This window comes from Streptomyces sp. NPDC001157 (assembly GCF_053598255.1).
Map to the genome: position 1 here is coordinate 60,869 of NZ_JBSFJW010000034.1, position 41,339 is coordinate 102,207.

Genomic DNA, 41,339 nt, shown 5'->3' on the forward strand with positions numbered 1-41,339 from the left:
GGTCGTCACGGCGGAAGCCGCCACGGTCGTTGTCCCGACGCTCGAACCCACGGTCGCGGTCGCGGTTGAACCCGCCGCGGTCGCCCCGGTCGTTGTCCCGGCGCTCGAAGGAACGGCCACCACGGTCGTCCCGACGGTCGTCACGGCGGAACCCACCGCGGTCGTTGTCCCGACGCTCACGACGCTCGTACGAGGACGGCGCCTGCGCACGGTCCACGTCCTGCGCGGCGGGCTGCTCGGGCACCGACACCTCGGCCGCCTCGACGGCAGCCTCGGCCACCGCCGCCTGCGCCTCGGCCACCGCGGCCTCCGGGTCCTCGCCGCGCTCGCGGGCGACCCGGGCGACCAGGCGGTCGGCCTCCTCGCGCAGCTCGCTCGCGCGGCGCTGCGCCCGCTCCAGCTGCTTGGTGAGGTGCGCGACCTCACGCTCGGCCTGCTGCGCCGCGTTGCCCGCGGACTCGGCCTGGACCTCGGTCATCGAACGGGCGCCGGTGATCTCGGCGACCTCGGGCTCGAAGGCCGTACCGGAGTTGATGAGGTGACGCCCGGCGTCGACGCCCGCGTCCTCCATCAGCCGGAAGATCTGGCGGCGCTGGTGCGGCAGCGACAGCGAGACGACCGTGCCGGTGCGGCCCGCACGAGCGGTACGGCCGGCACGGTGCAGGTAGTCCTTGTGGTCACCGGCGGGGTCGACGTTCAGGACGAGGTCGATGCCGTCGACGTGGATACCGCGGGCCGCGACGTCCGTCGCCACCAGGCAGTTGACGTAGCCGTCCTTGAAGTCGGCCAGCGTCCGCGTCCGCGCGCCCTGCGTCATACCGCCGTGCAGCGCGTCGGCCTTCACGCCCGCCTCGCGCAGCTGCTCGGCGACACGGTCGGCACCGAGCTGCGTACGGACGAAGATGATGGTGCGGCCCTTGCGGGAGGCGATCGCGGCCGTGACCGGCGCCTTGTCCTTGGGCTTCACGATCAGGATGTGGTGCGACATGGTCGTCACCGCGCCCTGGGCGGCGTCCACCTCGTGCGTGGCCGGGTTGGTGAGATACCGGTCGACGAGGGTCTTGATCTCGTTCTCCATGGTCGCGGAGAAGAGCATCCGCTGACCGCCGGCCGGGACCTGGTCGAGCAGTTCGGTGACCTCGGGCAGGAAGCCCAGGTCGGACATCTGGTCGGCCTCGTCGAGGACGGTGATCTTCACGTCCTCCAGGGAGCAGGCACCACGGTTGATGATGTCGCGGAGACGGCCGGGGGTGGCGACGAGGATGTCGACGCCGCGCTCCAGGGCGTAGATCTGGTTGCCCATCGACGTACCGCCGCAGACGACCTTCATCTTCAGGCCGAGGACGTCGCCGTAGGGCTGGAGGGCGTCCGCCACCTGCATGGCGAGCTCGCGGGTCGGAGTGAGGATGACGGCGCGGGGCTTGTGCTTCTCGGTGCGGCCGCCGGCCAGCGTGGCCAGGGTCGGCAGACCGAAGGAGAGGGTCTTGCCGGAGCCGGTGCGGCCACGGCCGAGGATGTCCTTGCCGGCCAGGGCGTCCGGGATGGTCGCGGCCTGGATCGGGAAGGGGGTGGTCACGCCGTTCTGGGCGAGCTTGCGCACCACGCCCTCGGGGAGACCGAGGTCCGCGAAGGTGACCTCGGGAGCGTCCTCGGTGCCCTCGTTCTCGGGCACGACGACGTGATCAGTACTGGAAATGGACATGCGTAAGCGAAACCTTCCGGAGTCTCGTCGGCACGCGCCCGTCAACTCCGTGATTTCGCAATACGACCGCCTCTATGCGGTCAGCCACGGCAAGGGAGAGAACGCGCCACGCGGCGCTCTCTGCAATGGCGCCGGGCAATGGGATCAAACGATCTACCACCATACGCACCCTGCACACCCCGTGGCAAACCGATCCCCCGAGACGCTCGTCACGTCCCTTACGCGGGTGACCCCGCCGTCGGCGCCGGTTCCCGCTCCGCGAGCTGCGGCGCCGGCTCCTCGTGCGCCGACGACGACGGCTCGGCGACCGTCGGCTCCGGCGAGGCGGAGGGCGGCTGCTCGCTGGGCGTCGGCTGCGGCTCGGCCGTGTGCGTCGGGGTCGGCGACGCGACGGTCGGTGCGGGGACCCCGGGCTTGTCGCTCTTCCCGCTCCCGGGCTTGCCCGCCGGAGGAGCGGACCGGCCGTCCCCCGCGGACGACGAGGCCGAGGGGGACGGCGACGCCCCGTCCTTGCCCTTCTCCCGCTTGCCGCCCTTGTGCTTGCCGTCGGCGACGCCGACGCCGACGCCCCTGCCGGACACACCCGTCCCGCCGTCGGGCGCCTCACCGCCCCGCTGCCCCGCGGAGTGCGACGGCTTCGCACTCCCACCTCCGCCGTCCTCGCCCACGCTCATGCAGCCGGCGGCAGCGGCGACAGCCATGACCGTGGCGGCCAGACGGACGGGTACGTACAAGCGGCGCACGGAAAGCCACCTCCGAGGCGGGGAAAGGAGTCAACCTGCCCAACTCCCGCCGCCCACAAGAGGACACGCGCACATGTCATCCGTAACCGAGGGCGTGCAGCCGCGCGTCGTCGATCCCGAAGTGGTGCGCGATCTCGTGCACGACGGTCACCTCGGTCTCCGCGACGACGTCCTCCCGCGACTCGCACATCCTGAGCGTCGGCCCCCGGTAGATCGTGATGCGGTCCGGCAGCACCCCGGCGTACCACTCACCCCGGTCCGTCAGCGGAGTGCCCTCGTACAGCCCGAGCAGCTCGGGATCGTCCGCCGGCGGCTCGTCCTCCACGAACACCGCGACGTTGTCCATCAGCCGCGTCAGCTCCGGCGGGATCCGGTCGAGCGCCTCGGCGACCAGTTCCTCGAACTCCTCGCGCGTCATCTCCAGCACAGGCCCATTGTCGGCCACGGCCCGTCCGTACGAGAGTCATGGACCCACCTGCATACCCATGCCCGCACTTGGGCATACGGGACCAATGGCCCGCGTCCCCGCCATCGCCGCCACCGCCCTGAACCGGGTACGCAAGTCCCCGCGCACCCTCGCCCGCCACTACCGCGCACGCCGCCCCCTCCCGACCCTCGAACTGGTCCGCCAGCCGCACCCCTGGCCCCGCGCCCTGGGCCTGGTCGCCGTGGTCCTGCTCGGTGCCTGGCTCGGGCTGCTGGTCGTCGGCAACGTACGGGTCCCGGTCGGCCCCATGAACACGACGATGACCCTGCGCCCCTCCCTCAGCGGCGGCACGAAGATCAACATCTCGCCGCTCGGCGCGCTGCAGCTGAACAGCCATCACGCGCCGCTCCGCCTGGACGTGAACGTCGACCAGCTCGACCCGGTCCGCGCCCAGGCCCTGGTCGACCACCCCGAACGCCTCTCCGGCCTCCAGGACGAGGTCGCCCACGACGTCGAGCACGGCACCACCGACGTGGCCCTGCGCTCCTGCGTCGCCGTCGTGTCCGGAGCCACGGCCCTCGGCCTCGCGGTCTACCGCCGCCCCCGCCGCGCCCTCGCCGCCGGCGGCACGGCCCTGGCTCTCCTCATGGCGTGCGGAGCCTCGGTGTACGCGACCTGGAACCCCGAGTCCGTCCTCGAACCCAAGTACTCGGGCCTGCTCTCCTCCGCGCCCTCCCTGGTCGGCAACGCCCGCAACATCGTCACCGAATTCGACGTCTACCAGAAGGAGTTGGCCCGCCTGGTCACCAACGTGACCAAGCTCTACGACGTCACGTCCACCCTCCCCGCCTACCAGCCCGACCCGACGACCGTCCGCGTGCTGCACGTCTCGGACATCCACCTCAACCCCGCGAGCTGGAAGATCATCGCGTCACTGGTGGACCAGTACAAGGTGAACGTGATCGTCGACACCGGCGACACGATGGACCACGGCTCGGCCGCGGAGAACGGGTTCCTCGACCCCATCGCGGACCTGGGAGCGCCGTACGTCTGGGTCCGCGGCAACCACGACTCGAAGATCACCCAGCGCTATCTGCAGCGCATGAAGAACGTGCACGTCCTGGACGACGGCCGGGCGGAGACGATCGGGGGTCTGCGCCTCGCGGGCATGGGCGATCCGCAGTTCACCCCCGACCGCTCGAAGGCGATCGGCGCCGACGAGTCGGAGCAGCTGGCCGGGGACCGCCTGGCCACGGCCCTGAGCGACCAGAAGACCGCGCACACCCCGGTGGACGTGGCCATGGTCCACGAGCCGTCGGCGGCCCGCGAGGTCGACGGCGAGGTGCCGCTGGTCCTGTGCGGGCACCTGCACCACGAGGGCGACGAGATCCTCCCGCGCGGCACCCACCTGCGCATGGAGGGCTCGACGGGCGGCAGCGGCCTGCGCGCCCTGGAGCACAAGTACCCGGCCCCCATCGAGGCCTCGATCCTCTACTTCGACCGCGACACCCGCCGCCTGCAGGCCTGGGACTCGATCAAACTGGGCGGCCTGGGCGAGACGACGGCGGAGGTCACCCGCCACCTCCCGAAGGAGAACCAGCCAGGAGCACCGCCCTCCCCCTCCCCCTCACCGACCCCTGCCACCTCAGCCCCGTAAACCGTTTTGGCGATACCTCCCGCCATCCCATATGCTTCTCACGTCCCCGACGCGCTGAGAGGCGCCCAGGCGGGCCGATAGCCCTCATCGTCTAGCGGCCTAGGACGCCGCCCTTTCAAGGCGGTAGCACGGGTTCGAATCCCGTTGGGGGCACGCAAAACCGTGTGCGACACTGGTGGTCGCTCACAAAGCTTGGTCCTGTGGAGCAGTTTGGAGTGCTCGCCACCCTGTCAAGGTGGAGGCCGCGGGTTCAAATCCCGTCAGGACCGCTGAGGTTTCCTCGGAAGCCTCGTGGCTGGGTAGCTCAGTTGGTACGAGCGATCGCCTGAAAAGCGATAGGTCGCCGGTTCGACCCCGGCCCCAGCCACCACCGCCCTGCCAGGGCAAACCCCCTTCGGGAGCTTCCCGGAGGGGGTTTTTCATGCCCATTGCCAAGAGCAGAGTGGATCATGGCGTTCCTTTGAATCGGGGCTGCCACCATGACAGCTGCATGTCAACGCTGCCCCACCGGCGTTCTCGTGACCGCACCGCGAACGCTCCCGGGAGACCTCGTGCACAGACCCCGCCCCGCCGTCGGACTGTCCCTCGCCGTGATCGTCGTGGCGGGGGTGATGAGCGGCTCGGGGGCCGGGCCGGCGGTGGCGGACCCGGGGGCCGGCAGGACCCTGTACGTGAACCATGACGTGGCGTGCAGCGACAGCGGGGCGGGAGCCGTTGACCTGCCCTTCTGCACCGTGCAGGCAGCGGCGGACGTGGTGGAGCCGGGGGACACGGTTCGGATCCTGTCGCCGAACAAGGGCCCGTACTCGGGAGAGGTGAAGTTGACCCGGTCGGGGACCAGTGACGCGCCGATCACCTTCACGGGGGCGCAACCCGGTTCCAGCACCGCGCGGGCGGTGCTTTCGTGGCCCGGCACCGCACCGGTGCTGACACTGGACGGGGTGCACGACGTGCACGTGGAATCGCTGGTCTTCCTCGGCATCGGCGGCAACGCTGTGGCGGTGACAGGCTCCGAGAACGTGACCCTCGACCGGCTGGTCGTGAATCAACCCGCAGCGGCGGCCCCCGCCACGGCCACCGCCGTGAGCGTGGACGGCACGTCCTCCGGCGTGACCGTCTCCCGGAGCTCGTTGGGCGCCGAGTACGCGTACGGAGTGCGGGCGGAACCGGGCGCGTCCCGGGTCACCGTGACGACCAACGTGATCGGCATGATGCGCCAGGACGGGATCGCGGTGACGGGAACGTCCGGCGCCTACGTGACGAGCAACACGGTCTACGCGCAGTGCGCCACCGGAATTTCGCTGGACGGCGGAAGCTCAGGTGCGGTGGAGAACAATGTGACCATCAACCCGGGATGGACGCAGAACAGCTTCTGCCAGGCGCCGACCGCTCCGCTCTACGCGGTGTCGGCCGACTCCACGGACCAGGTCACCGCCGACTACAACGTGGCGGCGAAAAACGCGGCCTCTTCCGCGCCGTCGCGCACCGAGTACTCCTGGGCCGGCACCGACTACGCCACCAGCGCGGCATTCCGGTCCGGAACCGGGCAGGGCAAGCACGACCTTGACGGGTTCGCTGTGTCCTTCCGAAGCGAGCAGCCCGAGCGCTCTCCCCTCATCGACTCGGCCGACGCCGATGCGCCCGGCGAACTCGCCACCGATTACTCGGGTCACCCACGAGTCGACGATCCGATCGTCGCCAACAACGGCACCGGCACGCTCCCTCCCGACCGGGGCGCCTACGAGCGGGAGGACGTCATCACGATTCCCGCCGACGCCTACCCGAACCCGTCGAGCGGCGTCGCGCCGTTCGACACCTCGGTGAAGACGGACGCCGTCAGCAACTGGGCCGAGGCGCTCACGTACTCGGTCGACTTCGGGGACGGCAGCGCCCCGGCCACCGGCGCGGCGAGCTCCCCGATCGCGCACACCTACAGCACGCCAGGTCGCTATCTCGCGAGCATCACGGTCACCGACAGGGACGGAACCAGCGTGACCGGGAGCAACTGGATTACGGCCGGTACCGAGGTACCGCCGCCCGCCTCCCTGTCCGCAGCCGCCGACACCACGAACGACGGCCAGACCGATGCCGGGTCCGCGCAGTTCACCGTCCCGGAGCCGACCGACTCGTGGGAGGTTCTCGGGCGGGTCCTGACCTTCGGCGACGGCAGCCAGGAGAGCGTGGGCGACGGCGTCGAGCAGACGCTCCACCAGTACCCGGCCCCCGGCACCTACACCGCCACCCTGACCCAGACCGACCGCCTCGGCCGCACCACCACCGCCACCACGACCTTCCACGCGGCGGACGCCTACGTCGCGATGACCCCGCAGTACGACACCGAGAAGACGATCGCCGCCCACGGGGTCCTGAAGCTCTCGGCGGCCACCCTTCGCGCCGACTCCGACGGCGTCGACGCGGCCCAGCTGCAGCTCACCACCACCAACGCCAAGGCGAGCGGCTCGCTCACCCTCTACCCTGCCGGCACCAACCGTCCCGGCACCTCCACCCTCAACTTCGAGCCCGGCCGCACGGCGCTCAACGAAACGACGGTCAAGGTCACCCCGACCGGCTCGGTCGACATCTACAACGGCAGCTCCGGCGCGGTCACGGTCGACGTCGCCACGGTCGGCCTCCAGTCGCACGCCCAGTACGCCGACACCTACCACCCGGCCTCCCCGGTCCGTCTGCTCGCAACCGGCCCGGTCGCCGGCGGCCACTCGGTCACGCTCCCCGTCGCCGGCACCCACGGTGTCCCGGCGGGAGCGAACGCGGTGGTCCTCAACGTCGCCGCGACCACCACCAGGTCCTCCGGCAGCCTCGTGGTCTCCACGCACGGCGCCACCGGCTCGGCCGTGACCGGCCCGTACTGGGCCACCGGTCAGACCGCCTCCGCCCAGATCACGCTCCCCCTGGTGGACGGCAAGGTCGTGCTGCGCAATGCCGGCAGGGGCTCCGCGAACCTCGTCACGGACCTCGTCGGCTGGTACGGCACCACGGCGAAGGGCTCGGAGTTCCTGCCCGCCGCCCCCGCCCGCATCCTCAACACCCGCACCGGAACCGGCACGGGCAGGATCGCCAGGCTCGCCGCGCACTCCACCCTGAGGCTCAAGGTCACCGGCGCCCATGGCGTCCCCGCGACCGGAGTCACCGCCGCCGAACTGAACCTCACCGTGCCGTCGCCGTCCGGCAACGGCTACCTGGTCGCGTACGCCGACGGCACCTCGCGCCCCGGCGTCTACTCCCTGAACTTCACCAAGGGACACACGGCCGCCAACCGCGCGCTGGTGAAGGTCGGCGCCGACGGCGAGATCGACCTCTACAACGCGGGTTCCGGCCCGGTCGACGTCATCGCCGATCTTCTCGGCCACTACGACGTCTTCCCGGCGGGCTGACCGTTCGACGAACAACGAAAACGAACAAGGCAAACGAACAGGGGACAGGATGGAACCCGAGATCTTCGCCTTCGCGATCGTCCGGCGCGGTTACGACCGCGCCCAGGTCGACGCCTACCTCGCGCAGCTGGCCGCGGGCACGGCCCCCGACACACCCCCCGCCTTCGACCTCGCCCGCCGCGGGTACGACCGGGGCCAGGTCGACGCCCGGATCGCCGAACTGCGGGCCGGTTGAGCATGGCGGGTCGGCCGCTTGGCAGCGGTCTCCTGTGGCGCTACGTTCTGGCTGGTCGGCGTAGGGCCAAGGGGGGCGGGGGACGATGAGCAGGGACGAGGCCAAGGCCATTCGGGATGTCGAGCTGGAGAAGGACCGGGCTCGGTACGGGCTGCTGGCCGTGGTGATCAGCAATCTTGCGATCGCCGGTGTGGCGATCTTCGGGGTGTGGCGGCTCGACGGGGACAAGGCGGTGATCGTGGGCGTGCTCACGGCCGCGTTCACCGCGGTGAGCAGCATGACCACGGCCTATCTCGGGATCAAGGCCGTCTCCAACACCGCCAGGTCCATCGCGCTGGGGGACGGCGGCCTGCGGCAGCAGCAGCCCGCGCCCACGGCACCTCCGGGGCAGCGGACCGGCTGAGCGGACCACCTGGCCCGCCCCCGCTCGGCCGCCGGGCGACAATTCGTTCGCCACGGATTTCTCCGGGATGAGATCCTGGATCGCGTATGTCTACGCACCCTGCCCCCGCCACCCCGGCCCTCGGCACCCTCGCCCCCCGCCTGACCGAGCTGTCTTTGCGCGATGCGCACCGGCTCGGGCGCAGGCTCGAAGGCGCGCGCAAGATCCGTAAGCCCGAGGCCCAGGCCGCCGTCCTCGCCGAGATCGAGGCGGAGATCGCGAAAGCCGAGGAGCGGATGGGCGAGCGGCGCGGCCGGGTCCCCGCCGTCTCGTATCCCGAGCAGCTGCCGGTCAGCCAGAAGAAGGACGTCATCGCGGAGGCCATCCGCGATCACCAGGTCGTCATCGTCGCCGGTGAGACCGGGTCCGGAAAGACCACCCAGATCCCCAAGATCTGCCTGGAGCTCGGGCGGGGGGTGCGCGGCATGATCGGGCACACCCAGCCCCGTCGTATCGCCGCCCGTACGGTCGCCGAGCGGGTGGCCGAGGAGATGGACACCCCGCTCGGCGAGGCCGTCGGCTGGAAGGTGCGGTTCACCGACCAGGTGAACCAGGACTCGACCTTCATCAAGCTGATGACGGACGGCATCCTGCTCGCCGAGATCCAGACCGACCGCGAGCTGCGCGCCTACGACACGATCATCATCGACGAGGCCCACGAGCGGTCCCTCAACATCGACTTCCTGCTCGGGTATCTCGCGCAGCTGCTGCCGAAGCGGCCCGATCTCAAGGTCGTGATCACCTCCGCGACCATCGACCCCGAGCGCTTCTCCCGGCACTTCGGCGACGCCCCGATCATCGAGGTCAGCGGGCGGACGTACCCCGTCGAGGTCCGCTACCGGCCCCTCCTCGAAGAGGACGGCGACGACTCCGACCGCGACCAGATCACCGCGATCTGCGACGCGGTCGAGGAGCTCCAGAGCGAGGGCAAGGGCGACATCCTCGTCTTCCTCTCCGGCGAGCGCGAGATCCGCGACACGGCGGACGCGCTGGTGAAGAAGAACTACCGGTTCACCGAGGTGCTGCCCCTCTACGCCCGGCTCTCGCACGCCGAGCAGCACCGCGTCTTCCAGCCGCACACGGGCCGCAGGATCGTTCTGGCCACGAACGTCGCCGAGACCTCGCTGACCGTCCCGGGCATCAAGTACGTCATCGACCCGGGCTTCGCCCGGATCAGCCGGTACAGCCACCGCACCAAGGTCCAGCGCCTGCCCATCGAGCCGATCTCGCAGGCCAGCGCCAACCAGCGCAAGGGCCGCTGCGGCCGTACGTCCGACGGCATCTGCATCCGCCTCTACTCCGAGGACGACTTCCTCGCCCGCCCGGAGTTCACGGACGCGGAGATCCTCCGTACGAACCTGGCGTCCGTCATCCTGCAGATGACCGCGGCCGGCCTCGGCGACATCGAGAAGTTCCCCTTCATCGACCCGCCGGACCACCGCAACATCCGCGACGGCGTGCAACTGCTCCAGGAACTGCACGCCCTGGACCCCGCGGAGAAGGACGTACGCAAGCGGCTCACCCCGACCGGCCGCAGGCTCGCCCAGCTGCCCGTCGACCCGCGCCTGGCCCGTATGGTCCTGGAGGCCGACAAGAACGGCTGTGTCCGCGAGGTCATGGTCATAGCCGCCGCGCTGTCCATCCAGGATCCGCGCGAGCGCCCCGCCGACAAACAGGCCCAGGCCGACCAGCAGCACGCCCGCTTCAAGGACGAGACGAGCGACTTCCTCGCCTACCTGAACCTGTGGCGTTACGTCCGCGAGCAGCAGAAGGAGCGCGGTTCGTCGTCCTTCCGCCGGATGTGCAAGCAGGAGTACCTCAACTTCCTGCGCATTCGCGAATGGCAGGACATCTACACCCAACTCCGCACAGTCGCCAAGCAGATGGGCATCCACCTCAACGAGGAGGACGCCCCCGGCGACCGTATCCACGTCTCCCTCCTGGCCGGCCTCCTGTCCCACATCGGCATGAAGGACGTGAAGGACGGCGCGAAGAACGAGTATCTGGGCGCGCGGAACGCCAAGTTCGCGATCTTCCCGGGTTCGGCGCTCTTCAAGAAGCCGCCGCGGTTCGTCATGTCGGCGGAGCTGGTGGAGACTTCGCGCCTCTGGGCCCGCGTCAACGCCAAGATCGAGCCCGAGTGGGTCGAACCGCTCGCCGAGCACCTCCTGAAGCGGACGTACAGCGAACCGCACTGGGAGAAGGACCAGGCGGCCGTGATGGCGTACGAGAAGGTCACGCTGTACGGCGTCCCGATCGTCGCCCAGCGCAAGGTGAACTACGGCCGTATCGACCCCGAGGTCTCCCGCGAGCTGTTCATCCGCAACGCGCTCGTCGAGGGCGACTGGCGCACGCACCACAAGTTCTTCGCCGACAACCGCAGACTCCTCAGCGAGGTCGAGGAGCTGGAGCACCGCGCCCGGCGCCGGGACATCGTCGTCGACGACGACACGCTCTTCGACTTCTACGACCAGAAGGTGCCCGAACACGTCGTCTCCGGCGCCCACTTCGACTCCTGGTGGAAGCGGAAGCGGCAGGAGCAGCCGGAGTTCCTGGACTTCGAGCGGGAGATGCTCATCCGGGAGTCGGCCGAGGCGGTCACCAAGGCCGACTATCCGGACTCGTGGCGGCAGGGCCCGCTGAAGTTCCGTGTCACCTACCAGTTCGAGCCGGGCGCGGACGCCGACGGTGTGACCGTCCACATCCCGCTCCAGGTCCTCAACCAGGTCACGGACGAGGGCTTCGACTGGCAGATCCCGGGCCTGCGGGAGGAGCTGGTCACCGAGCTGATCCGCTCGCTCCCGAAGCCGATCCGCCGCAACTACGTGCCGGCACCGAACTTCGCGAAGCGCTTCCTCGATGCCGCGTCGTCCCCGGAGGGGCGCAATCAGGCACAGTCTCTGCAGGAGCCCTTGACAGTGACCATGGCGCGCGAGCTGAAGCGCATGGTCGGGGTCCCCTTCGAGGCGTCGGACTTCGACTGGTCGAAGGTCCCGGACCATCTGCGCATCACCTTCCGCATCGTCGACGAGCGGCGGCGCAAGCTCGCCGAGGACAAGGACCTGGAGGCATTGCGGCTCCAGCTGAAGCCGAAGGCCCGCAAGGCCCTCTCCCAGGCCGCCGCGGCCACCGCCTCGCGCGAGGGCGGCCAGGCCCTGGAACGCAAGGGTCTGACGGACTGGACGATCGGCTCCCTGACCCGTGTCTTCGAGACGCGCCGGGCGGGCCAGCCGGTGAAGGCGTATCCGGCGCTGGTCGACGACGGCGACACGGTCTCGGTCCGCCTCTTCGACACGGAGGCGGAGCAGGCGGAGGCGATGTGGAAGGGCACGCGCAGGCTGATCCTGCGCAACATCCCTGTCAGCCCCGCCAAGTTCGCCTCCGAGAAGCTGACGAACGCCCAGAAGCTCGCCCTGTCCGCGAACCCGCACGGCTCGATCCAGGGCCTGTTCGACGACTGCGCGATGGCGGCGGCGGACAAGCTGATCGGGGACTTCGGGGGCCCGGCGTGGGACGAGGAGTCGTACCGGAAGCTGTACGACAAGGTGCGCGCGGAGATCGTGGACACGACGGTCCGTACGGTGGGGCAGGTGCAGCAGGTGCTGGCCGCCTGGCAGGCCTGTGAGCGCCGTCTGAAGGCCGTACACAGCCCTGCGCTGCTGCCGAACCTCCAGGACGTGCGAAAGCAGCTGGACGGCCTTGTGAAGCCCGGCTTCGTGACGGAGGCGGGACTTCGCCGCCTGCCGGACCTGATGCGCTACCTGGTGGCCGCGGACCGCCGACTCCAGCAGATGCCGACGGGTGTCCAGCGGGACACCACACGCATGGAGAAGGTCCACGAGATGCAGGACGAGTACGCGTGGCTCCTGGAGCAGATGCCCCAGGGCCGTCCGGTCCCCTCCTCGGTCCTGGACATCCGCTGGATGATCGAGGAGCTCCGGGTCAGCTATTTCGCCCACGCGCTCGGTACGGCGTACCCCGTCTCCGACAAGCGGATCGTGAAGGCGATCGACGCGGCCGTCCCGTAACCACCCGCACACACTGGGTGAGTTCGACCAGGGGCTCACCCTCCTGTACAGTCTCTTTTCGCAGCGCAACGCAGAGATGGCGCCGCGAAACCTGGTCCTGTGGAGCAGTTTGGAGTGCTCGCCACCCTGTCAAGGTGGAGGCCGCGGGTTCAAATCCCGTCAGGACCGCAGTGAAGTGGGAAGGCCCGCACCGACAAGGTGCGGGCCTTCTTCGTGCGCCACCAATCAGCCCGTCCGGCATTAGAGGATGAGGCCGTTCAGGCCGAAAGCGGGGTCTGGGGGCGACAGCCCCCAGGGACGGCCACCGCAGCGCCGTGCGCTGTCACACCGGCGACGCCCCGTCACGCTGCACCGACGGAGCCCCATGCCGTCTTGACGCCGTCACATTCCCTCTGTACCCAGAAGACAGGGCCTGTTCCCCGTTCGGCCCGGTGGAGGTGGCGTATGGCGGCGTCGGTCAGGCACGAGACACGGGCCCTGCTCCGTGCGCATCTGTCGGCCGCTTCGTCTTACGGCCACCTGACCCGCCACTGCCCGATATGCCACCACCTGCTGCGGCTGGCGATGGACTCGCCGAGGGTCGTCGAGGTCCCGGACGAGGCCGTCGAGGACGAAAGTGCCGCCGGGGCGTGACGGTCGGCCGCTCCAACACCCGTCCCGCCATGGGAATCTGGAGCGCATGCCTCCTCTAGCGCACGGACGGCGACGGCAACAAGGACCGGGGCATGTGACGGGTGTCACCGCATGAGTTTCTGAAACCGCGGTACTTACACCCCGCATACAAGTGGTCAATTTTATATGTGCAATTGCACCACTCGGAGGCCCCTCCGGGAGGCTGCCACAGGGCCCCGGCCGAGCGGGCCCCACGGGCGGTCCGGCACCCTTCCCCAGACTCCGACAAGGCCGCTCACGGCGCCCCGGACCAGGCATGCCACGCGCACAAAAAAGATCGCGCTGGACCCGGCGGAGTCCAGCGCGATCGACGACGCACCCTGTACTTGCTTGGAAAGCTCTGAAGAGCGGTGGGCGTGGAGCCTGTTGGGGCAGACCCCGCGTCGCTTGGAGCAAGGGTTCGGGCGCCGCGGCAAGTGGGGGACCTGCCGGTTTGCCCGGTTATGCAGTTGTTCAGGCCTCGCTGCGCTGCTGCGGGATGCCCGCGAGCAGTGCACGGACCTCCGCCTCGCGGTAGCGGCGGTGCCCGCCGAGCGTACGGATCGAAGTGAGCTTTCCGGCCTTCGCCCACCGCGTGACCGTCTTGGGGTCGACGCGGAACATCGTGGCGACCTCAGCCGGGGTCAGCAGCGGCTCGGCATCAGGGGTGCGAGCGGTCATGAGCGGCCTCCTCGGGAGAACCGAACCTTCTCGGTTCTTTCCTCTAAATTCTGCACCTTGACCCGCGTTGCCCGAAATGGTGGACGCGGGTCGAGTCGGTTATAGGACGAACGGCTTGTCCTCGGCACTACAACTACACCATCTGTCCAGCCGCGTCGGCCAAACCGATGGAATTGCCCCTCCAGGTGTTCATCAGCGACGGATGCCGATGGACCATGCCATAGCGGACAGTCACGCCACTGTGACGATCAGTCACAGGACAATCAGGAGCCACGAGACCCCCCAAAGCGTGCAATGCTGAGATTCCGCCCACACTGGTACACAGCAGGACGGACGGAGCCCTCCCCGGACTCCTTGTCCTATTTTGGCACGAGGAGGGGCAAGGGACGCAAGGGCCGCGTAAGTGCGGTCCGTCACGCTTGGCACAGCTTGAGATGAACGCCCGGATCGGGACCTACGTCCCATGTTGACGAAACCTCAGGAAACACAGAGCACACTTCGGTGCGAGGACGAAACCCCAAAACGGGCGATTCGTCAAACATCAGTTTGTGACCTGAGGGTGCCCTCAGTTGGCCGAGCGCCGGTCCCGGACCGACCGCCAGCGCTCCACCAGCCGCGCGTACGCCGCTCCCGCGGCCGCCCCGTCGCCCTGACGCAGCGCCTCGATGCCCTCGGCGACGTCCGCCGCGGAGTGGTCGTCCTCGAGCTCGCCGGCCGGCAGCGTGTGCACCAGGCCGCCGTAGTCCAGCTCCACCGTCGACCGCGGGTGGAACTCCTCCAGCCAGCGCCCCACGTCCACCAGGCCGTCGATCAGCGGCCCCTCGTCGATGCCGTCCTTGAGGGCCCGCAGCGCCCGCGCCACCCGGCGCCGCGCCTGCACCATCGGCGTCTGGTAGCGCAGCATCGGAGGGATCTCGCCGGAGCCCTTGTCGAAGCGCCGCTCCTGGTCCGACACCAGCACGAACCAGTGCAGCGGCACCTGCCAGGTCGCCGTGCGGATCCACGGGCGGGCGTCCGGGTTGCGGACCAGCCAGCGCTCGTAGTCCTGGGTCGCCTGGCGCCGTACGACCTCCGGGAGCACCGCGTCCAGGACCGGCTTCGGCAGCTCCTCGGGCAGCTCCTGAAGGGCCTGCCAGCCGCGCAGCCGGGTCCGCCAGGGACACACGCACAGCACCCCGTCGGCCTCCAGCACGAAGGCGTCGCTGCTCTCGTGCACCGGCACCGGGATCGGCGGGGTGGGCACCAAGTCGGCCAGGGAGCGGCGCAGTTCGTCCTGGTACGTCGGGCGGTCGGCGCGCCGGGCATAGCGCGCCCAGTGGCTGCGCTCCGGCTCGGGGAAGGCGGCCAGTGGCTCGTACACACGCAGGTACGTCGCGTACGGGACGATCACCGAGGACACCTTGGGCACGCCTGCTCCCTCCCCCGCCCACCACCGGGAAAACCTGCGGAACCCGCTCACAAACGGGCGGGAAATCTATGCAAATCGTCGCACGGACGTACTCCGCGAGTGGGTGATCCTGAGCACTGCGCGGTGGCCGGGGGCACCCAGGCTCTAATCTCATGCTCACAGCACCCGCCACCCGCACGGGAGCTGGTCTCCAACCGCCGCTATTTACTCAGGAGTCACCACAGTGACCGACGTAACCGGCGCACCTGCTGATGTACTGCACACCCTGTTCCACTCGGACCAGGGCGGACATGAGCAAGTCGTGCTCTGCCAGGACCGCGCCAGCGGCCTCAAGGCCGTCATCGCCATCCACTCCACCGCTCTGGGCCCCGCCCTCGGCGGTACGCGCTTCTACCCGTACGCGACCGAGGCGGAGGCCGTCGCCGACGCGCTCAACCTCGCGCGCGGGATGTCGTACAAGAACGCCATGGCCGGTCTCGACCACGGCGGCGGCAAGGCCGTGATCATCGGCGACCCGGAGAGGGACAAGACCGAGCAGCTGCTGCTCGCCTACGGGCGCATGGTCGCCTCCCTCGGCGGTCGCTACGTCACCGCGTGCGACGTCGGTACGTATGTCGCCGACATGGACGTCGTCGCGCGGGAGTGCCGCTGGACGACCGGACGCTCGCCCGAGAACGGCGGCGCCGGCGACTCCTCCGTCCTCACCGCCTTCGGCGTCTACCAGGGCATGCGCGCCAGCGCCCAGCACCTGTGGGGCGACCCGTCGCTGCGCGGCCGCAAGGTCGGCATCGCGGGCGTCGGCAAGGTCGGCCACCACCTGGTCCGGCACCTGCGTGACGAGGGCGCCGAGGTCGTCATCACCGATGTGCGCGAGGAGGCCGTGGGCCGGATCCTCGCGGCGCATCCGGAGGGCGTGAGCGCCGTCGCCGACACCGCGACCCTGATCCGCGCCGAGGGCCTGGACATCTACGCCCCCTGCGCGCTCGGCGGTGCCCTGAACGACGACACCGTGCCCGCGCTGACCGCGAGGATCGTCTGCGGCGCGGCCAACAACCAGCTCGCCCACCCGGGCGTCGAGAAGGACCTCGCCGACCGCGGGATCCTCTACGCGCCGGACTACGTAGTGAACGCCGGCGGTGTCATCCAGGTCGCCGACGAGCTGCACGGCTTCGACTTCGACCGGTGCAAGGCGAAGGCGGCGAAGATCTTCGACACCACGCTGGCCATATTCGCACGTGCGAAGACGGACGGGATTCCACCGGCCGCGGCGGCCGACCGGATCGCCGAGCAGCGGATGCACGAGGCGGCCGCCGGACGCAGCCTCTGACCTTCGGGAGGTTTGGCCGGTACCCGTCGGCGCACACTTAGAGAGAACTCTCACGTTCGTCGGCGGGTCGCCCGCTCAGAAGTGGTTAAAATCGCGGTTGACCAGCGGGGACGGGGCGCCCCGAGGGTCCTGGACCCCGGCCCGTCCTGCGGGCGACGTACCGTATGGGCGTGGGCTCAGGTACCGTGGAAGCCCTACGGACCGGTCTCTCTGCGGAGAGCCCGTTCTAGATCATGAACGCGTGTCAAGACTCTGGGGCCGTCGAGCCCCGTCACCGAGGGGGTCGAGCCATGGGGCGCGGCCGGGCCAAGGCCAAGCAGACGAAGGTCGCCCGCCAGCTGAAGTACAACAGCGGCGGGACTGACCTGTCGCGTCTGGCCAGTGAGCTGGGCGCTTCGACTTCGAGCCAACCGCCGAACGGCGAGCCGTTCGAGGACGACGAGGACGAAGACGACCCGTACGCCGAGTACGCGAGTCTCTACAACGACGACGATGAGGACGAGGACGACGAGTCCGGTCCGTCGTCGCAACATCGCCGCGGCGCTTGACGCACTTAGCAATGCTTGACCCGGTCCGGGATGGTCCATACCACCGGACCGGGTTTTGCGCTGCTTTCGCGGTCGTCAGGCGCTGTAGTCGCCCACCAGGGCCGCGCCCGTCGTGTGATCGCCGCGCTCGGTGATCTCACCGGCGACCCATGCCTCGACTCCGCGGTCGGCCAGCGTCGCCAAGGCCACGTCCGTGGACTCCTCGGGGACGATGGCGATCATGCCCACGCCCATGTTGAGGGTCTTCTCCAGCTCCAGGCGTTCGACCTGACCGGTCCTGCCGACGAGGTCGAAGATCGGCGCCGGGGTCCAGGTGGAGCGGTCGACGATCGCGTGCAGGTCGTCCGGGATGACACGGGCGAGGTTCGCGGCGAGGCCGCCACCCGTGACATGGCTGAACGCGTGCACCTCGGTGGTGCGGGTCAGAGCGAGGCAGTCCAGCGAGTAGATCTTGGTCGGCTCCAGGAGCTCCTCGCCGAGGGTGCGGCCGAGCTCCTCGATCCGGGCGTCGAGCGACAGGCCCGCCTGGTTCAGCAGGACATGCCGGACCAGCGAGTACCCGTTCGAGTGAAGCCCGGAGGCCGCCATGGCGATCACCGTGTCACCCGTACGGATACGATCCGGGCCGAGCAGCCGGTCGGCCTCCACCGCGCCCGTACCGGCGCCGGCGACATCGAAGTCGTCCGGGCCGAGCAGTCCGGGGTGTTCGGCGGTCTCGCCGCCCACGAGGGCGCAGCCGGCCAGCACACAGCCCTCCGCGATGCCCTTGACGATCGCGGCGACCCGCTCGGGGTGGACCTTGCCGACGCAGATGTAGTCGGTCATGAACAGCGGTTCGGCGCCGCACACCACGATGTCGTCCATGACCATCGCGACCAGGTCGTGGCCGATGGTGTCGTACACACCGAGCTGGCGGGCGATGTCGACCTTGGTGCCCACGCCGTCGGTGGCGGAGGCGAGCAGGGGGCGCTCGAAGCGCTTGAGGGCGGAGGCGTCGAAGAGGCCGGCGAACCCGCCGAGGCCGCCGAGGACCTCGGGGCGCTGCGTCTTCTTCACCCACTCCTTCATCAGCTCGACCGCGCGGTCACCCGCTTCGATGTCGACGCCCGCGGCTGCGTAGCTGGCACCAGTTGTCTCAGACATGGCTATGAGAACTTTCGTGTCGTACGGCAGGCGTTTCAAGAAAGCACTGCACGGGCCGTCTTACGGGCGGCGGATCGCGTCGGCGGCGGCCGTGGCGGCCGGGCCGGCGGCCAGCTCCGTCTCCAGCAGCTGCTTGCCGAGCAGCTCGGGGTCCGGGAGCTCCATCGGGTACTCGCCGTCGAAGCAGGCGCGGCACAGGTTCGGCTTGGCGATGGTGGTCGCCTCGATCATGCCGTCGATGGAGATGTACGCCAGCGAGTCGGCGCCGAGCGAGGTGCCGATCTCGTCGATGGTCATGCCGTTGGCGATGAGCTCGGCGCGGGTGGCGAAGTCGATGCCGAAGAAGCAGGGCCACTTCACGGGGGGAGAGGAGATCCGGATGTGGACCTCCGCCGCGCCCGCCTCGCGGAGCATCCGCACGAGCGCCCGCTGGGTGTTGCCGCGCACGATCGAGTCGTCGACGACGACCAGGCGCTTGCCCTTGATGACTTCCTTCAGGGGGTTCAGCTTCAGGCGGATGCCGAGCTGGCGGATCGTCTGCGAGGGCTGGATGAAGGTCCGGCCGACGTACGCGTTCTTCACGAGACCCGCGCCGAAGGGGATGCCGGAGGCCTCCGCGTAGCCGATGGCGGCGGGGGTGCCGGACTCCGGGGTCGCTATGACCAGGTCGGCCTCGACCGGGGCTTCCTTGGCGAGCTTGCGACCCATCTCCACGCGGGAGAGGTACACGTTCCGGCCGGCGATGTCGGTGTCCGGGCGGGCCAGGTACACGTACTCGAAGACACAGCCCTTGGGCTTCGCTTCCGCGAATCGGGAGGTGCGCAGGCCGTTCTCGTCGATGGCCACGAACTCGCCCGGCTCGATCTCGCGGACGTAGCTCGCGCCGCAGATGTCGAGGGCGGCGGACTCCGAGGCGACGACCCAGCCGCGCTCCAGGCGGCCGAGGACCAGCGGGCGGATGCCCTGCGGGTCACGGGCGGCGTACAGGGTGTGCTCGTCCATGAAGACGAGCGAGAAGGCGCCGCGGACCTTCGGGAGGACCGTGTGGGCGGCCTCCTCGATGGTCAGCGGCTTGCCGTCGGCGTCCTCCTGGGCGGCCAGCAGGGCCGTGAGGAGATCGGTGTCGTTGGTGGCGGCCACGCGCGGGGTGCGGCCACCCTCCTTCTTCGGCAGATCGGCGACCATCTCGGCGAGCTGCGCCGTGTTGACCAGGTTGCCGTTGTGGCCGAGCGCGATGGAGCCGTGCGCGGTGGCGCGGAACGTCGGCTGGGCGTTCTCCCACACGGAGGCGCCGGTGGTCGAGTAGCGGGCGTGACCGACCGCGATGTGACCCTGGAGCGAACCGAGCGAGGTCTCGTCGAAGACCTGGGAGACAAGGCCCATGTCCTTGAAGACGAGGATCTGGGAGCCGTTGCTGACCGCGATACCCGCGGATTCCTGGCCCCGATGCTGGAGGGCGTAGAGCCCGAAGTAAGTGAGCTTGGCGACCTCTTCACCGGGAGCCCAGACTCCGAAGACGCCGCAGGCGTCCTGGGGGCCCTTCTCACCGGGGAGCAGATCATGATTGAGTCGACCGTCACCACGTGGCACGGCTCCGAGTGTAGGCGAGATCGACCACTGGTCCGAATTGGGGATACCTGCCGCTAATGGATCACCGCTCGGCGACCGCCTTGGCGGTTTCTCCGTTTGCGCTGGTCAGCGTGAGGGTTTGCTGATCCAACCCGTAGCTGACGGTGCCGTCGAAGAGGCGCAGGAGGCCCTTCTCCGTATGCATGAGTGAGGTGTCGCACATCATTCGCGTGGTGGACGGGGGGCCCAGGGTGATATGTCCGTCGCGGACCGTGGCGTTCGCGGTGACGTGGTTGCAGCCGAGGCGGCCGGTGACCTTGCCGGACTTCTTGTCGAAGGTGAGGTACGCGGACGCCGTCTGCTGCGGCGGCAGGCTGGTCGCCGTGCCGTTGGTGTCGCCGAGTGCGGTGATCGTCCACTTCGTCCCGTACAGCGGGGCGCTCTTCTCCTGGGGCTCCTTGGTCAGCCGGATGCGGTCGCCGTCGTGGGTGGTCAGCGTCAGGCCCTCGCCCTTGGTCTCGACCGTGAGCGAGTGGTCGGTGAGGGTGGCGGCGAGGGCCCGCTCGAAGGCCATGCGCCGCGGCTCGCAGGCCATCAGGGTCTGGCGGGCGTTCGTCAGTTCGACCCGGTGGTCCTTGAAGGCGGCCTTCGCACCGAACTCGTTGCAGCCGTAGTTGCCCACGGCGGTTCCGTCCTCGCGGATGCGGACGTCGGCGTCGGCGGGGGCGCGCCGGGTCGTGCCGTCCACCGTGACGCTGTCGACCTTCCAGTGGACGCCGGACACTTCCGACGCGACGGACGTGCTGCCCGTGTCGCTTCCGCACGCCATGACGAGCGGAAGCACGGTCAGGACGGCGAGGGTGAGTCGCTGTTTGTCCATGCCGATGGGACGAGAGGGACGGGAGGCCGGTTCCCCCGGTCACTCCATCAGCGGCAGCAGCCCGCTCAGGTCCGCCCGTTCCCCACTCGCGCTGACCTGGGCCTTGTGGACGGCGTCCGCCCAGGTCACACGCCCGGTCGCGAGCCGGATCCAGGTCAGCGGGTCGGTCTCGACGACGTTGGGCGGGGTGCCACGGGTGTGCCGGGGGCCCTCGATGCACTGCACGACGGCGTACGGCGGGATCCGCACCTCGGTGGAGCCGCCGGGCGCCTCGGCGGCCAGGGCGTCGGCGAGCAGCCGGGTGCAGGCGGCGAGGGCCTGACGGTCGTACGGCACCTCAAGGCCCGGCACGGCTGCGTTCAGGTCGTCGGTGTGGACGACGAGTTCGACGGTGCGGGTGACGACGTAGTCGGCAAGGGGCACGACGCCGAAGTTGGTCTCCAGGAGACGGCTGCCGGGGTGCTCGTCGAGCAGCCGGCCGAGGCTCTGCTCGATGTCCGCGAGATAGGCGCCGAGGTCGGTGTGCTGCTCGGCGAGCCGTCGGGTGAACTCGTCGATGGCCGAGGAGTTGGCGGCGGTGGCGAAGACCCAGTCGAGCAGCACGGCGTCCTGCTTGGCGGGCTCCGGCTTGTCGAGCGACCGGTGGACGGCCGTCACCGCCATCCCGATGTGCGCCACCAGCTCCCGCACGGTCCACTCACCGAGGCGGGTGGGCCCGGCCAGCTGCTCGGGGGTCAGGGTGCGCACGGCCTCCCGGACGTTCCCGAACTGGTCCTGCACGGCCTTGCGGATCTTGGCGGGGTCGTACGTACGGATGCGTCTCTTGGCCGGTGGCATGACAGCGAGCCTATGGGACGAGCCTGAGGTCCGAACTCGGGGTGATCACCCAGTGGTTGCTGTGGCCGACCCGGTCGGCGAGGGAGGCGATCACCCGTGCGACTGATCACCGGCGAAGGCCGCCCCCGCTCAGTCGGGACCAAGCAATGCTGGCCTTCGCCTGGAAGAGGGGTGTAACACGACAGCTATGGGCGAGCACACGTCTCAGATGTCGGTGCAGGAGTTCGAAACGATCGCCTCCGCCGCTCCCGAGACCGTCACGTTGGAGTTCATCAACGGACGGATCGCCGTCAAGAAGGTGCCGGACGGGAACCACAGCACCATCGTGTCCTGGTTGACCCGGCGTTGTATGCAGACCAGGCCCGACCTGGACCTCTATCACGCACGAGGGCTCCGGGTGGAGGCATGCCGAGGAGGCAGGGTGAAACCGGACGCGGTGCTCGCACCCGAGGCCCACTTCGCGGGACACGGCGAGTGGGCCGACCCGGACGGCGCGCTCATGGTCGTCGAGGTCACCTCGTACGACTCGGACACCGACCGGCGGGACCGGCACGAGAAGCCGACCGCGTACGGGCAGGCCGGGATCCCCCTGTACCTCCTGATCGACCGGGACTCCTGCACGGTCACGGTGCACAGCAACCCGGACCGGCAGGTCGGCGGCTACCGCAGCATCCAGACCTCGAAGTTCGGGGAGAAGGTGTCCGTACCCGGCCCCATGGACATCGAGTTGGACACGGAGATCCTCAAGAACTACGTCCGCTGAACGCCCGACAAGCCGAGAAGGCCCCGCCCGGAAACGTGATCCGGGCGGGGCCTTCACCGTCGTACGACCGCCTACGCCAGCAGCGCCGGAATCGTCCCCTCGTGGGCCCCGCGCAGCTCCTCCAGGGGCAGTTCGAACTCCCCCTGGAGCTCGACAGAGTCACCGTCCACGACACCGATGCGCGTGACGGGCAGACCCCGCGCACCGCACATGTCGTTGAAGCGGACCTCCTCGGAGCGCGGCACGGCGACGACCGCACGCCCCGCGGACTCGGAGAAGAGGAAGGTGAACGCGTCGAGCCCGTCCGGTACGACCAGACGCGCGCCCTTGCCGCCGAGCAGCGCCGACTCCACGACCGCCTGGATCAGACCGCCGTCGGACAGGTCATGCGCGGAGTCGATCATGCCGTCGCGGGAGGCGGAGATCAGGATCTCGGCCAGCAGGCGCTCGCGCTCCAGGTCGACCTTCGGGGGCAGACCGCCGAGGTGGTCGTGCACCACCTGCGACCAGGCCGAACCGCCGAACTCCTCGCGTGTGTCGCCAAGGAGGTAGAGCAGCTGCCCCTCCTCCTGGAAGGCGACCGGGGTGCGGCGGGCGACGTCGTCGATGACGCCCAGCACGGCCACGACCGGGGTCGGGTGGATGGCCACCTCGCCCGTCTGGTTGTAGAGCGAGACGTTGCCGCCGGTCACCGGGGTGCCGAGCTGCTGGCAGGCGTCGGCGAGTCCACGGATGGCCTCCGCGAACTGCCACATGACGGCCGGGTCCTCAGGCGAGCCGAAGTTCAGGCAGTCGGAGACGGCGAGGGGCTTGGCACCGGTGGTGGCGACGTTGCGGTACGCCTCCGAGAGGGCCAGCTGTGCGCCCGCGTAGGGGTCGAGCTTGGCGTACCGGCCGTTGCCGTCCGTCGCGATCGCGACACCGAGGCCGGACTCCTCGTCGATACGGATCATGCCCGAGTCCTCGGGCTGGGCCAGCACCGTGTTGCCCTGCACGAAGTGGTCGTACTGCGAGGTGATCCACTTCTTGGAGGCCTGGTTGGGGGAGCTCACGAGCTGGAGGACCTGCTGCTTGAGCTCCTCGCTCGAAGCGGGCCGCGGCAACTTGTTCGCGTCGTCGGCCTGCAGCTCGTCCTGCCAGGACGGGCGGGCGTACGGCCGCTCGTAGACCGGACCGTCGTGCGCGACCGTCCGCGGGTCGACGTCGACGATCTTGCCGCCGTGCCAGTAGATCTCCAGCCGGTCGCCGTCCGTGACCTCACCGATCACCGTGGCGATGACATCCCACTTGTCGCAGATCTCCAGGAACCGGTCGACCTTCTCCGGCTCGACGACGGCGCACATGCGCTCCTGCGACTCGCTCATGAGGATCTCCTCGGGCGAGAGCGTCGAGTCGCGCAGCGGTACGTCGTCCAGGGTGACCCGCATGCCGCCGGAGCCGTTCGAGGCGAGCTCACTCGTCGCACACGACAGACCCGCCGCACCCAGGTCCTGGATGCCGACGACCAGCTTCTCCTTGAAGGCCTCCAGGGTGCACTCGATGAGCAGCTTCTCCTGGAAGGGGTCGCCGACCTGCACGGCCGGACGCTTCGACGGCTTGGCGTCATCGAAGGTCTCCGAGGCCAGGATCGACGCACCGCCGATGCCGTCACCACCCGTACGGGCCCCGTACAGGATGACCTTGTTGCCCGCTCCGGACGCCTTCGCCAGGTGGATGTCCTCGTGCCGCATCACACCGATGGCACCGGCGTTGACCAGCGGGTTTCCCTGGTAGCAGGAGTCGAAGACGACCTCGCCGCCGATGTTCGGCAGGCCCAGGCAGTTGCCGTAGCCGCCGATGCCGGCGACGACACCGGGCAGGACGCGCTTGGTGTCGGGGTGGTCGGCCGCACCGAAGCGGAGCGGGTCCACGACCGCGACCGGGCGCGCGCCCATGGCGATGATGTCGCGCACGATGCCGCCGACGCCGGTGGCCGCGCCCTGGTAGGGCTCGACGTACGACGGGTGGTTGTGCGACTCGACCTTGAAGGTGACCGCGTAGCCCTGGCCGACGTCGACCACACCCGCGTTCTCACCGATGCCCACCAGCAGCGCATCGCTCTGCGGGGCCTTCTCGCCGAACTGGCGCAGGTGCACCTTCGACGACTTGTACGAGCAGTGCTCGGACCACATGACGGAGTACATGGCGAGCTCGGCACCGGTGGGCCGGCGGCCGAGGATCTCGACCACGCGCTCGTACTCGTCCTTCTTCAGACCGAGTTCGGCCCAGGGCAGCTCGACGTCGGGGGTCGCGGCCGCGTGCTCGACCGTGTCCAGAGGCGTCCGGCTCATGCGTTGACCAGCTTCTTGAGGATCGAGGTGAAGAAGGGGAGGCCGTCGGTGCGGCCCGTACCGATCAGCGGCTCGGTGGCGTGCTCCGGGTGCGGCATGAGGCCTACGACGTTCCCGGCCTCGTTGGTGATGCCGGCGATGTCGTTGAGCGAGCCGTTCGGGTTGAAGTCGAGGTACCGGAACGCGACCCGGCCCTCCGCCTCCAGCTTGTCCAGCGTGTACTGGTCGGCGACGTACCGGCCGTCCATGTTCTTCAGCGGGATGTGGATCTCCTGGCCCGCCTCGTAGTCCACGGTCCAGGCGGTGTCCGCGTTCTCCACCCGCAGCTTCTGGTCGCGGCAGATGAAGTGCAGGTGGTCGTTGCCGAGCATGCCGCCCGGGAGGAGGTGGGCCTCGGTGAGGATCTGGAAGCCGTTGCAGATACCGAGGACCGGAAGCCCTGCCTTGGCCTGCTCGATGACCGTCTCCATCACCGGCGAGAAGCGGGAGATGGCGCCGGCCCGCAGATAGTCGCCGTAGGAGAAACCGCCCGGAAGGACGACCGCGTCGACCTGGTGGAGGTCCTTGTCCTTGTGCCACAGGGCGACCGGTTCCGCGCCCGCGAGGCGGATCGCGCGCTGGGTGTCCCGGTCGTCGAGGCTGCCCGGGAAAGTGACGACGCCAATACGAGCGGTCACTTCGCGGCCTCCGCGACTTCCTCCACCTTGACGGTGAAGTCCTCGATCACGGTGTTGGCGAGGAAGGATTCCGCAAGATCGTGGATGCGGGCGAGGGCGGCCTCGTCGACCGGCCCGTCAACTTCCAGTTCGAATCGCTTTCCCTGACGTACGTCGGAGATGCCTTCGAAACCCAGACGCGGCAGTGCGCGCTGCACCGCCTGGCCCTGGGGGTCGAGGATCTCCGGCTTGAGCATGACGTCGACTACGACGCGTGCCACGTGCACTCCCGGTGGTGTGGTGCGGAGCAGGTTCCTGCAGTGGTTTCAGACTACCTGCACAAAATTTCTACGCGCGTTGACTTGTAGGAATCTACGTGACGCCTGTCACGATCCGCTGTGGCAGCCGGTCGCTCCAGAAAATTTCCGGGAAAGATCCCGGATCGACATCCGAAACCTATTGCGCTCGGACACGCGGGAGGATTTAGTCGGGCTTCACATTGCATTGTCGGGCACTGTACAAATGAATTGTCAGCGTGCCGCACGAAGGGACCGATATTCGTGGCGCAGAAGGTCGTGGTCACTCTCTTTGACGACATCGACGGCTCGGAAGCGGCGGAAACGATCGCCTTCGGACTCGACGGCAAGTCGTACGAGATCGACCTGAATCAAGCCAATGCCAAGAAACTGCGTAAGGCGCTCGAGCCGTACGTGGAGGCCGGCCGCAAGCGGTCGAAGTCCGGCCGGATCTACCGGCAGACGGAGGTCGCCCCCGATCCGGCTGCCGTCCGGGCCTGGGCCCAGGCCAACAAGATGGACGTCCCGGCCCGCGGCCGGATCCCCAAGAAGGTCTACGAGGCGTTCAGCGCGGCGCAGTAGCCGCCGCCCGACGACCGGTCACCGGCCCCTCGGGAGAACCGACTTGCGCTGCACCCCTCCTGGTCAGCTAGAGTCTGGAGCACGCCGAGGGGCAAGGCCGAAAAAGCCGGGCCCACGGAGTACATGCGGGTGTAGTTCAGTAGCAGAACATCCCCCTTCCAGGGGGAAGGCGCAGTGTGCAATTCCTGTCACCCGCTCTGCACCGCCGGTCCCGACCACTCTTGTGGATCAGGTAGGCTGGTGCTCGCGCCGATCGGTGGGAGCCGGTCGGAGGCAATGCGGACGTAGCTCAGTTGGTAGAGCGCAACCTTGCCAAGGTTGAGGTCGCGAGTTCGAGCCTCGTCGTCCGCTCTGATTGAAGGCCCCAGTCTTATGACTGGGGCCTTCGTCGTGTTCGGCGTCTGCTCCTCCCGCTCTCTGACATTTGTCATGCCGAGTGATGACAGCGCGCACTGCTGCCCGGCCCCTGTCGCCGGGACGCTGAAGTCATGGACACGAACGAACACGAACACGTGATTGAGGTCACTGACCTGCGGCGTGTGTACGGGGGCGGGTTCGAGGCGGTACGCGGAATCTCTTTCTCCGTGGGCCACGGCGAGATCTTCGCGCTGCTCGGCACCAACGGCGCGGGCAAGACGTCCACGGTCGAACTGCTGGAGGGGCTCGCCCGTCCGGCCGGGGGCCGGGTGCGGGTGCTCGGCCACGATCCGTACGCGGAACGGGCCGCCGTACGGCCTCGGGTCGGGGTGATGCTGCAGGAGGGCGGGTTTCCGTCCGAGCTGACCGTCGCGGAGACCGCGCGGATGTGGGCGGGGTGTGTGAGCGGGGCGCGGCCGGAACACGAGGCGCTGGCGCTCGTCGGGCTACAGAAGCGGGCCGACGTACGGGTGAAGCAGTTGTCCGGGGGTGAACGGCGGCGGCTGGACCTGGCGCTCGCGCTGCTCGGCGAGCCCGAGGTGCTGTTCCTGGACGAGCCCACGACCGGGCTCGACGCCGAAGGGCGCCGGGACACCTGGGAGTTGGTGCGGGCGCTGCGTGCGGGCGGCACCACCGTGCTGCTCACCACGCACTACCTGGAGGAGGCGGAGGGGCTCGCCGACCGGATCGCGATCCTGCACGAGGGGCGCGTCGCGGCGACCGGGACGCCGGCCGAGGTGACCGCCGCGCAGCCCTCGCGGATCTCCTTCCGGCTGCCCGACGGCTACTTCCTGGGGGACCTGCCGCCACTCGGTGAGCTGGGGGTGTGCGGGCACGAGGTGGAGGGGAACGTCGTACGGCTGCGGACGCGGGAGTTGCAGCGGGCGGCCACGGGGCTGCTGGTGTGGGCCGCGCGGGCTCGGGTGGAGCTGCGGGGGCTGGATGTGCGGTCGGCCTCGCTGGAGGAGGCGTTCCTGGGGATCGCGCGGGAGCAGGGGGTGGCGGCATGAGCGCCCTCGTACTTGCTCCCGTCGGGCGGCGGTTGCGCGCCCTGGCCCACGCCGAGCTCACTCTGCTCGGACGCAATCGCGGTGCGGTGGTCACGGCACTGCTCATGCCGCTGGCGCTGCCGTTCAGCGTGCGGCCCGCGGTCGACCGGATCGACCTCAAGGCGCAGGGGCTGAGCATCGGCACGGTGACGCTGACGGCCGCGGTCGGGTTCTCCTTCCTTTTCGCCGTGTACACGTCCCTGGTGAGCGCCTATGTCGCCCGCCGCGAGGAACTGGTCCTCAAGCGGCTGCGCACCGGTGAACTCGACGACGTGGAGATCCTGACCGGCACCGCCCTGCCCGCCGTCTGCATCGGCCTGGCGCAGGCCGTCGTGCTCTCCGTCGGCTGCGCCGTGCTGCTGCACGCGGGGGCGCCCCGAGCTCCGTACCTCACCGTCCTGGGCGTGCTGTCGGGCCTGGTGCTGTGTGCCGCGCTCGGTGCACTGACCGCCTCTTTCACCAGGACCGTGGAGAGCGCCCAGGTCACCGCGATGCCGCTGGTGCTGGTGTCGATGATGGGCTCGGGCATCACGATCCCCACGGAGGTCCTGCCGGACCCGCTGCGCTCCGTGTGCGAACTGCTGCCGCTGTCCCCCGCGATCCGGCTGGTCCGGGGCGGCTGGACCGGACAGCTGAGCGCGTACGAGGCACTGGGCGCCGTGGCGACCGCCCTGGCCTGGACCGTGCTCGCGGTGTTTGCTGTACGGCGGTGGTTCCGATGGGAGCCGAGGCGCTGAGGGGCGGGGAAGCGGTGTTCGGGCTGATACGGGGGTGGCAGCGGCGTCACTGGCGGGAGCGCAGCAAGGCCGAGCGGGTCGAGCTGCAGACCCTGGTGACCTGGTACGTCACCACCTGGGTCTTCTCGCTGTCCTGGCTGGCACTGCCGCTGGTGAGCGGGCTCGTGCCGCGGCCCGCGCCAACGGTTGTCGCGGGCCTGCTTCTCCTGGTGAGCGCCCTGCAGTGCGTGGAGGCCAACCGGCTCACCCGGACCGTGCTCGACCACTACCTGGGCCGCTCCGAACTCCCGGTCCGCGCTCTGCGCCCCGCCGCCGTTCTGTTGGGCCTCGTACTGGCCCTGGACCTGGCCCTTGCCGCGCTGGGCGGGGCTGAACCGATGACGATCAGGCTGGTCATCGGTGCGGCACTGATGCCCTTCGGGCTGCTGTACGGGCTGGTCGTGTCCATACAGGTGTTCCTGCGCCGGTCCGCCGTGCTCGCCGTGGTGCTCATGGCCGCGTTCGCCTGGGCCGATCCGGATCCCGCCGGGATCGCCATGGTCGGCGTACTGACCGGTTTCGGCGTGGCCTTCTCCCTGCTCGCCTGCCGCTGCGGCGCCTGGACCTTGTCCGTGCTCTGGGAAGCGGAACGGGCCCGTGAGGCCGAGGCCCGGCTCGCCGTCGCCGAGGAACGGCTGCGGTTCGGGCGGGATCTGCACGACGTGATGGGGCGCAATCTCGCCGTGATCGCCCTGAAGAGCGAGCTGGCCGTGCAGCTGGCGCGGCGTGGGCGGGCCGAGGCGGTGGACCAGATGATCGAAGTGCAGCGGATCGCGCAGGAGTCCCAGCGGGAGGTGCGGGATGTCGTACGGGGATACCGGGAGGCCGACCTCGGGATCGAACTCGCCGGTGCGCAGGGCGTGTTGAGCGCGGCCGGGATCCGCTGCGAGGTGAGCGGGGAGCCCGGCGGGCTGGAGGCCGGGGTCCAGTCGGTCCTCGGGTGGGTCGTGCGGGAGGCGACGACGAACGTGCTGCGCCACGGGGACGCAGTGCGATGCGACATAGCCCTGAGGACCGGCGAGGGGTGTGTGGTGCTGACCGTGGAGAACGACGGGGCCTCGGATCCCGCGGGTGGCGGCGGATCCGGACTGGCCGGGCTGCGGGAGCGGCTGTCGGCGGTGGGCGGCACGCTGGAGGCGGGTCGGGTCGGGTCGGATGCGTTCCGGGTGACGGCCGCGGTGCCGTTGAGCGTGAAGGAGGTCAGCGCATGACAGCCGTCGTACGGCTTCTGCTCGCCGACGACGAGCATCTGATCCGGGGTGCGCTCGCCGCGCTGCTCGCCCTGGAGGACGACCTCATGGTCGTGGCCGAGGCGGCGTCCGGTCCTGAGGCGCTGGCGATGGCACGGGCGCACGAGCCGGATGTGGCCGTGCTCGATCTTCAGATGCCGGGCGCCGACGGTGTGAAGGTCGCCACATCCCTGCGGGCCGAACTGCCCGGCTGCCAGGTGTTGATCGTCACCAGTCACGGGCGGCCCGGGCATCTGAAGCGGGCACTTGCGGCGGGTGTGCGGGGGTTCGTTCCGAAGACGGTCAGCGCACAGCGGCTCGCGGAGATCATCCGGACCGTGCATGCCGGGAACCGTTACGTCGACCCGGAGTTGGCCGCCGATGCGATCGCCTCCGGGGACTCGCCGCTGACCGTGCGGGAGGCCGAGGTGCTGGAACTCGCCGCCGACGGGGCGCCCGTCGCGGAGATCGCCGAGCGGGCCGCGCTGTCGCAGGGGACCGTACGGAACTACCTGTCGTCGGCCGTCTCCAAGCTCGGAGCCGAGAACCGTCATACGGCGGTGCGGCTCGCGCGGGAGCGGGGTTGGGTATAGTTGGCTCCGCGCCACGGCGCACTGCGGACGTAGCTCAGTTGGTAGAGCGCAACCTTGCCAAGGTTGAGGTCGCGAGTTCGAGCCTCGTCGTCCGCTCCAGATCAAGCCCCCCGGCTGCTGCCGGGGGGCTTCTTCGTGTCCTACGACCAGCTCGTGCCCGTCAGGCGCTCGTACGCCTCGATGTACTTCGCCCGGGTCGCGTCCACGACCTGCTGCGGCAGCGGCGGCGGGGGCTGCTCGCTCCTGCGGTCCCAGCCGGACTCCGGCGAGGTCAGCCAGTCACGGACGAACTGCTTGTCGTAGGACGGCTGCGCGCGGCCCGGCTGCCACTGGTCGGCCGGCCAGAAGCGGGACGAGTCCGGGGTGAGGATCTCGTCCGCGAGGACCAGGGTCTCGCCGTCGAAGCCGAACTCGAACTTGGTGTCCGCGAGGATGATGCCGCGCTCCCGGGCGATGTCCCGGCCCCGGCCGTAGACGGCGAGGGTGGCCTGGCGCAGTCGGGCGGCGGTGTCCGCGCCGACCTGGCGGGCCACCTCCTCGTAGGAGACGTTCTCGTCGTGCTCGCCGACCTCGGCCTTGGTGGCCGGGGTGAAGATCGGCGCGGGGAGTTCGCTGCCGTCGACCAGGCCCTCGGGGAGGGCGAGGCCGCAGACGGTGCGGGACTCGTTGTACTCCACCAGGCCCGAGCCGGTGAGGTAGCCGCGGGCGACGGCCTCCACCGGAACCATCTGGAGCGACTTGCAGACGAGGGTGCGGCCGGCCCAGTCGGCCGGGGCGCCGGCGGGCAGGTCGGTGCCGATCACGTGGTTGGGGATCAGATCGGCGATCTGCTCGAACCACCACAGGGAGAGCTGGGTGAGGACGCGGCCCTTGTCGGGGATCTCGGTCGGCAGCACCCAGTCGTAGGCGGAGATGCGGTCGCTGGCGACCATCACGAGGTCACCGGCCTCGTTCTGGTACAGCTCGCGCACCTTGCCGGTGTGGAGGTGAACCAGGCCCGGAACCTGGATCGGCTCGGGCTTTTCTACGAATCCGGACACGGTTCCTCCCCGTGGTTCTGTCCAATGGCTCGATTCTCCCGTATGCCGGGGATCGCCTTTGGAGTGGGGTGGGCTCGAAAGGGGCGGTGACGTGGGCTTACGTGAGTTCAGTCACGTTTGCAGATGCGGTCCAGGAGGTTGGCCGTGGCGCGCTGGACGCGTGTGTCCACATGGCCCGGACGGTCCAGGGCCGGGGACCAGGCGAAGGTCCCGGAGGCGAAGACCAGGGCGCCGGAGGGGGCTCGGTAGAGGGAGGTCTCCTGGTGGCGGAGGGCGCCCTCGGAGTCGGTGTACGGGGAGTGGGCGAGCAGGATGCGCTCCTCGTGCTCGGGGAGCGGGGTGCGCGGGAAGTAGCGGTCCGCCTCGCCTGCCACCAGGTCCTCGATCTCGTCACCCTCGTGGGCGCCGGTCGCATCCCACAGCCAGTGGTCGGCGTTGCGGACGATCAGGGGGTGGGGGTCGGGGACCCGGCCCGCGTACTGGATGCCGACCAGTTGCTGCTCGGGGCGGTCGATCTCGCGCCAGAGGACGGGCCGGCCGGGGCCCTTGCGCTTGCGGCAGGTCAGCAGGCGGTCGGGGACACCGGACGGGGACGGGCCCAACTCGACCTGCCAGTACATGGTGTTGGCGGAGAGGAAGACGAGGGACGTGCCGTGTTCGCGGGCGAGTTCGACGGTGCGGCGCATGTTGGCCGACCAGTACTCGTCGTGTCCCGGGAAGACCAGGCCGCGGTAGCGGGTGGGGTCCACGTGTCCCGCGTGCAGGTCGCGGGCGTCGGCATAGGCGAGGTCGTAGCCGTAGCGCTCGGCCCAACGGATGAAGTCGTAGGCGTGGCCGACGTGCAGGGGAAGGCCCGCTCCGGCGTAAGGGCGGTCGAAGGAGACCGTGGTCGCAGCGTCGGACTCGCCCAGCAGACGGCCTTGTTCGTCCCAGGCGTGGTAGAGGCTCGCGCCCGTGCGGCCGTCCTCCGGGTAGAGGTTGTACGCCTGCCAGGTGACGTCGGGCAGGAGCAGAAGCAGGTCCGCGGGGTGCTTGTCGCGGACCGTGAAGGGGATGTGGGAGCGGTAGCCGTCGAGGGTGGTGAGTACGGCGACATAGGCGCCGATGCTCCAGTAGCTCGGGATCTGCAGGCGCCAGGAGAGCCACCAGTGGTGGCAGGAGACCGTGCGGTCCGCGGCGAGCGGCGGCGGCTGGACGATGCCGGAGAGGCGGGGGCTGGTGGTGATCTTGGCGGCGCCGTCGCCGCCGTAGTGGCCGATGCGGTAGATGTCGACGCTGAACTCCTGGGGCGGGTCGACCGTGATGTGGAAGTCGACGGCCTCGCCGGGGGCGACCGCGCCGGTGGAGATGAAGCCCTTGATCTGGCGGCGGACGTCGTCCGCGGAGCGGGGGCCACCGCCCGCTCGCGGGGCCGGGACGCGGGGAGTGTTCGAGGAATCGCCCGACGATGACTGCTGGGGGGCGTCCACGTACCAGGGGACCACCTGGCCGGTGTCGTCGAAGTACGTCTCGCTGCCGCGGAGCCAGGGCACGGGCCCCTGGCCGAAGGGGTCGGTCACGGCATGCGCCAGCGCTCCGGATTCCCAGCGGCGGATCTGCTCCTGCCCCATGGTCGCTCCCCTCCCTCGATCCCCCGCGGTCGCGTGGTGTGCCTGTCGCATGGTGTGGCGTGCCTGGCTTGTGGCCCTGGCGTGCCTGGCTTGTGCCGTAAGCCCTTGCCATGTGCTCGATCGGTCCCAGCACATCACATTGCGCACCCATGTGGTCACTATTCGTTGCGAATTGGCCGAAAGTGGAATGGGGCGTTCCGGAACCGGGGACGGTCACACAAGCCGGACGGGCTTCTCGGGGCGTATGCCGGATTCGAGAAGCCAGGCCCTCAGGGGGGCCGGGTCGCCGTCCTCCACGAGGCTGAGGACGCGGGGGGTCAGATCCGTGGCCCGTTCGCCGTTGATGAGGAGGGACGGGCCGTCGAGCCAGTCGAGGCCGGGAGCCGCGCCTGCGGTGTCCATCGCGGCGCAGCAGACCATCGCGGTGACGTGGTCCGCGAGCAACTCGCGGGCTGTTCTCGGGGGTTGGAGCGGGAAGAGGGGGAGCGTGGCGTCGTCCCAGAAGGCGGTGTCGGGGGCGGTTCGCTCCGCGGGGGTGGCTGCGGCCTCCTCGCGGGCCAGTTCGGCGGTGAGGCCTGCGGCGAGGGTGGTGGTGCGTTCGTTTTCCGGCTGCTCGGCCTCGGCTTCGCCTTCGGCCTTGTTGTTCCCACCCGCACCACCCGTGCTGCTTTCGTCGTCGGGTGCGGGCGGCTCCTGTGGGGCTTCCTCGCCGTCGTCTGCTGCGGGCTCGTCCACCTCCGCCGCGGCGCCCGCCCGGTCGCGGGGCGGTGGGGTCGACAAGTGGTCGAGGATTCTGGAGAGGGTGGGGCCGTCGGCGGGCGGGGTGGTGGGGTCGGGGGTGTGGCTGACGCCGAGGGTGTCGAGGACTCGGTGGAGGCGGGCCGCGTCGGTGCGCCATTTGCGGTCCACGACCTCCTCCGGATATTCGTCCCAGTCGACCGGGGCCCAGTCGGGGCCGGGCTCGGCGGGGCCGCCGTGGAAGAGGCGGGCGGCGAGGAGTGAGGCCGCCCCGTCCACCGTGCCGGGCTCTTCCAGCAGGTCGCAGGCGGGGCGCTCGCCCAGCCGGGAGGCGAAGCCCTCGGCCAGACGGTCGCGACGGGAGAGTTCGGTGAGGGCCGCCACCACCCCCGCGTCCAGGCGGGAGGGCCAGCGGCCCATCCGCCAGGCGGGCAGCGCGACCCGGGTCAGCAGGCGGTCCCAGCCGGCGTAGGCCAGGCCCACCTGTTCCTGGGCGACGATCCTGAGGCCGTAGTCCACAGCCTGTGCACGCTCGGAGGCCGCGGCCGCCACGCCTCGCTCCATCTGCGCCGCGTGCTCCCGGCAGCTGCGCAGCAGCACGCGGGCCACCCAGCCGACGCTTGCGCACACCGCGCGGGTCAGAGGGCAGCGGCCGGGGGTCGAGCCGACGGCCACCGCCGCGTCCAGGCCCCGTACGAAGCGGCGAGCCGCTGCTATGTCCGGGTGGGCGGAAGGTCCCGTACCGGCGACGACCGGAGCGAGGACCGCGCGCAGTTCGCCGACCCGCATCCACCACAGGAAGGGGGAGCCGATGACGAGGACCGGCGCGGCGGCCGTGCGCCGGTGGGCGCCCCGCGTGCCCGCTATCTCGTCCCGGTCCGCCGCGGGGGGCGGGCCGTGCGCCGGGTGGGTGCGGTCCTCCAGCCAGCTGTCGCAGTCCGGGGTGAGCGCTATCGCCGAGGGGGCGGGGACGTCGAGCCGGTCGGCGAGGTCGCGCACCATCCGGTACAGGTCCGGGGCGGACTCCTCGGCGATCGGGACCGTCGGGCTGACGGCCGGGCGGGCGCGGGCGACGACCAGGGCGATGGCGCCCGCGGCGAGCAGGACGAGGACGGCGAGGGGGGTCATGGCCCAGCGGGCGGCGTGCCAGAAGGGGCCCACGAGGTGGTCCGTGGAACCGCCGGCCAGCAGGATCACGGCGACCGCCGCAGGCAGCACCGCCACGGCCAGCGCCCTGCTGCGGATGCGCAGCACGGCGAGGGCCCTGGAGCGCGCTGCCTGCGCGCCCGCCTCCACACCCATACCGGTACCGGTCACGGCCGGTCCTCACCCCCTCCCAAGCTGTCCTGGCTGCGCGGCTGTCCTGGCGTTGCTCACTCCCCCACTGTGGCACCCGCCACTGACATCGCAATGCCGGTGGGCCAAGTGCCGGACCGCTTGCGCCGCACCCTAGTTGGGGCCTCGGCCCACGTCAGCCGGATGGGGCATCGGTCACTCGATGGAATGGCTTTGGGGAGAGGTGGATGACGGAAAGCGAAGATCAGGCCCCTGCTCCCGAACCGATCCCGAGCCCCGTCTCGACTCTGTCCCGAACCGGAGACGGAACCCTTCGGGCCCCGGATCCTTAGACGGATCCGGGGCCCGAAGGGTTGGCCGGCGAGTGTGGGCGACGTGGTGGGTCAGGCGTTCTGCGCCGCCTTCGCCGCGATGTCCGTGCGGTGCTGGGAGCCGTCGAGGTGGATACGGGAGACGGCCCGGTACGCGCGGTCGCGGGCCTCGGTGAGGTCCTTGCCGGTCGCCGTGACGGACAGGACGCGGCCGCCGGCGCTGACCACCGAGTCACCCTCGTGCCTGGTGCCGGCGTGCAGGACGTACGCGTGCGGGGCGTCCTGGGCGGCCACCTCGTCGAGGCCGGTGATCGGGTCTCCGGTGCGGGGGGTGCCGGGGTAATTGTGCGAGGCGACGACCACGGTGACCGCGGCGTCCTCGCTCCACCGCAGGGGCGGCAGGTCCTCCAGGGTGCCGTTCGCGGCGGCGAGCAGGACGCCGGCCAGCGGTGTCTTCAGACGGGCCAGCACCACCTGGGTCTCGGGGTCGCCGAAACGGGCGTTGAACTCGATGACCCGGACGCCGCGCGAGGTGATCGCGAGGCCGGCGTAGAGGAGGCCGGAGAAGGGGATGCCGCGGCGGCGCATCTCGTCGACGGTCGGCTGCAGGACGGTCTGCAGGATCTCCTCGACCAGCTTCGGGTCGGCCCACGGCAGCGGGGAGTACGCGCCCATGCCGCCGGTGTTCGGACCCTCGTCGCCGTCGAGCGCCCGCTTGAAGTCCTGGGCGGGCTGGAGCGGGACGACCGTCTCGCCGTCGGTGATGGCGAAGAGGGAGACCTCGGGGCCGTCGAGGAACTCCTCGATGACGACGCGCTCACAGGAGTTGGCGTGCGCCCTCGCCGCGTCGATGTCGCTGGTGACCACCACGCCCTTGCCCGCGGCGAGGCCGTCGTCCTTGACGACGTAGGGGGCACCGAAGGCGTCGAGTGCCTCGTCGACCTCTTCCGGGGTCGTGCAGACGTACGAGCGGGCGGTGGGCACCCCCGCTCCCGCCATGACGTCCTTCGCGAAGGCCTTGGAGCCCTCCAGCTGCGCGGCCTCCCGGGAGGGGCCGAAGACCGCGATGCCCGCCTCGCGCACGGCGTCGGCGACCCCGGCGACGAGGGGCGCCTCCGGGCCCACGACCACGAGGTCGGCGCCGAGTTCCGTGGCCAGCGCGGAGACGGCCTTGCCGTCCAGGGCGTCGACCTGGTGCAGCTCGGCGACCTCGGCGATGCCGGCGTTGCCGGGGGCGCAGTGCAGCGCGGTGACGTCGGGGTCGAGGGACAGGGAGCGGCACAGGGCGTGTTCGCGGGCGCCGGGGCCGATGACGAGGACCTTCACGGGGTCAGCCTAACGGGGGTTTTGTGCGGGGTGCCGAGCGGGCGGGGGGTGGCGAGCTGTACGTTCCTCCAAGCCGTGCCTCGATGGTGGGGTTGCCGTCCTTGGGGCCGCCGCCCCCAGACCCCCGCTTTTCGGCCTGAACGGCCTCGTCCTCAAACGCCGGACGGGCTGAAGTGCCGTGACCGGCGCCAGAAAAGGCCCCGCCCGGAAGAACAGCCCGCGCGGAAGAGCAGCCCAAGAAAGGCCGGGGCGGAAGAGCGGCCCGAGGAAGGCCGCGCGCGGAAGCGCGGCTCACTCGTTCGAGAACTCCTCCACGACCGTCGCGCCCAGCTCCCGCACGATCAGTTCGTGGCCGGAGAGGGCCGATTCGTTGAGGTCGGGGTCGTCGTCCTCGGGGATGTCGTCCTCGGGGGACACCGGGGGTGGGGGCTCCGGGGCCATGGGCTGGGGGACCGGTGCGGCGGTGGGGGTGAACTGGGACGTCGGGGGCGGTGATGTGGGGGCGGGTGAGGTGGGGGGCGGTGGGGACGTCGGGCGCTGGGTGGGCGTGCCGCCGCCGTAGCCGCCGGGGGTGCCGCCTCCGCCGTAGCCGCCGTTGGACGGGGTGGAGGGGGTTGGCGGGGCGGAGCCGCCGGACGGGTCGACGATCGCCTCGATCTTCCACTGCACGTTGAACTGCTCGGCCAGCGCCTGGCGCAGTACGTCCTCGCTACCGCTGCTCGCGAAGTTGTCGCGGGCGCCCGCGTTGACGAAGCCGAGTTGGAGGGTCGTGCCGTCGAAGCCGGCCACCTGGGCGTTCTGGCTGAGCAGGATCCAGGTGAAGCGGCGGCGGTTCTTGACGGCCTCCAGGATGTTCGGCCAGAGCATGCGGGGGTCCGGGCCGCCGCTGGGGGGCGCGTGGCCGACGGCGGGCACGGTGGGCTGGGGTGTGGGTGTGGCTGCCGGGGGCGGGGCCGGTGCGCTGGGCGTGGGCTGTCCGGAGCCTGCCGGAGTGGCCGTGGGCCAGCCGCCGGGGCGTCGGCCGCCGCCCGCGGGGGCCGCGGTGGGCCAGGCACCGGGGGCGGGAGCCGACGGGGCTGGCGGGGGCTGCTGGGCTGCCGTGGGAGCGGGCGCCGGGGGTGCCGCGGGAGCCGCCGGTTCGGACGGGGCGGCGGCCGGGGCAGCAGGTGTCCGGGCCGGGGGTTCCATGGCTGCGGGGGCGCCCTGGCCGGCCGGTGCGCCCGATGCGCGGACCGCCGCGCGGGCGGCTGCGGGGCCACCTCCGGGCGGAAGCGGTTCCCCGCCGGTCGCTCCGGGCACCGTGCCCGTGCCCCCGTGCGCCTCGGGCCCCGGTACGTATCCCATGGCCGGCGCGCCGCCGCCCGCGGAGAAGTTCACGCCACGCTCGATCCGGTCGAGGCGGGCCATCACCGAACGCTCGTCCCCGTACGCGGCCGGCAGCAGCACGCGCGCGCAGATCAGCTCGAGCTGGAGGCGGGGCGAGTTGGCGCCGCGCATCTCGGTCAGGCCCTCGTTGACCAGGTCGGCGGCGCGGCTGAGCTCGGCGGCGCCGAAGATGCCCGCCTGGGCCTGCATGCGCTCGACGACGTCGGCCGGGGCGTCGATGAGCCCCTTCTCCGCGGCGTCCGGCACGGCGGCGAGGATCACCAGGTCGCGCAGTCGCTCCAGCAGGTCGGCGACGAAGCGGCGCGGGTCGTTGCCCCCTTCGATGATGCGATCGACGACCTCGAACGCAGCGGCCCCGTCACCGGTCGCGAAGGCCTCGACGACGGAGTCCAGGAGCGAGCCCTCCGTGTAGCCGAGGAGGGAGGTGGCCATGGCATACGTCACACCTTCCTCCCGCGCCCCGGCGAGCAGCTGGTCCATGACGGACATGGAGTCACGCACGGAGCCCTGACCGGCCCGGACGACCAGTGGCAGCACGCCGTCCTCGACCGGGATGTTCTCCTTGCCGCACACCTCGCCGAGGTACTCACGCAGGGTGCCCGGCGGCACGAGCCGGAAGGGATAGTGATGCGTCCGTGACCGAATGGTCCCGATGACCTTCTCGGGCTCGGTGGTCGCGAAGATGAACTTGAGGTGCTCCGGGGGCTCCTCGACGACCTTCAGCAGTGCGTTGAAGCCGGCCGACGTGACCATGTGGGCCTCGTCGATGATGTAGATCTTGTACCGGCTGGCGGCGGGCCCGAAGAACGCCTTCTCGCGCAGCTCACGTGCGTCGTCCACACCGCCGTGCGAAGCGGCGTCGATCTCGATGACGTCGATCGAGCCCGGTCCGTTGCGCGCCAGGTCACGGCAGGACTGGCACTCCCCGCAGGGCGTGGGCGTAGGCCCCTGTTCGCAGTTCAGACAGCGGGCCAGGATGCGTGCGCTCGTCGTCTTGCCGCAGCCGCGCGGCCCGCTGAACAGGTACGCGTGATTGACCCGGTTGTTCCGCAGCGCCTGCTGCAGCGGGTCGGTTACATGCTCCTGCCCGATGACCTCGGCGAACGACTCCGGGCGATAGCGGCGGTACAGCGCGAGAGACGACACGCATACGAGGTTATAGGCGCCCACTGACAACGCGGGCCGCCCGGATGCCGAGACCTCCGCCGGACGAAACCAAAGCGTCTCTTGACTGCCGTTTCACAGAAACCGAGCACCCCTCATGATTAAGTTGAATGCTCAAATACAACAGCAAACGCACAGTGCCCCTGCCGCCCCTCTCCCCACACCCCCCACACCCCCCACACCTCGCAAGGACACTCATGCCCCTCTACTTCATTCGCCATGGCGAGTCCCAGGCGAACGAGCAGAACCGGTTCGCCGGACGGCTGGACGCCCCGCTCACCGCGCTCGGCCTCCGCCAGGCCGAGCAGGCGGCCGACCGGGTCGCCGCTCTCGCGGCCGCCGGCATACGCATCGACGAAGTGCACACATCCACCCTCCGCCGCGCCCAGGAGACCGCCCGGACGATCATCGACCGGCTGCCCGAACCCCCTGACCGGGTCACGATCGACGAGGCCCTCATAGAACGCGACTTCGGTGTCTACAGCGGCCGCAACAAGAGCCTGGTGAAGAAGACCATCGGCTTCGCCGGCTACACCGAGGCCTTCCACTCCCCGACCGGACGGCCACCCGGTGGCGAGACCTGGAGCGAGATGTACGCGCGCGTGGCCGCGTACTACGACGAGGTGCTCCTGCCCGCCTCCCGCGCGGGCCGCACCGTCCTGGTCGTCGCCCACAAATACATCGTGGAGATGTTCGCGCTGGTCGTCGCAGGCGCCCGCCCCGAGTCGTACCGCGACTTCAAGATCCCCAACGCGCGCCCCCTCGCCGAGGAGGACCTGCGCCGCGCGGTCGCGGCTCCGGCGGCGGCCGGCCTGCTGAACGACCTCGGCGAGATCGTCGAGATCCGTCTCCCACTGCTGGTCGCGGCGGCGGCTCTGGCGGGGACGGTCGCCCAGCTCGCCCTGGGCGTACAGGTGCCCGCCTTAGTGTTCACGGCGACCATGACGGCCCTGCTCTCGGTCGGCTCCTTCTTCGCCATGCTGCGCGTCAACCCGCGCACCCTGCGCCGCCCGCTCGCGAGCCTCCACACGGCCTGGCCCCTGCTCCTGCCCCGGCTGGCCCTGGGCCTGGTCCTGCTCTGGGCGGGCCACTCCCTCCCCCTGCAACTCGCCGGCCTCTTCCTCCTGCTCCCCCCGGCCCTGGTCGTACCCACTCTCTCCCTCCTCTGGGGAGGCGACTACTTCTTCGCCGTACGCCACACGGTGGCCGCTTCGCTGGCCCTCCCGGTGCTGCTGCTGGCGGGTCTGGCGCTCCCGGCAATGCTGCCGGGCGGCGTGGCGCAGGCCCATACGCTCACCACCCTCGAACCGGCGCTGCTCACGTATGCGGCCGTACTGCTCGCCGCCCTCGTCCTGCCCGGCGCGGGCGCTCAGGCGCTGCGCCGGCGCGACCCGATCCGCGCGGGCGCCCTGAGCACCAACTGGAACTGGCTGGGCGGTCTCGCCCTGATCCCCCTGGCGGGCCTGGCCACGTTCGCGCTGACCCCGCCGACCGGCCTCACGGCAGCGCTCGCCACCCACCTGCTGCTGGCGACCGCCGTCACCGCCGCGGCCCTGACGGCCCTCCGGGGGCTGACGGCGCTCTTCCTCCGGCTGCGCCCGCACGGCACCGGCCTCGGCCGCGACATGTTCATCACGCAGAACACGCCCAACGTCTTCCTGTGGCTCGCCATGACCGCGGTCCTCGCCCCCACGACCGGCCGCCATCCCTCGGTCATCGGCCTGGGCGTCGCGCTCGTCTTCTTCCTCGCGGTCTACGTCGACGAGCGGATCTTCCTCCGCGCCCACCGCCGCGATCTGTCCCCCGGGGAACACAAGACCCCCCACGCACCCGCCAGAGCCAACCTACCCTTGCTGCCTTCCGGCCCTGGGGGAGTTCAGTCAGATAGCGCCGCGTGAGGGGCTGAGCCCCACCTTACCCGATCGCCGGGCGCCCGAACGAGTTCGCTAGCACCCTCCGACGTCATGTAATGTTTCCGGCGGAGGATTCGCCTAGAGGCCTAGGGCGCACGCTTGGAAAGCGTGTTGGGGGCAACCCCTCACGAGTTCGAATCTCGTATCCTCCGCCAGTGCCTCACCGGGCACGATGTCGAAGGGCCCCACCGTTC

At 70.2% G+C, this 41,339-nt stretch carries 32 protein-coding genes, 8 tRNA genes, 1 other RNA gene and 1 pseudogene; 23 read left to right on the top strand and 19 right to left on the bottom strand.

Annotated features, from left to right (window positions below; genetic code table 11):
• The 3 genes from ACWDAG_RS38350 to ACWDAG_RS38360 form a co-directional block, all read right to left on the bottom strand.
• Positions 1–1,702 (bottom strand): DEAD/DEAH box helicase (locus ACWDAG_RS38350; RefSeq protein WP_450700186.1); only part of this gene is annotated, 1,702 nt, incomplete at its 3' end.
• 218 nt (positions 1,703–1,920) lie between these two features.
• Positions 1,921–2,445: a hypothetical protein gene (locus ACWDAG_RS38355; RefSeq protein WP_450700187.1), complete on the bottom strand. Its 525-nt coding sequence runs from the start codon at positions 2,443–2,445 to the stop codon at positions 1,921–1,923.
• Positions 2,446–2,521: 76 nt separating this feature from the next.
• Entirely contained in the window at positions 2,522–2,872 is a 351-nt protein-coding gene (locus tag ACWDAG_RS38360) for a metallopeptidase family protein (RefSeq protein WP_009327618.1), read from the bottom strand.
• Positions 2,873–2,957: 85 nt separating this feature from the next.
• Here ACWDAG_RS38360 and ACWDAG_RS38365 point away from each other — a divergent pair, with 85 nt between their 5' ends.
• From ACWDAG_RS38365 to ACWDAG_RS38410, 10 genes are all read left to right on the top strand, one after another.
• A complete protein-coding gene (locus ACWDAG_RS38365; protein ID WP_450700188.1) occupies positions 2,958–4,529 on the top strand; it encodes a metallophosphoesterase family protein in 1,572 nt (523 codons plus the stop codon).
• Between the two features lie 80 nt (positions 4,530–4,609).
• Positions 4,610–4,682 (top strand) — tRNA-Glu (locus ACWDAG_RS38370).
• A gap of 41 nt (positions 4,683–4,723) precedes the next feature.
• Positions 4,724–4,798: transfer RNA gene (locus ACWDAG_RS38375), tRNA-Asp, on the top strand.
• Positions 4,799–4,822: 24 nt separating this feature from the next.
• Positions 4,823–4,899, top strand: a tRNA-Phe gene (locus tag ACWDAG_RS38380).
• 181 nt (positions 4,900–5,080) lie between these two features.
• Positions 5,081–7,921 carry a PKD domain-containing protein gene (locus ACWDAG_RS38385; protein WP_450700189.1) on the top strand — a complete coding sequence of 947 codons (2,841 nt, stop codon included), beginning with the start codon at positions 5,081–5,083 and terminating at the stop codon, positions 7,919–7,921.
• A 49-nt stretch (positions 7,922–7,970) separates the two neighbouring features.
• Positions 7,971–8,156, top strand: coding sequence for a DivIVA domain-containing protein (locus ACWDAG_RS38390; RefSeq protein WP_450700190.1), 186 nt, complete (start codon positions 7,971–7,973; stop codon positions 8,154–8,156).
• Positions 8,157–8,241: 85 nt separating this feature from the next.
• Positions 8,242–8,559, top strand: a complete 318-nt coding sequence (locus ACWDAG_RS38395) for a hypothetical protein (RefSeq protein WP_450700191.1) — start codon at positions 8,242–8,244, stop codon at positions 8,557–8,559.
• 86 nt (positions 8,560–8,645) lie between these two features.
• Positions 8,646–12,626 (top strand): ATP-dependent RNA helicase HrpA, encoded by a 3,981-nt coding sequence (gene hrpA / locus ACWDAG_RS38400; protein ID WP_450700192.1) that lies wholly within the window; start codon positions 8,646–8,648, stop codon positions 12,624–12,626.
• Between the two features lie 93 nt (positions 12,627–12,719).
• Positions 12,720–12,794: transfer RNA gene (locus tag ACWDAG_RS38405), tRNA-Asp, on the top strand.
• Between the two features lie 276 nt (positions 12,795–13,070).
• On the top strand, positions 13,071–13,259 hold the full coding sequence (locus ACWDAG_RS38410; protein WP_450700193.1) for a DUF6274 family protein: 189 nt from the start codon (positions 13,071–13,073) through the stop codon (positions 13,257–13,259).
• A 492-nt stretch (positions 13,260–13,751) separates the two neighbouring features.
• Here the strand turns inward: ACWDAG_RS38410 and bldC are convergent, their stop codons facing one another.
• Together bldC and ACWDAG_RS38420 are read right to left on the bottom strand one after the other, a co-directional pair.
• Positions 13,752–13,958: a developmental transcriptional regulator BldC gene (gene bldC, locus ACWDAG_RS38415; RefSeq protein ID WP_003949541.1), complete on the bottom strand. Its 207-nt coding sequence runs from the start codon at positions 13,956–13,958 to the stop codon at positions 13,752–13,754.
• A 565-nt stretch (positions 13,959–14,523) separates the two neighbouring features.
• Positions 14,524–15,366 carry a hypothetical protein gene (locus ACWDAG_RS38420; protein ID WP_450700194.1) on the bottom strand — a complete coding sequence of 281 codons (843 nt, stop codon included), beginning with the start codon at positions 15,364–15,366 and terminating at the stop codon, positions 14,524–14,526.
• Positions 15,367–15,589: 223 nt separating this feature from the next.
• Here ACWDAG_RS38420 and ACWDAG_RS38425 point away from each other — a divergent pair, with 223 nt between their 5' ends.
• Positions 15,590–16,693 (top strand): Leu/Phe/Val dehydrogenase, encoded by a 1,104-nt coding sequence (locus ACWDAG_RS38425; protein ID WP_450700195.1) that lies wholly within the window; start codon positions 15,590–15,592, stop codon positions 16,691–16,693.
• 290 nt (positions 16,694–16,983) lie between these two features.
• Positions 16,984–17,241, top strand: coding sequence for a DUF3073 domain-containing protein (locus ACWDAG_RS38430; protein ID WP_109497005.1), 258 nt, complete (start codon positions 16,984–16,986; stop codon positions 17,239–17,241).
• A 75-nt stretch (positions 17,242–17,316) separates the two neighbouring features.
• Here ACWDAG_RS38430 and purM read toward each other — a convergent pair whose 3' ends face one another.
• The 4 genes from purM to ACWDAG_RS38450 form a co-directional block, all read right to left on the bottom strand.
• Positions 17,317–18,384 (bottom strand): phosphoribosylformylglycinamidine cyclo-ligase, encoded by a 1,068-nt coding sequence (purM, locus tag ACWDAG_RS38435; protein ID WP_450700196.1) that lies wholly within the window; start codon positions 18,382–18,384, stop codon positions 17,317–17,319.
• A 60-nt stretch (positions 18,385–18,444) separates the two neighbouring features.
• Positions 18,445–19,974 carry an amidophosphoribosyltransferase gene (gene purF / locus ACWDAG_RS38440; protein WP_123966093.1) on the bottom strand — a complete coding sequence of 510 codons (1,530 nt, stop codon included), beginning with the start codon at positions 19,972–19,974 and terminating at the stop codon, positions 18,445–18,447.
• 61 nt (positions 19,975–20,035) lie between these two features.
• Positions 20,036–20,833 (bottom strand): META domain-containing protein, encoded by a 798-nt coding sequence (locus ACWDAG_RS38445; RefSeq protein WP_450700197.1) that lies wholly within the window; start codon positions 20,831–20,833, stop codon positions 20,036–20,038.
• 39 nt (positions 20,834–20,872) lie between these two features.
• Entirely contained in the window at positions 20,873–21,670 is a 798-nt protein-coding gene (locus ACWDAG_RS38450; RefSeq protein ID WP_450700198.1) for a sterol carrier family protein, read from the bottom strand.
• 187 nt (positions 21,671–21,857) lie between these two features.
• Here ACWDAG_RS38450 and ACWDAG_RS38455 point away from each other — a divergent pair, with 187 nt between their 5' ends.
• The gene (locus tag ACWDAG_RS38455; protein WP_450700199.1) at positions 21,858–22,433 is read left to right on the top strand and encodes a Uma2 family endonuclease; all 576 of its coding nucleotides are present in this window, start codon (positions 21,858–21,860) and stop codon (positions 22,431–22,433) included.
• Between the two features lie 71 nt (positions 22,434–22,504).
• On the opposite strand, the gene purL is transcribed toward ACWDAG_RS38455, so the two are convergent.
• Genes purL through purS form a run of 3 tightly spaced genes read right to left on the bottom strand, consistent with a single transcriptional unit; the run spans position 22,505 to position 25,700 of the window.
• The gene (gene purL, locus ACWDAG_RS38460) at positions 22,505–24,763 is read right to left on the bottom strand and encodes a phosphoribosylformylglycinamidine synthase subunit PurL (protein WP_450700200.1); all 2,259 of its coding nucleotides are present in this window, start codon (positions 24,761–24,763) and stop codon (positions 22,505–22,507) included.
• Positions 24,760–25,440: a phosphoribosylformylglycinamidine synthase subunit PurQ gene (purQ, locus tag ACWDAG_RS38465; RefSeq protein ID WP_266957340.1), complete on the bottom strand. Its 681-nt coding sequence runs from the start codon at positions 25,438–25,440 to the stop codon at positions 24,760–24,762. Before purQ ends, purL begins: the two co-directional genes overlap by 4 nt.
• Positions 25,437–25,700, bottom strand: a complete 264-nt coding sequence (purS, locus tag ACWDAG_RS38470) for a phosphoribosylformylglycinamidine synthase subunit PurS (RefSeq protein ID WP_015659417.1) — start codon at positions 25,698–25,700, stop codon at positions 25,437–25,439. The genes purQ and purS overlap by 4 nt, the downstream gene beginning before the upstream one ends.
• A gap of 279 nt (positions 25,701–25,979) precedes the next feature.
• Here purS and ACWDAG_RS38475 point away from each other — a divergent pair, with 279 nt between their 5' ends.
• From ACWDAG_RS38475 to ACWDAG_RS38510, 8 genes are all read left to right on the top strand, one after another.
• On the top strand, positions 25,980–26,297 hold the full coding sequence (locus ACWDAG_RS38475; RefSeq protein ID WP_450700201.1) for a histone-like nucleoid-structuring protein Lsr2: 318 nt from the start codon (positions 25,980–25,982) through the stop codon (positions 26,295–26,297).
• Positions 26,298–26,422: 125 nt separating this feature from the next.
• Positions 26,423–26,494: transfer RNA gene (locus ACWDAG_RS38480), tRNA-Gly, on the top strand.
• A gap of 81 nt (positions 26,495–26,575) precedes the next feature.
• A tRNA-Gly gene (locus tag ACWDAG_RS38485) sits at positions 26,576–26,648 on the top strand.
• Between the two features lie 137 nt (positions 26,649–26,785).
• Positions 26,786–27,724, top strand: coding sequence for an ABC transporter ATP-binding protein (locus tag ACWDAG_RS38490; RefSeq protein ID WP_450700202.1), 939 nt, complete (start codon positions 26,786–26,788; stop codon positions 27,722–27,724).
• Positions 27,721–28,500, top strand: coding sequence for an ABC transporter permease (locus ACWDAG_RS38495; protein WP_450700203.1), 780 nt, complete (start codon positions 27,721–27,723; stop codon positions 28,498–28,500). The genes ACWDAG_RS38490 and ACWDAG_RS38495 overlap by 4 nt, the downstream gene beginning before the upstream one ends.
• On the top strand, positions 28,482–29,750 hold the full coding sequence (locus ACWDAG_RS38500) for a sensor histidine kinase (protein ID WP_450700204.1): 1,269 nt from the start codon (positions 28,482–28,484) through the stop codon (positions 29,748–29,750). The genes ACWDAG_RS38495 and ACWDAG_RS38500 overlap by 19 nt, the downstream gene beginning before the upstream one ends.
• Positions 29,747–30,361: a response regulator gene (locus ACWDAG_RS38505; RefSeq protein ID WP_450700205.1), complete on the top strand. Its 615-nt coding sequence runs from the start codon at positions 29,747–29,749 to the stop codon at positions 30,359–30,361. Before ACWDAG_RS38500 ends, ACWDAG_RS38505 begins: the two co-directional genes overlap by 4 nt.
• Before the next feature lie 23 nt (positions 30,362–30,384).
• Positions 30,385–30,460, top strand: a tRNA-Gly gene (locus ACWDAG_RS38510).
• A gap of 41 nt (positions 30,461–30,501) precedes the next feature.
• On the opposite strand, the gene ACWDAG_RS38515 is transcribed toward ACWDAG_RS38510, so the two are convergent.
• The 5 genes from ACWDAG_RS38515 to ACWDAG_RS38535 form a co-directional block, all read right to left on the bottom strand.
• Entirely contained in the window at positions 30,502–31,401 is a 900-nt protein-coding gene (locus tag ACWDAG_RS38515; RefSeq protein ID WP_450700206.1) for a phosphoribosylaminoimidazolesuccinocarboxamide synthase, read from the bottom strand.
• 107 nt (positions 31,402–31,508) lie between these two features.
• Positions 31,509–33,011, bottom strand: coding sequence for a N,N-dimethylformamidase beta subunit family domain-containing protein (locus tag ACWDAG_RS38520; protein ID WP_450700207.1), 1,503 nt, complete (start codon positions 33,009–33,011; stop codon positions 31,509–31,511).
• A 213-nt stretch (positions 33,012–33,224) separates the two neighbouring features.
• Positions 33,225–35,051, bottom strand: a complete 1,827-nt coding sequence (locus ACWDAG_RS38525) for a hypothetical protein (RefSeq protein ID WP_450700213.1) — start codon at positions 35,049–35,051, stop codon at positions 33,225–33,227.
• 377 nt (positions 35,052–35,428) lie between these two features.
• Entirely contained in the window at positions 35,429–36,682 is a 1,254-nt protein-coding gene (gene purD, locus ACWDAG_RS38530) for a phosphoribosylamine--glycine ligase (protein ID WP_450700208.1), read from the bottom strand.
• A 291-nt stretch (positions 36,683–36,973) separates the two neighbouring features.
• Positions 36,974–39,214, bottom strand: a complete 2,241-nt coding sequence (locus ACWDAG_RS38535) for a DNA polymerase III subunit gamma and tau (RefSeq protein ID WP_450700209.1) — start codon at positions 39,212–39,214, stop codon at positions 36,974–36,976.
• 215 nt (positions 39,215–39,429) lie between these two features.
• Between ACWDAG_RS38535 and ACWDAG_RS38540 the strand changes: the two are divergent.
• A pseudogene (locus ACWDAG_RS38540) lies at positions 39,430–39,975 on the top strand (histidine phosphatase family protein); the annotation flags it as partial.
• A gap of 180 nt (positions 39,976–40,155) precedes the next feature.
• Here the strand turns inward: ACWDAG_RS38540 and ACWDAG_RS38545 are convergent.
• Together ACWDAG_RS38545 and ffs are read right to left on the bottom strand one after the other, a co-directional pair.
• Positions 40,156–41,019 (bottom strand): hypothetical protein, encoded by an 864-nt coding sequence (locus ACWDAG_RS38545; protein ID WP_450700210.1) that lies wholly within the window; start codon positions 41,017–41,019, stop codon positions 40,156–40,158.
• Between the two features lie 23 nt (positions 41,020–41,042).
• An RNA gene (gene ffs, locus ACWDAG_RS38550) (signal recognition particle sRNA small type) lies at positions 41,043–41,139 on the bottom strand.
• A gap of 73 nt (positions 41,140–41,212) precedes the next feature.
• Here ffs and ACWDAG_RS38555 point away from each other — a divergent pair.
• Positions 41,213–41,300 (top strand) — tRNA-Ser (locus tag ACWDAG_RS38555).
• Positions 41,301–41,339 lie beyond the last annotated feature (39 nt).

What these genes read in the sequence shown, in the direction of transcription:
- ACWDAG_RS38395 (WP_450700191.1), top strand. Translation starts at nt 8,242, where the DNA reads ATGAGCAGGGACGAGGCCAAGGCCATTCGGGATGTCGAGCTGGAGAAG.
- ACWDAG_RS38365 (WP_450700188.1), top strand. Translation starts at nt 2,958, where the DNA reads ATGGCCCGCGTCCCCGCCATCGCCGCCACCGCCCTGAACCGGGTACGC.
- ACWDAG_RS38500 (WP_450700204.1), top strand. Translation starts at nt 28,482, where the DNA reads ATGGGAGCCGAGGCGCTGAGGGGCGGGGAAGCGGTGTTCGGGCTGATA.
- ACWDAG_RS38520 (WP_450700207.1), bottom strand. Translation starts at nt 33,011, where the DNA reads ATGGGGCAGGAGCAGATCCGCCGCTGGGAATCCGGAGCGCTGGCGCAT.
- ACWDAG_RS38410 (WP_450700193.1), top strand. Translation starts at nt 13,071, where the DNA reads ATGGCGGCGTCGGTCAGGCACGAGACACGGGCCCTGCTCCGTGCGCAT.
- ACWDAG_RS38390 (WP_450700190.1), top strand. Translation starts at nt 7,971, where the DNA reads ATGGAACCCGAGATCTTCGCCTTCGCGATCGTCCGGCGCGGTTACGAC.
- ACWDAG_RS38455 (WP_450700199.1), top strand. Translation starts at nt 21,858, where the DNA reads ATGGGCGAGCACACGTCTCAGATGTCGGTGCAGGAGTTCGAAACGATC.
- bldC (WP_003949541.1), bottom strand. Translation starts at nt 13,958, where the DNA reads ATGACCGCTCGCACCCCTGATGCCGAGCCGCTGCTGACCCCGGCTGAG.
- ACWDAG_RS38495 (WP_450700203.1), top strand. Translation starts at nt 27,721, where the DNA reads ATGAGCGCCCTCGTACTTGCTCCCGTCGGGCGGCGGTTGCGCGCCCTG.
- ACWDAG_RS38430 (WP_109497005.1), top strand. Translation starts at nt 16,984, where the DNA reads ATGGGGCGCGGCCGGGCCAAGGCCAAGCAGACGAAGGTCGCCCGCCAG.
- purL (WP_450700200.1), bottom strand. Translation starts at nt 24,763, where the DNA reads ATGAGCCGGACGCCTCTGGACACGGTCGAGCACGCGGCCGCGACCCCC.
- ACWDAG_RS38450 (WP_450700198.1), bottom strand. Translation starts at nt 21,670, where the DNA reads ATGCCACCGGCCAAGAGACGCATCCGTACGTACGACCCCGCCAAGATC.
- ACWDAG_RS38525 (WP_450700213.1), bottom strand. Translation starts at nt 35,051, where the DNA reads ATGGGTGTGGAGGCGGGCGCGCAGGCAGCGCGCTCCAGGGCCCTCGCC.
- ACWDAG_RS38505 (WP_450700205.1), top strand. Translation starts at nt 29,747, where the DNA reads ATGACAGCCGTCGTACGGCTTCTGCTCGCCGACGACGAGCATCTGATC.
- ACWDAG_RS38445 (WP_450700197.1), bottom strand. Translation starts at nt 20,833, where the DNA reads ATGGACAAACAGCGACTCACCCTCGCCGTCCTGACCGTGCTTCCGCTC.
- hrpA (WP_450700192.1), top strand. Translation starts at nt 8,646, where the DNA reads ATGTCTACGCACCCTGCCCCCGCCACCCCGGCCCTCGGCACCCTCGCC.
- purM (WP_450700196.1), bottom strand. Translation starts at nt 18,384, where the DNA reads ATGTCTGAGACAACTGGTGCCAGCTACGCAGCCGCGGGCGTCGACATC.
- ACWDAG_RS38490 (WP_450700202.1), top strand. Translation starts at nt 26,786, where the DNA reads ATGGACACGAACGAACACGAACACGTGATTGAGGTCACTGACCTGCGG.